This is a genomic window from Zunongwangia sp., assembly GCF_048269745.1.
GTDB lineage: Bacteria > Bacteroidota > Bacteroidia > Flavobacteriales > Flavobacteriaceae > Zunongwangia.
On the sequence record NZ_JBLXIB010000004.1, the window covers coordinates 1 to 57,671 of the forward strand.

Sequence of the window (57,671 nt, forward strand, 5' to 3'; positions counted from 1 at the left end):
ACTTTAGTTGGATCTTCCCACTCGTTTTGCTGTGCATACGTTGCGGTAAAGAACAACAATCCAAGTAGGCTTAAAAAAGTCTTTTTCATGGTTTGTTATAATTTGATTTACGGTTTTTTAAATTTCTTTATATCGTTTTAGAGCTTCAACAAAATAATAGTCTCCATAAGTTAATGGAACATCTACTTCGGTTTTATTTGGCATATTACCTACGCCATGCTTCAATAAAAACCCACCTATTTCATCCTGATTTGCTAAATATTGATTGCTAGACAAGGTTTCCAACATGTTTTCAGCAGCAGTAAAATATTCAGTTTGATCTGTAAATTCATATAATTCTAATAAAGCCGAAGCCATAACTGCAGCAGCTGAACTATCTTTTAAATCATTAGGAATCTTATCGGTATCAAAATCCCAAAAAGGTACTTTATCTTCTGGAAGATTAGGATGATTCAGTATAAAATTAGCGATATTTTCTGCCATTTCTAAATACTTTTCGTCTTTGGTTTTCTGGTACATTACGACATATCCATATAATCCCCAGGCCTGTCCTCTTGCCCAAGAAGACTCATCTGCAAATCCCTGATTTGTAATTTGCTTTTTTGCAGCTCCTGTATTTTCATCATAGATCACTTCGTGATACGAACTGTAATCTTCTCTAAAATGATGTTTCATAGTAGTATTAGCATGATTTACCGCAATATCATAATAAGTACTGTCGCCACTATGTTCTGTAGCCCAAAACAAAAGTTCCAAATTCATCATATTATCGATAATTACGACCAAATCATCATCACCTGCTTTGTTCCAAGAAGCGCTATCCCAGGATCTAATGGCTTTTACCGTATCGTTATAACGTTTTGATAACGATTTAGCACTATTCATTAAAATCTCCTGATATTCTGGTTTTGGATCAATACGGTTGGCATTACCGAAACTGCAAAACATCATAAATCCAAGATCGTGTGTAGAAGTATTTGATTCTTCTCGCTTAAGATCTTCTAATATTCTTTCAGCTTCAATTTTTAAACTATCCTCACCGGTTTCTTCATAAAGATACAAGAGTGTTCCCGGATAAAATCCGCTTGTCCACCAACCAGAATTACTAGTTTCAAATTTGTTATTTTCAGGATAAAATGTTTTTGGGTATCTGCTATCCTTAAAGTTTTTGGCCATCGATAAATATTGATTCGCCGCCAACTGGTTTACCGAATCTATTTTTTCTTCGGAAATGGTTTTGGTAATTTCTTTTACTGAAGTTTGATTCGTTTTATTTTCTTCGGCCTCTTTGTTTTGTTTACATGAAAGAATGCTAAGAAAAATAACAAAGCTGAATATTTTAAGTGTATTAAATTTCATTAGGATTTCGAACTATAAGATTATTTAATTTTTCGGCAAATTTGAAACTTCTAATATCCTCACCATCGTCGGTTCGGCTTTTGCAAGACCTTCGCCATCAACCTGAGTTACTTTTTGAACAAAAACATGTAATTTTTCTTTTTGCTCCCAAAGTTGCAAATCATAATTTGGCTCCCATTCACCAACAGATTCTTTTGTAAGATCAATCACTTTCCAAGGTTTGTCGCTATGCAATTTGTGGTAAGCTAAAGAAACTTTATTTTCTCTTTCTTGATCTCTAAACAAAAGATAAATGATAGGATCGGTTTTAGTTTCTTTAATTAAAATATCTGGTCTGGAAATTGGTATTTTCTTGGTTCCACCACCGCCTAATTGAAATGATGAATCTCTAAAATTAGTGTTTTCGTGTTTCCATTTTCCATCTTCCAAATAGATAATCTGATAATCTGTTTTATTATTTTCTGTCCAATAGGTAACAATAAAAGGATTTCCATCTTTATCTGCCGTCATGGAAGTTTGATTAATTAATCCACTGTTCTGCGGAATCCTCCAAGCATATTCAGCTGTTTCTGCCGTTATAGGCAGGGAGTATTTTTCACCAGTCGATTTCTCCCAAGTTTTTCCACCATCTTTAGATCTGGCGTAAGCCATATCGTGATTGGTAGAAACATCCCAGGTTTCACGCCAAACCCATGATAAATGAATCGTTCCCTCTTTATCTACACTAGCTTGCCAGTATGCGTTTCGCTCTCCTTCACCATCTATAAGATTCTCATACAAATCTGTCCAATTTTGGGTTTCAATATTATAAAGTTTTGAAACCAGTTTTCCTTCTCCTGATTGTCCAGATCGAAATAGAAAGAGAAGATCCCCATTTTTAAGATTATAAAATTGTGGATAAGAAACTTTATTTTCATACTTACCTGTCATCCTTGTTTTATCACCAAGTTGTGGACTTAAAATCGAGTCGTCAACTGCATAATTTAGAGGGTTATCATGATGATCCCAGCTTACATGTAACTTTTTATTGCCGTCTACCACAAGGCTTATCGAATTGTGAGCGTCTTTTGCATTGCCGGTAAAACCACTATTGCTTAAATCGAAATTTGATGAATTGATCTTTCTTTTCGCAATAATCATTTTCTCATTATTATCGTAATATCCCAAAAACTGATAATCGCCGATTGATGTTATCGCGTTTTTTCTAAAAATTGTAGTATTAACCGAATTATTTGCCCAAGCTTCTCCTACTTCTATATTATTTATCTGAACTGCGGAACAAGAAATAAGCGAAAGAAAAATGATCGCAAGAAATAGAATATGAAATTTATTAAGCATTTAATTATTTAACTAATATGGATATTGACAATGATAACTATTTTCTAAATTAAAAAAGAGCTAAGAAACGTCTAGAAATAGGGTACAAATTGTTCAATTTTATTTAAAAACTGAATATAATCAATTAATTTGAAGGTAATCCATCAAGTTTGAATCCTTGCATTATCATGGCGTGAGTAATATAAAGCATTTCATCACCGCTATCTTCATGTGCTCCATTAATACCGAATGGCCAAAAATGAGTTCCATCCCCTCTTACATTTTCTTCATTTCCTGCCGTCATTACTTTTAAAATTCTATTAGCATTAGCACCACCCCAAGATCCGTCCATTAAATCCCAATAAACAGAATGTGTACCAATGCCTACGGTATGAGCCATTTCATGTAATGCTGTACCGGTTTTTTGATAACCTTGATTAGAACCTACTCTTATATTACCCGAAAAACTACCATCTGCTGTCGGTGTTCCAGGGGAATAGTTAACTGTTACGTGTTTTTCGATTGATGTAAAATTATTGTAGTAATAAGTTGCACTTTCAAATGCAGCTTTTATGCGATTATAAGCATCTATAGTTTCTTGATCTGCATTAGTGGGAGTATCCTGCATCCAAAAAGTAAAATTACCAGGTTTGATAGTCCTGATTTGTTCTTGATCTCCGTACAAAATCTTACCCCTCGATTTTACATAAGGTTTAATATAATAGGTAGTTTCACTTTTTAGTTCAGAAATTCTTTGAATATATGTGTGATTCAAATTTTCATTAATTTCCACATTATCATTTAAAGTAGGATTTTCATTTTCATCCCATACCAAACCTATTTCATCGATGCCACCTTCTCCCGTTTCTAATAAATTAACATAGAAAAATACATCATAAGCCCCGGCTACTGCTTGGCGATTATTTTCAAAAATAGGTGGGTTTGCTATAGGAGTGCTTACCATGATCTCTTCGCTATAACCAACTCCTTTTTCATTTATCGCATATGCTTTGAGATAATAATCTTCACCATCCTCCAAATTCTGAATTTCAGTTTCAAACTCTCCAGATCCTCTTACTACAGAAGCTGACTTATTACCTGATTCAATTGTTGGCCCCACATTTAAGGAAAAACAAACACCTCTTTCTGAAATAGTACCATTCCCATCGTTAAGCACTTTTCCTTCTAATAAAATATTGTGAGAATTTACACTTAAAGGATAATTAACACTAACTGTTGCAAGTACTAAATCAATGTTTTTATCATCTTCTTGAACAATTTGCTCTTCAGTTGAATCATTATCACTACACGACTGAAAAAAGACTATTTCAAGAGCTAAAAATATTAGTACCTCAAATTTATGAGTCATCGTAATCAAAATTTAAATTAAATAATATCTATTCATCTATTGCAGCAGGGGTAGCAGCTACATAAATATTCTTAGCCTCGAAAAATAAATCTTGTTCTCTCGCAATATCACCATCAGAAGTTGTTCCACTGGCACCTTCCATCTGCATATTTATGATTAACCAAAATCTGTCATTAGTAAAATCCTTGACTACGCTATGCTTTACCTGATCGTCTATAAACATCGTTACATTTAAGTCGTTATCGTTAATCCTATCCATAACGAGTTTATAATTATGCCATTCAGTATCTGCATTAGCGACCTCTGTCTTTTCTGTTGTCCATACTGTTTGATCCCAAGCTAGTCCAGTCACGGTGTTCTGCCAATTGAAAGTATTACCTTTGAATTCCAGAATATCAATCTCTGGAGGCCACGAATCTACTCCACTAATCCAGAATGCAGGCCAAGAACCATAAGCCACAGGCGCTTTGAAGTCTCCGCTTATTTCCCAATGGGGCAATTCTTTTGTTACCTGAATAATCTTCTTTGCATGTATAGCTCCTGAATGAAATGTAATCCGAAGATAGGGATCAGCTGTACTATAACCTTCCCAATTCCAGTCTATCCATTCGGAATGTATTTTTAGAATTCCATCTTCTTCTATTTCTACATTTTCAGGAAACATTCTGGCAGATCCATTGTGATCTTCTCCCCAGGGATAAAGTAAATTCCACTTTTCGTCAAAATTAGTTTGATTGTAAAAGCTTGAAGAATCTATATAAACTAAGGGCATTGGGCTACCTCCCGTTGTAAAACTTTTAATATTACCGAAGCCGACCCCTGCTTGATTTTCAGCAAATACACGAACAAAATATTCAGTATTCTCGGTTAAATTCCCTAAATCTGTCCTAAACCTACCTGATCCCCAAACAGATGATGAAAAAACTAAAGTATCTTGATCTTCAAAATCCTGATTAGAGGATATAGAAACACCTCTTTTAGTAACAGCGCCTCCGCCATTATTGGTTATCATTCCCTGTATAGAAAAAGAAATATCACTTAATTTATCGATATCTTGTGTTTCAACTTCAGGAATTTTAATATCCTTCGCTTCATTTATATCTTGTTCAGAATCAGAAGAAATTTCTTCTGATTCTGAACAAGAATATAACAATGAGATTACAAATAATAATTTTATTAACTGATTAAATTTATTCATTATAAATCTCAATTTTCATAGAATTCAAAAGATTCTATATTTGCATGTCTTCCTTCTCTACCTTGAGAAACCGTTCCTCCTGGCTGAGTCGTAACAATACCTAAAGCTACTGGAGTTATTTTATCAACTGAAAAAGTTAATACAAAATCATCTGGGCTTTTTCCTGCCAAAATTTTCTCATAAATCAAGGTATTTGAAGAAGTTTCAACATCGGAAACATCAGGTAATGTACTTCCTTTAGAAACTAACAAATAAGCATTATCATCTATCCCTTCAATTTCTTCGTGAGAAGTGTCTATACCACCTTCTACAATTCTAAAATTCGCTTTATAAGTATATGTTCCAGGCTTTAAAATTAAAACTTGATAAATTTTACCATTTTCAATTCCAGGTGTTCCCCAACCTGATTCTATATTGAAGATATTACCGTTCCATTCGTCCCAGCCACCATATCCATCATGGCTTTTCATAGCATCATTGGCGATCCATCCTTCTAGATTACCCCAACGACCATTAGTTTCTGAAGCCTGAAATGGAACCGAAGTATTAACAAGTTCAGGATTTTCACTTAACTCTCCTAAAGCGAACGAGTTAATTTTTAAATATCTACCAACATTTGCATCAGGTAAACTTCCTTGAACACCTACTGAGATTTGGGTTACTTCATCTATAGTGAACATTAAAACTTGATGTAAATCATCTTCCTTATTTACTCTTTTGTATGCTAATACTTTATCTGAAATCTCTACATCATTAACATCAGGTAACATACCACCTTCTGCAACACTAAAATACACTTTATCTTTAGCATCTATAGCTTCATAATTAGTTTCTCTGATATCGATTATGTACGCATATGTACCGGGTCCTAAAACAAATGTTTGATAGACTTTCCCATTGTTAATAGCTGGTTCATCCCAACCACTTTCAAAATCAAATATATCACCATCTAAAACCCCATATCCATTATGACTTAAAGCTGCATCATTATGGATCCAATGTTCAGGAGTACCCCATCTACTATCATCATATGCTGATTTGCTAAAAGGGAAAGTTGCATTTTTAAAATAAGGAGCCTCTGATATTACAAATTCTGGAGTAAAAGATTTATAATCTGTATAAAAAGTATCTATTGCATTTTCTTCAGGAATAAAAAGAGTTCTATAAGAATAAGATGAACCTCCTAAGAAATCGTCAATTGCTATACTCGTACTATCGATAGGAAGAAAAACTTCCTTTTCTACTCCTACCTCATCATTATAGACTACTTCTGTACCAATAACACCAGATAATAAATCCATGGATCCAAAATTTATTGTAAGATTAGACCCCAAAAGTTGATCTGAAATTAAAGGTCTTGTATTTAGTGATTCCTGATATCTACTTCCATAAACATTTGCTGTAATATAAACTGGAATTGACTTATTTCCCTCATTATCGAACGTCCTAACTTCAAAATTGTAAATATTTTCAGCCAATCCATTAATCATGGTTGTTAAAGTATCTACACCTCCTGTTCTCTCTACAGGCACATTTATGGAATCTTGTTTACTACTCCAATATACAGTGAAATTAGTGATTTTTGGATCTGCATTAACTACTCCTTGTATTTTAGCTCTATTTTTTCCGCTAAAAACCTTTAAAGAGTCCATCTTTTCGGTATAAGAGATTTCTCCCCCATCCGTAAATTTTTTATACTCATCCACTTCATCCATATCAGAACAAGCATAAATAAAAAGTGAAAGTATAATGAGAGTAAAATATGATTGCTTTTTCATAATATTAAATTTTCAACTATTAATTAGGATTACCATAAACTTGTATTTCGCCTATAGCTAAAGCTTCTCCGCCTCCCCAGTTTTCTAAACACAAGACTCTTAAATATCTAATTTTAGGCACATCAATAGGAATATCCCAACTAAAACCAGAGTTTGCAGCTTGATAATCTTCATCATTTTGTTCTCCATAAGGTAAGCCTGATGGTTTTGTTTCTTCATATTCACCTAATAAAATCCATTGATCTAAATCTCCGGTAGATTCTAATTCTGTAGATCCATAAATTTGGAATCGCTTCATTGCAGATTTATAATAATAAGTACGTCCGTTATAATATTCAGGGTAATCCCATATTTTCACCCTGCTTAACTGAGCTTCTACACCTAGATCAAAAGTAAAAATATGTGGTCCTTCATTATAAGTTCCTTTAGTTAAATAAACTTTGGCCCAGTTCATTATTTCACCATCCCAAAGCCCTTCTATAGGCGTGCTATCATGTCTAGGTGCATCATTTGGTAAAACTATTCCTCTATAACCTGATTTAGGTATTGCTTGTTCAAAAAGTGGTTTTATCTCTGTAAATAGAGTATCGGTATAATTTAGCCATCTATCTCTCACTACAAATGCAAATTCCTTTTGTACTGTATCCATCCCTCGTATAGACTGTTTGATTTCATCTGTAGACGAGTAAATACTATTATCATCTATTACCCAGTCCCCTTGAGAATCTTTATCCATAACCAATATTGCTATATCTTCTCGATCTGGATTCTCTGCATTTAAATATATACCTCCAAAAGTTGGACCTGTTTCTAATGATTCAAATACATCATAGATAGGTGCTAATTTTGGATTAACTTTAATATTAACAGGTTCTGAAGAAACTTCAGATCGATTAACGGTAGTTATAGCAACGTCAACTTCCTTATTACCAGAAAACCCCTCTAAAAGCATATTACTGTTATAATAAGAAGATTTAACTTCTACTTCTTTTCCATTTTCTAACAAATAATTGGCTTTCACATATAATAAATCCTGATCTTCTGGAAGCGTATATGTAATTTTAGCCTTACCTGGAAAATTCTCAACTTGAACATTAGAAACCTGTTCAGGAGATGTATTATTATGCTCTAATGGTGTTTGCAGATCCTCATCTGAGCAGGAACTCAAGAAAGAAATTATTAAAAAAAATAGTATATAATTTGAAAAATTGAATTTCATAACTTAAAATTTAAATTACCAACCTGGATTTTGTACTAAATTCGAATTTTGCAACAAAGCATTTTCTGCAATAGGCCAGAAATAATCTCTTGGAGCTACAAATCTTTGCTGAAACAATGTTCTTATTTGGTAATAAGAGACTTCATCTTTTCCAAAAACATTCCATCCTCTAATAGGTTCATTAAGCTCTTGTGATGCTGTTTTCCATCTACGAATATCCCAATATCGATTTCCTTCAAAGGCAAGTTCTATTGTTCTTTCTCTATGGATGATTTCTCGTAATCCAGATTGCGTATTGGGTTTGTCTGGATTTACAGAAAAATCTCGCCACGATTCCTGAACACCCTTAAGACCTGCTCTTGTTCTTATTCTATCTAAATATTCGTACACCGCCGTACTTGGACCAGATACTTCATTTAAAGCTTCTGCATACATTAAATATAAATCTGCTAAACGTAATTCAGGCCATGCGTATGATCTATATGTCGCTCCTGAGGAACTAAAACTCTGATTCCAATTCACCAATTTCTTTAAAAAATAACCTGTTACATTAAATAAAAATGCATGGTTACTACCGGCATAATCGGTATACTTTGATTCTATATGAAATTTAGTATCATCTGATCCTGCATCATATTTATACCAAATAGCCCCATCAAAACCTAAATCTGCATAGAATCTAGGCTCTCTATCAAAATTCAATCTTGATGTTTTATAGCCTTCTTTTATATTAAAGCGATCTTCTTCTCCAGCTTCTTGTAATTCTTCAAAATTGGTAAAATCTAATGTTTTGTCTTCATTAATGGGAACTCCGTTTTTTGAATAAAACATTCTAGCCATTTTTAAAGTTGGAGATAATATTTTTCGAGCATCATTATGATTATGTTCTAATGATAAAGGAGCCATACTATATCTCTGCAAATCTGTAGTTGTACTTAAAGTATTATTCCAGATAATCTCACTATTCCACCTTTCCGTAACCGCATTTCTTATCGAAAGTTTTGTTTCAGTTGTATCTGATAAAGTAAAAGCAGAACCTGGAAATTCATAAAGACTACTCCCTGCTCCTTCTGCTGCTTCTATAGCATCTAAAGCTGCATCTGCAGCTAATTTCCATTTATTAGCATCGTAAGCTGTATTAAATAACTGCTCTCCACTTGAATTTATTAGAATAGATAAATCTTCATTTCCATTAAAAAGCGGGCTTGCAGCTGTTAATAAAACCTTAGCTTTTAAACCTTTTGCAATAGGAGCAGTTACCCTTCCTAATTCTGTATTTAAATCTACAATAGAGGTAGGTAAAACTTCCGCAGCTTCATCTAGTAGTTGCACTATATAATTCACACCTTCATCAAATGGTTCTCTAGGAACATTTAACTGTTCAGAAGGGGCGTCTATAGGAATATTTTCTCGCATAATTGGAATAGGGCCGTACATTCTAAGCAAATAGAAATGATAATATGCTTTTAGATATTTCGCCTCTGCAATCCAACGATTTCTTTCGGAAGAAGTAATATCAGGTACCTGATCTGGGTCATTCATATTTTCGATAAAAATATTACAATGCCGAATTCCATCAAATAAAGGATAATCCTCCTTTCCATCATCATTAGGGTCTGGTCCTCCCCCTTGATAATTACCATCCCAGACATTAAAATATGGGTTAGATACTCTTTGAAAGCCCATTGCGATATCTAAACTGTAAATTGTTACAGCCTGTCGTTGATCTGGAATCCATAATTCATCTCCTGCCAACATCGCAGGATTATGATATAAATTTCCATTTCTAGGCATATACGAGTAACAGGTAAATAAATATTTTTCTGCTTCGTTTCTTAAATTGAAAGCCTGATCTATAGTTGCTACATTATCTGGAACAACATCTAAAAATTCATCTTCACAAGACTGTAAAATAACTGTAGAACATACACCGATTATTAGAATATATATTCTAAAAAAAACATTTCTCCTTTTAGTATTATGTAATCTATTTTTCATTTTAAAAACTTAAAAAGTTAATTGCAATCCAACATTATAAACTGATTGAATAGGGTAACCTAGACCATCACCTCCCATTTCCGGATCCCATAAATCAAAATCGCTCCATACGGCTAAATTTAAGCCACTAGCATAAATCCTAAGGCTATTTAAATGTAACTTATCGAGTAACTTGCCCTTAGGACTAAAACCTAGTTCCATGGTTTTAAGCCTTAAAAAATCGCCACTACGCATCCACCAAGTAGAAGTATCCTTTTTACCGTCATCTCTTTTTAATGTGTTATTCTCTACAAATGTTTGACTTAATCTTGGCCAAAATGCATAAGCATCTCTATTATCTTCAGACCAATAATCTTCTGCAATAACATTTAATAATCCATTTTGTGCTCCTCCATTAATAACAAAAGGAGAAATATTTTCTGGATCAATAAAAAATGAAGAACGAGCTGAGCCTTGAAAGAAAGCACTAAAATCCCAGTTTTTATAACCAACTGAACCCCCAAATCCATATATAATTTCAGGTACTGTTGGTAAACCTATGGGTACCATATCACTCTGAGAAATTACTCCATCACCATTAACATCCCTATATTTAATATCACCACCAGTATAATCACCAAATTGAGTTGGTGAATTGTTTACTTCTTCTTGATCTACAAAAAGTCGCTCTGCTATGTATCCATAAACTTGTGAAGCATTGTCTCCTATTCTTGATCTGTAGGCTAGTTCTTCCGGATAATCAACTTCATCATATTCCAATACTTCATTAGTAGCATAGGTAAGGTTAGCTCTCAACTGCGTCCACCAGTCAGAATTTAATTGTTTACTATAATCCATAGAAAAATCTAGCCCTTCACTTTGCATAGCTGCAAAATTTGTTTGAGGAGTAGCTGTTAGACCTATTGCAGAACCTATTTCTGATCTAGTTTGTAAAATATTCGTTCTTTTTTGTCTAAAAACATCTACTACAAAATTTAAAGAATTAAAAAGTTCTAGATCCATCCCTAAATTTATTTGTTCAGATTCTTCCCAGCCTATATTTGCATTAGGATATCTAGAAATATAAACTCCAGGTCTATAATAGCCAAAATCTTGCCCAAAAGTGGCTCCATAATTTCCATCATTTAAATTTACATTAGACAGATAGAAAAAACGCTCATCCGTATTACCTATTTGGTCGTTTCCTACTAATCCATAAGTAACTCTAAACTTTAAATTAGAGATAACGTTCTTTAAAGGCTCAAAAAATTGTTCATTAGAAATTCTATACCCTAATCCTCCAGAGGGGAAGAACCCATATCGATGTCCTTTAGCAAACCGCTCAGATCCATTATAACCAAAATTGAACTCTGCTAAGTAACGATTATCATATCCATAAGTAAACCTTCCTGAAATCCCGTGATTACGATTTGCTAAGCTATTTTGAACACTACCTGCATTACCGGTTTCGTAACTAGAAATAAGATTTAGAAGCATCCCTGAAACTGCATGTTTTTCATTAAAAACACGATCGTAATTAATCGCGGTTTCATTATATATTCTAGAATCTAATTTTTTATCACCTTCAGAATAATTTAAATATTCTGTCCCCACAGTTCCAATCGATGTTTCGGAGCCATCGTTTAAAACACTTAATTGAATACTGCCATCAATTGGATTTATACTAGATTTATAAAAAAATGGATTGTACTGCCTAGAAACATCATAATAAGAATATCTTCTGATATATCCCATAGAACGAATCCTTAATCCTTCAGTAATAAAACTTAAATCTTGTTGCAATTCTACTTGTGCCTGAATTGTAGAACTTTTTTTGGTTTGATATCCTCTAACCATTTCGGCATAAGGATTTGTCAACAATGTTTCACTAGCTAAACCAGTTGGAGCCCCTCCAAAAAGCGGATGTTCTATATAGGGTAAATAATCAGCAGGATAAATTGCGGGAAACGCTACCGGATTAGACCAAACCGCTTTATTAAAAATACCTTTACCACCACCAACAGGACCATTAAAATCGTCAAATTGTCCATAAATATTTACTCTGGCTTTGGTAGTTGGTGTTAACTGCAAATTAACATTACTCCTTAAAGAATAGTTTCTTAGTTTTATATTACTGTTGAAATTATTTATTCCCTCAACATCTAATACTCCATTATCTACAGTATATGTTCCTGATATATAATATCGAGCCTTTTCACTACCTCCACTAGCACTTAAATTCAAGCTCTCATTTATCGTATAATCTTTAATAAGCTGATCTATCCAATTATTACTAGGGTATAATAGCGGATTATCTCCTGCAGCTGTCCTATCAATTTTTGTTTGAGTATACGGTAAAACGGCATTTCTATCCCTAGTTAATGCAGCTTCATTAGCCAAATTCATATAAGTTATATTATCAGCAAAATCGAAATTATCCGTATTAGAAGAAATCCTGGTCTCAGATCTGAAACTGAATTTTGTTTTGCCTGCTTTACCTGTTTTAGTAGTTATCAACACTACTCCATTTGCCCCTCTTGCTCCATAAACAGAGGCTGCCGCAGCATCTTTTAATACTGAAAATGAGGAGATATCATCTGGTTGTAACCGAGCCATATCTGTTGTTGTTGATTCAATTCCGTCAATTAAAATCAAAGGATTTCGCTTACCAGTACCAAAAGTACCTAAGCCCCTTATAAAGAAATCCGAATTATCTGCGCCAGGTTCTCCGGAACGTTGATACGAAATCATACCTGGCACTCTACCGGCCATCATGCTAGTAAGATTATTTGTTGGTCCTTTTATTTCACTAGGAGATACAGATGTAATGGAGCTAACTAAACTAGCTTTTTTCTGCTTCCCTCCAAAACCGATAATAACGGTTTCCTCTAAAGCTCCCACATTCGTTTCTAAGCTAATATCAATATACCGATCTTCTCCAACCTTTATTTCCTTGGTCTTAAAACCGACATATGAGTATGTCAATACTGAGTTATTACCAGAAACAGTTAAAGTATAATTTCCATCAAAATCTGTTGCAGTACCATTATTAGTTCCCTTTTCCATGATAGTAACTCCTGGGAGTGGCATACCATCTTCTGCACCAATAACTTTACCCGTAACTATAATTCCTTGTTCGTTTTTATTCAAAGAAAAGAAATCATTCTCAGCACCGTAAACATTTACTTGAGATAGAAACAGTATAAAAGCAAATGAATAAATTAAAAATATATTATTTTTATACATTTTAATTGATTTTAAATAAATAATTGTAATTTTTTTTCATAGTGTTTGAAAATTTTAAGAATAGTTTTTTTTTCATAAGTTTTGATTTTAATTAGTTTATCCTTTATACTCAAATGCCTTCTTTAAAATTTAAAAGAAATTAAAAAATTATATGTAAATCATACATTTATTACATAAATTTAATAACCTAAAACTCATAAATACTTATGAATTATTTAACCGAAAACGTTTTAGTTTTACTTTTACAATTTTATAAATAATAAAAAAAAATCACAGTATGTAATATGATTAAATTAAGGGGGTAAAATGTTCAATACCTTTAAAATCAGATGATAGAAGAAATTTAAATTTTAAAAAAACTGGTAAAAAGAATAAAATTAAGATGAAATATTTCATTAAAGAAATGTTAAAAATAAAGGCACTTATCCTTATAACAATGTCTATAAATGCTAATGGACAAAAAATAACCAATGAAAATTTATTCAAAAACGATCTTAAATTTTATCATTTTAATACTTCTGATGGTCTTTCCAATAATATGATAAACTCTATAGAACAAGATAGTATGGGGTTTATCTGGATTGCAACTCAAGCCGGACTTAATAGATATGATGGAAGGGAATTCAAAAATTTCACTAAAGAAAATTCATCACTTACCGACAGCTATATTCAACAAGCTTATATATCAGATAGTGGAGAGCTCTATTTAGCAACAAATTCAGGAATTAGTCAATACCAAAAATTTGAACAAAACTTCAACTATATTAGACCTGATAGTTCCACGCTTTCTAACAGTATTACTTCAATAACTAAATTTCAAAACAATAAATTTTTAATTGGTGATTATACGGGCGGACTGCATATATTAGAAAATAATAAAGAAAGGAAAATAATCTATCAGGGAAAAAGGTATAATTCCATATTAAGTGATTATAGAATATCTACTGTAAAAGCAAGTAGCGATACTGTTATCTGGGCAGGAACCTATTCTAATGGTTCATATAAAATAGAACTTGACTCTACTAATTCAGTCAAAAAAATCACTAAAATAACTACAAAGAGGACAAATGCTATTTTTATAGATTCTAAAAGAAACATTTGGATTGGTAGTGAAGATGGGGTACATATAATTCAAAATTCTAAAAATGATACGATACACCTAAAAAAGCAAATCAACCAATTAAACGATGATGTTGTAAAATGTGTTGCTGAAGATAAAAAGGGACATATTTGGATAGGAACTAGAAATGGAGGTATTAATATTATAGATATTAAAACTCTATTTACAAAAAAAACACCATTAACAATAAAATATTTTAATGCTAGAAATGATGGTAGTAGTGTATACCATCGTGATATTACCGCTTTAAAATGTGATGCTGGAGGAAATATGTGGATTGGAACCGGAGCGGGCTTCGATTTTGTTAATCCTTCTGGGGAACAATTTACACTGCTTACCACGAAGCTAAAAAATTCGTCTCATCTTTCTAACGAACGAATTACTGCTTTATCTGAATCTTTTGATAAAAAAATATGGATTGGTACAGATGGTGCAGGTCTCAATCTTTACCATCCCGAAAATGGAAAAATTGACAATCATCCACTACCGCCTGATGCTAAATTGAGCAACAATTTTGTAATCTCGCTATTAGAAGATTCCGATAAAAATCTATGGATCGGGACCTATCGAGGAGGCTTAAATAAATACAATTTTAAAACTAGAGTAATTACACACTACTTACAAGGTGATATTTCTCGAGGAAGCGATGTTAGAACTATATTTCAAGATAAAAACAATACTATTTGGGTAGGTACTAATAGGGGTGGGCTCTATAAATACAATTCAAAAACAGATACATTCCAATATATAAAAGTTCTTGGTAAAATCGATATTCGAGAGATTGAACAACAAAATACTAATGAATTGTGGCTGGCAACTTATGGTAACGGAATTATAAAATATCATATCGATAAAGAAGAATATACAAGCTACAATAATAGCAATACCAACATCCCTACAAATGTTATTTTCAGTTTTGAATTTATAGATGAAAATAACATTCTTGCCGGTACTATGAATGAGGGAATGTTTATTCTCGATATTACAACCAAAACAGCTAAAATATATACTAAAAGTGATGGCTTAAGTAACAATACTATTAGTAGTATTACTAAAGATAGTGAAGACTTATACTGGATAGGCACTTACAAAGGGATTACAATGTTTAACCCCATAAATAAAGAAATTAAAGATTTAAAGAACTTCAACGCTATTCAAAATAGCGAATTCAATATCGGTGCTTCTCTATTTTCTAGTAATGGAGTTATGTATATGGGTGGTAATGAAGGAATAAATATTTTTCGACCTGAAGCACTACAAAATATTCAGCAAAAAACATTTAATACAGTATTTAAAAACCTTGATTTTTACAACAAATCGGTAACTGTTTCCGATAGTACTCAACAAGTACTCGATAAAGCTATTCAATTTAAAGATACCCTAAAAATAGATTATAATCAGGCTCTTTTTTCTTTAGACTTCGCTTCATTACAGTATCCACGATCAGATAATATTGAATATTCTTATTTGTTAGAAGGATATAGCGACCATTGGGTTAATATCAAAAATGCGAACCGAATAAATTTTAGTCATCTTCCACCAGGAAATTACAAACTGATTTTAAAAACCAACCCTAACGATTACGTTACCTCATCAAAAGAATTATATATTTCAATTATGCCTCCCTTCTGGCGGACTATTCCAGCATATATTAGTTATTTCATAATCATAAGTTTACTAATAGTTTTTGGTTTAAAATATTATTCAGATAAAATAAAGCTAAAACAATCTTTAGTATTCGAAAAAAATCAACGGCAATTAGAAAATGAACTTCATGAAGAACGCTTACGGTTTTATAATGGATTTTCACATGAGCTAAAAACACCACTTACTATGATTTTAGCACCTGTAGAAAGTTTATTAACTGAGATTCGAAAAAAAGAACAAATAAACAGCCTTCGGATAATAGAAAAAAATGCTAAAACGTTATTAACTAGAATAAATAAACTGCTAGATTTTAGACAAGTCGAAAAAGGATTAAATGAACTGAAAACTGATAAACATGATCTTAAAGTTTCTATTGAAAAATGGATTACGCAATATAAGCACGTGGCCGATGCTAAAAAAATAAATATACAATCCAAATTTGACTGTAAACAAGCCATCCTCTTTTGTGATATAGAAAAGATTCAGATTATATTCAATAATCTTATTACCAATGCACTTAAATATACAGCTGCTCAAGATACTATCAAAATTATACTCAAAACCGATAAAAACGGCTATCAATTTTCAGTAACCGATACGGGTTCAGGCATACCTGCTCATATTTTACCACATATTTTCGATTGGTATTACCATTCTGATGAAAAACATACTAAAAATGGTAGTGGAATAGGTTTGGCGCTCTCTAAACAGTTTGTAGAACTCCATGGCGGAAAAATTACGGCAGAAAGTATCGAAAATGAACATACAACTTTTACGATTTATCTACCAAAAGGCGAAGAAAAAACATCAGAAAAAAATATTGATTTTAAATATTCCGAATTTGAAGGGTTAACTACTGATTTGTTAAATGAAGAAGCATCACTTGAAAACCGCGCGTTGTTAAATACAAAAGCTGGTCGAAAACTAATTTTATTAATTGATGATAATACCGATATTCATCAGTACTTGGCTTCGATTTTAAAAGAAAAATACGATTTATTACACGCTCTTAATGGGCAAGAAGGTATTAATATGGCTGTAAAACATATACCAGATCTTATTATTTCTGATGTGATGATGCCAGAAAAAAGTGGAATAGACCTTACTTCTGCTCTAAAAAATCAGGAAGAGACTACTCATATTCCTATTATCTTACTTTCAGCTAAAGATACTCAAGAAGCAATAATAGATGGCTATCAAGAAGGAGCTGACGATTATATTACCAAACCCTTTAGCTCTAGCGTTCTTATAGCTCGAATTCAGAATTTATTATACCGGAAATTGGAAGTTCTAGAAAAAGGAATTACAAAAGATACTAATGAAAATCCTAAATGTCAGCAAATATCATTAGAAAAAGAATTTTTACTGAAATTTGAAACTACGGTTTATGAATATATGCAAAGTCAGGGTAAAATTGTAGAATTAATCTCAGAAAAAATGGGGATGAGTCGCGCTACACTATATCGAAAAATAAAAGGAATAACCGGTAAGAATATTACCCAACACATTCGAGATATTCGATTAGAAAAAGCACTTTCACTTATACAGTTTGAAGGCTTAACAATTTCTCAAGCTGCTTTTGAAGTTGGTTTTAACAACCCAAAATATTTCAGAAAAATATTTAAAGAAAAGTATGGCGACCTGCCATCTAACTACACATTGAACAGAGACCTTACTTAAGCGCTAACCTTAACAAAGTTTAAGAGTTATAAGCCACTTTGTATGGTAGAAAATTACTATTTTCCTTAAAAAACATGGAATCCAATAATAATCAGAAAACTTTAGAATTTTCAAATGTAAAACCCGAAATTATTGAATTTCGAGATTTAACGTATTCACAACCTAGTGTACGTTTTTCACAACGCCCTTTAAACTTAAAACTAGATATTTTAAAACCAGTTCAGGATGAAAAATGTCCTATTGTATTGTATATTCCCGGTGGTGGGTTTTTAAGTGTCCATAAAGAACAAGCTTTACAACAGCGTTTAGCTATTGCCGAAGCTGGTTTTGCAGTGGCAAGCTTAGAATACCGTAGCATTCCTAACGGAAAATTTCCCGAACCGCTTATTGACATTAAAACAGCTATTCGATTTTTAAATACCAATAGTGAAAAATTTGGTTTAGAGCGTGAAAACATCGCTGTTATGGGAGTATCTGCTGGTGGTTATTTAGCTGCAATGGTGGGAACAACCAATAATTACAAAGAATTTGAAATGGGTGAATATCTTGATGAATCGAGTATGGTAAAAGCCGTGGTCGATTTATATGGATTATCCGATTTACGCCAAATTGCAAAAGATTTTTCGGAAGAAGTTCAGCACGAACATGAATCGGAAAATTCGGCTGAATATCTATTTTTAAATGGAATCCGTCCATTTGATCGTATTTCTGAAAACGATAAATCCAAAATTTTCAAAAATGCTGATCCATCCATTTATCTTTCAGAACATACGCCACCTTTCTTATTCATGCATGGCGATAAAGATGAATTGGTTTCTCCTAGCCAAACTTCTTATTTATATGAAATTCTGGTTAAAAATGATATTAGTGCTGATCGCTATCTGGTAAAAAATGCAGGGCATGGAGGAAATGCTTGGATGCAACCTGAAATTATTGAAGTAATTATAAATTATTTAAATACTCACTTAAAAGAAAGTTACTAGAATATACTCTTTACTAACAGAGATAAATTAATTACGATAACCTAATTAAAATAAATAAGACCGATATCTATAATTCAGAAATCGGTCTTATCATCAAAACTATTCTTTAAACAGGTATACTCATTACTTCTTTTTTCCTACTCCAATTACGGTTAGTTTGCTATCTCAGCTATAAATTTATCTGGAGACTTATTTAATAATATAGCTTTATCGTCTTTAAACAAATTTGCATAGTTTTTTTCTTCTAAAAATTCTACACCTTCTCCATCAGCTGCTATAGTTTTACAGTTTTTTAAAGCTTCATTAATAAACTTATCTGCTTTTACTATTTTATTGAACTTAAAGTGATTTTTCACCGTTTTTTAACATCTTTAAAAGATTTTTTATAATTTTATTAATATGAATTATACCGGTTTGAAATGAGGCATATTTATTTATCTCTTAAAAAGAATGATTCTTAATTACCTGTAAATGAGCTATAATGATAAAAAATCTACGTAAACCGTTATATTTTTATTCATTTTTTTATTTGTTTTACAGCTTTGTCTTATTTAACTAATAATTATAAGACTTGCCCCTAAGTATTTGTTGTATGAATGAAAATGAAAGACTAAAGGAGTTAAGAAAATTAGAAATTTTAGATACCATTCCTGAAAAAGAGTTTGATGAACTAGCAGAAATTGCTTCTTATATATGTCAAACTCCAATATCTCTTATTTCTTTGGTTGATAAAAACAGACAATGGTTTAAATCTAAAGTTGGGTTAGAAGTAGCACAAACCGATCGAAAAGATTCATTTTGTCAACATTCTTTTCATAATCCAGAAGAAGTCTTGGTTATTAAGGATTCTTTAAAAGACGAGCGTTTTATAAATAATAATTTAGTTACCGGAGATCCGCATATTAGATTTTATGCAGGTGCCCCATTAGAAACTCCATCAGGAAATATTTTAGGGACATTATGTGTTATCGACCGAAAGCCTAGAGAAATTAATGAAGACCAAAAAAAAGCTTTAAAATTATTGGCCAAAAAAGCCATGAATTTAATTTTATCACGACAAAAAATATCAAATCAAGATCTTAAAATAAAGAAAGATGGTATAAAGCTAAAACGGATTATCGATTTAGCTCCAGGTGTTATTTTTAAATATAGACATTCCTACAATAAGGATAGTTATTTTGATATTATGAGCAAAGGAATATCTAAAATGCATCCAGATTTAACTCCTAAAATAGTTAAACAAAACCCGATGACAATTTTAGAATATATCCATCCGGAAGATCGCGAAAAATTTATTTTGAGCATTCAGTATAGCTTACGAAAAATTTCAGAATGGAAATTTCTTTTTAGAATTATTGATGAAAACCAAAAAATTCAGTGGTACAGAGGCGAAGCTCATCCTGAACTTGCCCAAGATAAAACCATTTTATGCTATGGCACTTTTCAAAATGTATCTAGTGAAATTGAATATGAAAGTGTTTTAGAGGAAATTGCTTTTGATATTTCTCATGTACTTAGAAGGCCTGTTACTTCCCTATTGGGCCTTACGTCTTTAATAAATGAAGATACAGAAATTACGACACAAAAGTTGCAGGAATATATAAACCATATTCAAATAGTGTCTGAAGAGTTAGATGTATTTACTCGAAAACTTAATGATACCTATCATTTAAAGAGAAAAAATAATACAAATTTTGATAAAGATTCAATTTAAGTTCTATCCCTTTTCATAATTTTATAATTAGTAATTACTACTGAAGTTAAATTTTTTTAATAAAAGAATGATTTAACACATGGTACTTTTTACCGTATTTTTAAAATTAGATAGAAATTTATTATCGCAAAATCATAGTTATTTAACGGTTTACATGACAATTGTCATTTTAAATTTAATTTCTTTTTTACCGCTAATAATTTAAAATAAGAAAACCTTTTCTTTCCAAAAGAAAGCTTATTTTTATAATAAATTTTTAGGAAAATGGGACGATTTCTTATCATCAACTTACTTATTCTCATAGTTCAATTGAGTGTAGTTAGGGTTGGTTTTAAGTATACGTCTAACTCTAATTTTAATAATGAAGATAGCTCAAGTCAAACTTGTTGCTTAACTCAAAATGAACAAAACAATTGCAATTTTTCAAAAAAAGAAAAATTACATCTATTATATCAAAAACCTGTTTTTAGCGACAAAAATTTCCGATTTCTTTACAGTTTAAAAGCTGAAAAGTTTATTGCCAAACAATCGGGTTTATCTCCTCCAATAACTTATCAAAAAATAGGTTAATCAACAACTAATTTTTAAATACTTTAAATCTTTAAAATATTAAAGACAGGTATTTCTATATTAAAACCTCAACCCTATTCACAAATTAATTAGCTAATAAGTAAAACGTTTATGGAACATAACTTAAATAATGCGTTAGTAATAATGTTAGTCGGTATGGTTACCGTTTTCATTATACTATCGCTGGTAGTGGTTATTGGTAATCTCATCATTAAAATTACTAATAAATACCCTGCTGAAACCAAAAAAATTTTAGATAACAAAACTTCAACACCTTCCAGTTTAGCGAGTAGCCAAACCATTGCAGCACTAGTAGCAGCAGTAGATATAACTACTCACGGAAAAGGTAAAATTACAAACATAACAAAAGTAACATCATGGCAAGAGAAATAAAATTTAGTTTAGTTTATAGAGATATGTGGCAATCTTCGGGAAAATACGTTCCTACCGTAGATCAGTTATTAAAAGTAGCTCCAGCAATTATCGATATGGGCTGTTTTTCTCGAGTTGAAACAAATGGTGGTGGTTTTGAACAAATTAATTTATTGTTTGGTGAAAACCCTAATGTAGCCAATAGAAAATGGACACAACCTTTTAACGATGCCGGAATTCAAACCCATATGCTAGAGCGTGCTTTAAATGGAATTAGAATGAGTCCTGTTCCTGCCGATATTCGTAAACTAATGTTTAAAGTAAAAAAGAAACAAGGAACCGATATCGCTCGTTCATTTTGCGGATTAAACGATCCTCGTAACTTAGAAGGTTCTATTAAATACGCTAAAGAAGGCGGAATGATTGCTCAGGCTGCTTTAAGCTTAACGTATTCTGAAGTTCATACTGTTGAATATTATACCAATTTAGCCAATACTTTAATCGAGTTAGGAGCAGATGAAATTTGTGTTAAAGATATGGCCGGAATTGGCCGCCCTGTTTATCTAGGAAAATTAGTAGCAAACATAAAAACACAACATCCTAATATTTTAGTTACCTACCATTCACATTCCGGTCCTGGCTTATCTATGGCTTCTATTTTAGAGGTAGCAAGAGCTGGTGCAGATTATATTGATGTGGCTATGGAACCTTTATCTTGGGGTACAGGGCATGCCGATTTATTAGCGGTGCATGCAATGCTTAAAGATGCAGGTTTTAAAGTTCCTGATATTAATATGAAAGCTTATATGAAGGTTAGAGAACTAACCCAAAGCTTTATAGACGATTTTCTAGGCTACTACATTAATCCTAGAAATAGAATGATGAATTCATTACTTATAGGTCCTGGTTTACCTGGAGGAATGATGGGAAGCTTAATGGCAGATTTAGAAAATAACTTAGCTAGTTTAAATAAATGGCTAACTAAAAGAAATAAACCAACATTAACTCAAGATGATCTTTTAATTAAGTTATTTGATGAAGTAAAATATATCTGGCCAAAATTAGGATATCCACCATTAGTAACACCATTTAGCCAATATGTAAAAAACTTGGCTTTAATGAATGTATTACAAATTGAAAAAGGTCGAGAAAGATGGTCTATGATTGCAGATAATATTTGGGATATGATTTTAGGAAAGTCCGGAAAATTACCTGGCGAATTAGCTCCTGAAATTATAAAATTAGCGGAAGAACAAGGTCGGGAATTTTACACAGGAAACCCTCAAGATCTATATCCTAACAATTTAGATACTTTCAAACAAGAGATGAAAGATAACAATTGGGATTTTGGTGAAGACGATGAGGAACTGCTTGAACTTGCCATGCATCCGGAACAATATAGAGCTTATAAATCCGGCAAAGCTAAAGCCGATTTTGAAGCAGATTTAGCTAAACGAAAAGCTGAAGTTGAAGCAACAGAAAACCCAGCACCAATAAAAACAGAAATTACTCAAAGTTTTGAACCTAAAAACTTGAATATCGAAGTTAATGGAGAAAAATTTGTAGTAAATGTATCGTATGGTGAGCAATCGGGAGAACCAACAACAGGTGTTACAGAAGAAAAAACAGTACCTCAAGCTACCAATACTTCAACACCCGCAAATGTAGAAGAAATTTTAGCACCCCTTGAAGGTAATTTTTATTTGACATTAAATGCTTCGGATGTTGCCGTAAAAGTTGGAGACGTTATTAAAGAAGGCGATGTTATTGGCTATATAGAGTCTATGAAAACTTACAATGCCATTTCTGCAGATAAATCCGGTAAAATTTTAGAAATCTGTCCAACTAATGGTGATGCTATAGAAGAAGATGACGTATTAATTAAAGTAGGCTAATATGCATGATATATTTTCTAGGCTGTTTGAAATGACAGCGTTAAGCGCTATAACTTACAAAACAATAATCATGTGGATTATTGCTTGTGTTCTACTTTATTTAGGTATAAAAAAGAAATTTGAACCGCTACTATTAGTCCCAATAGGTTTTGGTGTGCTATTGGCTAACTTCCCTGGATCTACAATGGGTATTGTAGATGCCAGTGAAGTAGCTTTAGATGGACACCGCTATAAAAACCTTTTTGAAATTGCTAGTGAATATGGCATCATGAATTTCCTATATTATTCACTAATCAAAACTGGTTTTTTACCTCCTATTATATTTATGGGAGTAGGTGCATTAACCGATTTTGGGCCAATGTTACGTAATTTACGTCTTGCCTTTTTTGGAGCAGCTGCCCAAATTGGAATATTTAGTGTACTTATTATTTCTGTACTATTAGGGTTCGATTTAAATGAAGCTGCTTCTTTAGGTATTATTGGAGGTGCTGATGGTCCAACGGCTATTTACACCACCATTAAATTAGCTCCTCATTTATTAGGTCCCATAGCTATTGCAGCTTATTCTTATATGGCACTGGTTCCCGTTATTGTACCAGCTGTGGCCAAATTATTTATGAAAGAAAAAGAATTCAAGATTAACATGAAAGAAATGGATAAAAAATATCCTTCCAAAAATGTTATTAAGAATCTTAAAACAGCTAAAATAATTTTCCCTATTGCTTTAGGAACTGTAATAGCTATTCTTGTACCCTCTTCTGTTCCACTTTTAGGAATGTTATTATTTGGTAATTTGGTTAAAGAAATTGGTACTAGCACCAAACGTTTAGCAGAAGCAGCTCAAGGCACTATCTTAAATACAGCAACTATATTTCTTGGCCTAGCCGTTGGAGCTACTATGACAGAGAATGTGTTTTTAACACCAAAAACTTTGGGTATTGTAGTAGGTGGTTTTATTGCTTTTGCAATATCTATTGCCGGAGGAATTTTAGCTGTAAAAGTTTACAATATGTTTTCTAAAAAGAAAATTAATCCACTAGTTGGTGCAACAGGATTAAGCGCTGTCCCTATGGCTTCTAGAGTAGCAAATGAGCTAGCTTTAAAATATGATCCAAAAAACCATATTTTACAATATTGTATGGCCAGTAACATATCAGGAGTTATAGGATCTGCTGTAGCGGCTGGTATATTAATATCCTTAGTTTAAAATTTTACGTATGAGTGATTTTTAGTGATAATAGTGTTTTTAATGTTGAAACCTCGGTTAGTAATACTAAACCGAGGTTTTTCTTTTATAACCGTAATGCTATCAATACTGAGCAATTAAAATTAATATAATACTATAGTCAGTTTACCTAATAAATACAAAAAAGCCTTTTAATCAAAATTAAAAGGCTTTTTTTGCTTGTAATAAAATAAGTTCGGTAAACTGTAATATAAATGATCATTTTAATTAAGAGTAATCATTAAAACCTTTACCTAAAATACTAAGTATTATTTTAAAGTAACTTCTCTAGTTACATCATTGTAAGGTCCTTCAATTAGGTTTCCTTCACTATCAACTAATTGTAAGTGTACAGTAACTTTTCCTTTTGGAAGTCCTTTTACAATATAAGGTTGCCAATCTGTAATTTCAAATTCTTCACCATTAATTGTTGCTTTAACTTTGTTTCCGTTTTCTGAAAGATCTGTATTTAATAAAAAGAAATCTAATAATAAATTCTTAGTATCGTCTCCAGAATACTCTCCTTTCGGACGGCTATAAATTAAAGTTGGTTTTGTTAAATCTACTTTATCGTCTGATTTCACATCACCTACTTGGAAATTTTTAGCTACAAAAGAGTTTTCATTTTTAACTGCTTCATGGTAAGATCTACTTAAAAATGCTACCACAGTATGATTCCCTTCTGAAAAATCTTTTTCAAAATCAGGAGTATAATGTGCTGAATATGGATTATCATCTACAATAAAGTGAATATGTTGCCCTTTCCCAGAACTTGCTAATTTATCGTTTATAGGACTATCCGTCTGTTGTCCTAATTCATAATTTTCAACATCAAACTTAAAGTTTACTTTCTCACCTACTTTTTCTGTTTTAGGCTCAACCAATTTAAGTGAAGCATCCGCATAAGCAGGAGAGTTTTCTAGCTTCTCTAATGTAATTTTTGAAGCTGTTGCTGTTGAATCTTGAGTTTCTGTCGCTGTTTCATTCTTCTCATCACTTTTCCCGTTTTTACAAGAAGTAAAAGCAACTAAAGAACAAGCTATTATTGTCGATTTTAAAACTATTCCTTTCATATTCATAATTATTTAGTATTCTATTTTTTGATTAATTATTGAGTCTATTTCAAAATTAAAAATCGATAAATCTATATTACTATTTTTAATAAGATAATTTTTAGATCTATTAATTATTATACCCCCAAAGGTATTTAAAATAAGACGCTCCAAAAAACTGGTTTTGTGAAATAAGTGTTATTTTTTGTTGAAAATTTGTAGCTAATTTATGATTTGCATTCTTAAAACACTCTAACTAAAAGCCGTTAAGCTTCTTTAATTGAATATATTACCACCTTTATTGAAAACTATTCGTGTTTTCCAGTATTGAACTTTGGTAATAATGGAATTCATACTTATTTATAATATTCGATTTCAAAAAATCGAATTCAATTGCAGCATCACTAATAAGCATATATGAAATTGGCGCAAGAGTAGTATTGAAATTCTGATTTTCAGTACAAATACAATGAGTTAGATATAAAAGTATTGATTGTAGCTAAAGAAAGTCCTCTATATTGAATCCACAATTCGTTTTTATATTGAAACAATCGAAAATGATTATTTTTTAATAAGTTTTTTGATTGCATTTATAATGAATAACACTACAGCGCCAACTACTATGCCCACTACAAATTCTACCAGCATAGGTGGTAAGTTTTCAAATAATTCGTGTAAATAATGAATATTATGGACAAAAATACCTCCTGAAACCAAAAATAAAGCAATAGTTCCTATCACTGAAAGTGCTTTTATTACCTTAGGTAAAGCTCTTACTAATAACTTACCTACTTTATCTGAAAAACTATCTTCTTCTTCATTTAAATTGATAAGTTTAGCTCCAAAATCGTCCATTCTTACTATAAGAGCCACTATACCGTACACACCTATTGTAGCTAATACTGCAATTATAGTAACGATAATTATTTTTGTTAAAAGCTCTATATCTCCTACACTACTTAAGGCTACAATAACAATCTCTACAGAAAGTATAAAATCGGTTAAAATTGCTGATTTTATTTTTGATTTTTCTCTTTCTTTTACTTCTTCTTCAGATAATCCTTTAAGATTTATCTTTTCTTTATGATGGGCATGGGGTAATATAAATTCATATACTTTTTCTGCTCCTTCGTAAGCTAAATAAAGTCCTCCACATAATAGTATTATAATTATTGCCTTAGGAAGAAATGCACTTAATAAAAATGCAATAGGTAATATAATTAACTTGTTTAACAAAGATCCTTTGGTAATAGCCCAAAGTACTGGCAATTCTCTAGAAGACATAAAACCAGATGCTTTTTCTGCATTTACGGCAAGATCGTCTCCTAACAATCCTGCTGTTTTTTTTCCAGCTACTTTTCCCATTACAGCAACATCGTCCATCAACGCTGCAATATCATCTAATAAGGCAAAAAATCCAGAGGCCATTTAAGTAAAATCAAAAATTTCAACCAATATAAGTTGAAAATGCTAAACAAGTGAAGTTTTTAATTTAGTATTAAGATTTAAACTTCTAAGCTAATATTTTTATAAATAAAAAATCACATATTTATAAATGATTAAAAATTTACTTTCTAATAAATTACATCTTTATTGCACCTTTACTTTAAATAATATAATAAATTCCCTTTCCCATGAAACCTCTTTTTGTTATAAGATAGTATTCTCCTAGAAATTCCAAAAAGTTATCGGTATTGTTAATTCCTATCATTTCCTTTTATGAACAACAAAGCTCTTATTACAGAAAAATTGATTTGGTATATACATAACATATTGAAATTTAGAATTTCGGATTAAAGATAAGGCCTAATTATTGAGTTGAAAAACAAAGTACAACTTTCACTCATAGAAATATCCTTATGTTTAATAAAAACAATTGGAATTTCTGAAAATCTTTTAAAAAGGCTCTGGATACTTAAATTGTGGTAAACATAATTTATCAAAACTGAAGTGATTCCTGCTTTCAATTTAAAGTCCACCACATTATATTTCTCAGAAAAATAATCCAGAATTTAGGAACCCCTAATGCTATTAGCTTCACATTTCAAAGCAGTCTAAAAAATTTGAAAGTGAAGTGGTTATATTTTTAGCTATTTTCAAAAATTCATTCCGAAGTAGATATTCCTATTATATATGCTGGAGGACTAAATAAGACCGAACACATTTTGAAAGCTTATAAGATGGAGCTCAAGGCTTTCAAGTTGAGAGTATTTTGAAAGTAAACTTTCTAAAAAACACATTCAAATCAACAAAAGAAGAAACTTACGAAGGAACTTTCTTTAACTCGACTCAACATGAAATAAAAAAACTACTTTTCGGAATTGGAAAATCAATAATTACTGAAAATGAAATAGAGATTTCTGATTATCATTTCGAACCTTCAATTGTTTATTCTAATAAGATTATCAAAGCAAACGAAATTGATTTTGTGAATATGTGATTTGTAAACTACATATTACTAACGATATAATTTTTGTATCAACATAAAATTGATCAAATATAGCTGGAATTTGGATTGGATTTTGAAAACTTTTAGATACCGAATTCACTCAAAAAAATGAGCAACGAGTTTTAGAAAAACTTATAGAAAACAGTATTGAAAAAACAAGAAGTTGACCAAATAAGAAATGAAGTTGGAAAACAGATGTATAAATATAATTTTGACACAATGTTATGAGATTGTTGCAATTTGGGATTGATAGATGTTCTTTCAGCAATGAGAGAAGAATACGACAAAAATGAATTTGGAAACTTTTATAAAAGAGTAATATAAATTCACAAACGAGATAAAAATGCTTTGCACAACAATTTATAACCGCAAATACGTCGGGTTCTACTACACCCGAATCCACGCGGAATTGCTGACACTCGTGTCAAACCGAAAATAAACGCTAACTTTATCCTTAACTAACGGTTATAAAAAACGTTAGGCACATTAAAATATATATTGATGAATAAAAAAATTGGATTAAAAGATGCTATCTCTATTGGGATTGGAGGAATGGTTGGAGGCGGAATATTTGCCGTGCTTGGACTTGCGGTTTCATTGGCAAAAGGTGGAACCCCAGTTGCATTTTGCTTTGCAGGTTTAATTGCTCTACTAACTGCATATTCTTACGCAAAACTTTCAAAAAAATATCCAAAGGATGGTGGCACCGTAGAATTTGTAAATAGCCAATTTGGAAACAGTATATTTTCAGGCGGCGTCAACAACCTTCTTTGGGTAAGCTATATTGTAATGCTTGCTCTTTACGCCTCTGCTTTTGGTTCTTATGGTTCTGAATTATTTTCACTCACGGAGTCTAAAAATCTGGATATCCATATTTATCAGTCAAGTATTCTCATTTTTGCCTTACTTATAAATTATCTAAGTGTAAAGCTCGTCAGTGAAATAGAATCTGTTGCAGTGATTGTCAAACTAATGATTTTAATTGCATTTATAGGCGTGGGATTTTATGGCCTTTCAACCAACCCTGAAAACTTAAGCCAACTATATCCCGAAAATTGGGAAAACCCTTTGAATTTGCTTTCTGGAGGAATGGTGATTTTTGTGGCATATGAGGGATTTGAGTTAATTGCAAATTCAATTTCAGACCTGAAAGACAGAGAAAAAAATACAGAAAAGGCATATTTCGGTGCTGTTGGTTTTGTTATCGTTCTCTATATTTTAATTGCCATCGTCACTGTGGGAGCTTTACCTTTTAAACAAATTGCAAATGCGCAGGATTATGTTTTGGCCAAGGCTGCAGAACCTACTTTAGGACAAATCGGCTTTACAGTTATTACCATTACAGCCTTGATATCTACATTCTCTGCAATAAATGCCACTGTACTGGGAAGTGGTCGTGTGAATTATGATATTGCCGAGGACAACGAATTGCCAAAATACTTTACCCATAAATTTTGGGGTAAGCCAATTGGTTTTCTTATAACAGCAATATTGTCTGTAGCATTAGTAAACATCTTTAATTTACAGAGTATATCAACGGCAGGGAGTGCTGGATTTTTACTAATTTTTGCAATAGTTAATTACATCGGCTATAAGAAACACAAAAAATTAAACTCAAAAAAATGGATACACTTTCTAGCAGGTATTCTATGTTTGTTAGCATTTTTCACACTACTTATTCAACAATTTAGCAGCAATAGGGTGGGTGTGTTGGTTTCTGTTGGAATAATTCTTTCCTGTTTTATAATTGAATTTATCTACAAAAAAACTGTGCCCATCAATAACGATGCGTAATGTATTAAAATGAAAGTTTTACGAAAAATAAACTTATGGATAAACTGAAAGTGAAGAGCCTTAAAACTCTGACCTACACATTGCCGAAACCATTACTTATACTTGCTTCAAAACTCACTAGAACCGTTGATAATGAGAAGACTTAACAAATGATAAAACTCAAAATTGATAAAAAAGAAGAAAAAATAAAGAAAACTCAGAATCTTAAAAATGGACTTCTACTCTATCTCAATAATTAAAAGTTCTGAAACAAAAAATAATCAAAAACAGATTAATTGCATCAAAATTTATAATTGTTAAGAAAAGTAAAACTTGTCGCCAAATTAGCTAATAATGGTTATATAATTAATTACTATGAAATTTTCTAAAGAAAATTTCAGCTTTTTTGCTAAATTTAGTCTAACAACTGAAAATCCTAGCGGATTTTAAACGCAACATAATAATAATCGAAATAATTGCCTTCAATTGCTCCTGATAAAAATTACGCGAATATTAATTGGTAAAATATCGGCTAGAAACAATTCAAAATCGAAAAATTTCAATCACTTTTTTTAAATCAAAACTATAGAAAATCAGACAGTTCTAATTAGAGAAAGCTTATTCTACAATTCTCCTATTAAATAGATCTATGATTACCGTTAGGTAACTCTAACCTTGCTTGGTCTGAATATAATTAATATCACTTATCCTAACTTGATTAGCACTCGCTATGTTAAAATATTGGTTCCACAAGTTTGCTTCTTTGGAGTATTTGTGGTTACTATCAGTGGTCGCTTTATACTTTTTCTTTCTTTTGAAATATAAATAATTTGCCTTCATTATACGGTCTACTCTTGGTTTTAAGACCTTCAACCTATAACTTTCAATTCAGCTTTATTCTTGAGGATTTATAACTCTATTAACCATCTTTAAATATATTAAAGAGAATTGAAACCAGATTTCAAAGTGATAATAACCGCTCATACTTACGGCTAACATAGTGCAAATCTTGTGAAAAAGATAAAAAATTGCTTTTTAAATATGTTACGTTAGACTCTTCAATTTGGGCACCCTTTAGTTCTTTTTTCAAACGGCCGATCTGTTTTTGTTAATCGATCATCTTGGATTACCGTAACCCGCCATAATCTTTTTATTCTTTGCGTCAGCTGTAATACACAGCAGGTAGAATATCAAGCCACCCATATAGTTTAGAAACACTACTTTTTATTTCGACGTTAATGTTTCGATTTGCTTCTAATAATTGCTAAATTAATAGCTTACAATAAGATTCCATCAATTTGTTATCCAAACTCATGTAGTTTTACTTACAGAACTATATGAAAGGAAATCAAAAAATTTCAGTAATCCGCTTAAAATTATATACCAGGTTAAATATCTAAATTTTGATGATTTTATTTCCTTCTCATATTTACTAAATCGATTGCTTTTTAAAAACTACATCAAATTTATATAAAATCAAATTAAATCATTTAAATGATTTAATTTGATTTTTAATTAACATAAATAAATATATTAAACAACATTATTAACATTTTTTTTGAAAAAACAAAAATTATAACTAACATTGTTATGTAGTACATAAATACATATTTAATATTTTATAATCAAAACACCATTTATGAGAAAACTTTTACAACTCAGAATGCTAAAACCAATATTGTTTGCAATACTGGTATTTTTAGGTACGGAGGTAAGTTGGGCCACTATCAACCTGAAGCTTTCTTCGAATTATGACCAGAAAACGATTTCGGGAGTGGTCTACGATGACAACTCTGGTGAAACTTTGCCGGGTGTGACCGTAAATATTAAAGGATCTAACACAGGAACTATCACTGATTTGGATGGATCTTTTCAAATTAAGTCTGAAACCGGATCTACATTGGTATTTAGCTTTGTTGGGTATATTAGTCAGGAAATTGTTATTCAAGACCAAACTTCCCTGTCCATTACTATGGAAACAGACATAGCATCTCTAGAGGAGGTGGCTATTATCGGTTATGGGAAGGTTAAACGTTCTAATCTTACTGGATCTGTATCTACCATAAGTAGTGAAACGTTAGAGCAAACCAATAAAATAGATGCTGCTTCCTCAATTCAGGGGCAAATTGCAGGAGTAACAGTGCAACGTACAGATAATAAGCCTGGTTCTGGTGGATTTAATATTCGAGTTAGAGGTTCTAACACCATTAATTCAGAAGCAGGTAATGGAGGCTACAGCCCGGGACAAAATCCGCTATTTGTAGTTGATGGAATATTTGTAGATGATATATCATTCCTAAACCCTGCAGATATTGAGCGTATGGATGTACTTAAAGATGCTGCATCTGCTGCTATCTACGGTTCAAGAGGAACAAATGGGGTTGTTATAATTCAAACCAAAAAAGGAAAGGAAGGCAAACTAAGCATTCGTTACAACAACTACGTTGGTTTTAAAGATATATATAATCTTCCTCCTGTTTTTAATGGTAAGAGCTATATCCCATTCCTAAGAGATGTCGTAGTTGGTAACCAATTTTCTTCAAATACTGATGGAAATTTTAACCAGTATTCCGCAGCAGCTGTTAATATTGAAGATTACTTGAGTGAAGAAGAACTTCAGAATATTGCGAACGGAGTAAGTACAGACTGGGTTGATTTAATTACACGAAAAGGTTTTCAACAAAACCACACAATTGATCTTAGTGGAGGTAACGAAAATACAGTTTACGCAGTTGGCCTAGGTTATACCGAAGATAATGGAACCACTTATGGTGAAGACTTTAAACGATATACTCTAAAAGGCAATATGCAAAGTGATATTACAGATTGGTTAACTTTTGGTTATGATAATTACATCACTTTAGCGACAACAAACGAAGGTAGCTTAGAAGCTTTTAGAAGTGCATACCGTTTGAAACCTATAGGTAGAGCATACGACGACAATGGGGATTTACTTTTCTTACCAACTCAAAAAGAGACTCAAGTAAGTAATCCTATTTTCGATACAAAAAACTGGACAAAAGAAAATAAATATATCAATTTTATTGGTAACATTTCACTGAGTGTAAAACCTATGGAAGGTCTTAGCTTTACTACAAAATTTGCGCCTAATGTAAAATATACTCGTCTAGGTGAGTACCGCGGCTTATACACCAAAAGTTCAATAGGAAACCAAAGTAGTACTCGTGCACAGGTTGATAACTTCTTAGACTACTCTTATACTTGGGATAATATCATTGACTACAATAAAGAAATCAATAAAGATAATAGCATTGCTGCTACCTTTATATATTCACAGTTCTCACAAGAAAATGAGTCTTATGGAGCTCAAGTTAGAAACTTCCCTACAGACACCTATTTATTCTACAACCTTAGTGGAGGTCTGGATAGAAGAAATATTGAAAGTAATTATACTAAAGAAACACTACAGTCTTATACCGCTCGTGTTAATTACAATTTGATGGATCGCTATATTTTGAACGTTACAGGTAGATATGATGGTGCTTCAATACTAGCAAAAGGAAACAAATGGGCCTTTTTCCCTTCAGCTTCATTAGCTTACCGAGTAATACGTGAAGACTTTATGAGTAAGCAAAATGTATTTTCTGATCTAAAGCTTAGATTAAGCTACGGTCAGACCGGTAACAATGGTGCAGGTGGAGGCCTTACGCCTTTAGGTAGCCTGGCACTATTAAATTCTTACGCTACCAACATTGGTGATGCCAGTGTAGCTACCTTAGCTGTTTCAAACCTTGCAAATAAGGATTTGACCTGGGAACGTACCTCGGAAGTTAACGTGGGTATTGACTTTGGATTCTTAAACAACCGCCTAACCGGTAGTATAGATATATATAATCGTAACATTAGAGATATAATTTTCTTCAAACCAGTACCTACTGTAACCGGTTTCGCTGGTGCATATGATAATGTTGGAGAATCTCAAAACCGCGGTATTGAAATAGGTCTTAATGCAAAAATTATTGACAATGAAGATTTTCAATGGAACACCAATATAAACTTCGCTAGAAACCGCAACGAAATTACCAACTTATATGGTAATAGTGAAGAAATGATTTTCGGTGCGCAGGGAGGTACTTTTATCCACCGTGTGGGAGAACCAATAGGATCTCTTTATGGATATAAGGCTGATGGAGTTTGGCAATTAGATGAAGCTGCCGAAGCAGCTGAGTTTGGTCAAAAACCAGGACAAGTTCGTGTTGTGGACATAAATGGTGACGGACAAATTACCGAACAGGGAGATCGTACAGTACTTGGTAATCCATTACCAAAATGGACTGGTGGTTTTACCAGTACTATGAATTACAAAAATTTTGATTTCTCATTCTTTGTTTATACCAACCAGGGAATGACCATCTTAAGTAACTTCCACCAAGCACGAGCTTTCTCTTATGATGGTGACCCTGCTCGTTTATGGAATGGTTATGACACCAACTACTGGACTCCTGAAAATCCTACAAATAATTGGTTTCAGCCTGGTAATGGCGGTCCTTATCAACAAGCCATGAAATTTATGGATGTATCATTCGTAAAAGTTGGTTTTATGACTTTAGGATATTCTTTACCAACTACAACAACAGAAAATTTAGGTATTAAAAAGCTTCGTCTTTACACTACAGTTCAAAATCCATTCACTTTTTCAGATTATGATGGATGGGATCCAGAGAACGCTGGCAGAAACACCTATGGTGCAGCGTTTATGTCTCGTACGTTTATGGCAGGTTTAAACTTTAGTTTCTAAAAAAAATAAATAGCATTATGAAAAAATCAATTTATACCTCATCTCTCGCTCTATTGCTTATCGGTACGCTAGTAACCGGATGCGAAGATCTTCTAGAGGAAACAAACAGAACAAAAATCACTATCCCAAATTCACGTGAAAACCCTGAAACTTTCGACCGACTTCTAAATTATACCTATGAAATATCGCGTAACAATACTACTCGCTACGCACCAGATATGCTTTATGTACTAGAGGATCTAGGTACAGATATCGTAACACGTTCCTCACCGCTTAACGGTACAGATGCGATTAACGACTATGTAGATATGAATGCATCAAACTACGTGATGTGGAAATACTGGGAAAACCAATATAAAATCATTTCAGCAGCAAATAACCTAATTTATAACGCTGATTTAATTGAAGGTGTTGAAGAAAATGTAAGAACCAAAGGAGTTGGAGAGGCGAAATTTTTCAGAGCTTGGTCGTATTTTAAACTGGTTGAAAATTATGGAGGTGTACCCATTGTTACAGAACCAATAACCACTGCCCAATCTGATTTTACCCGTGTTGAGGAGCAGGAAGTTTATGCACTTATAGTAAACGACCTTAACGATGCAATTAATGCCGTAGATGAAAACCCGGCTGACTATGGTCGTGTATCTAAAGATGCTGCTCGTCATTTATTATCGAAAGTGTTATTAACCCGAGGATATAAATCATTTGCTGCGGCAGATGATTATGATAGTGCAATTTCTTTGGCAGAAACCGTAATCGCAAATCATCCGCTAGAGCCAACTTTTGCTGATGTTATAGATATTGAAAATCAACGAAATGATGAAGTAATATTTTCTTATCTTTTTGGTAGTGACCCTTTAACTGCTGGCTGGGGTAACACCAAACATTTACTTTATAAATTTGAGTATTTCAATTATTCAGGTCTAGAACGTGGTACTTTGTATCAAAATGGTATAGGTAGAATGCCTACCCCGTATTTCTTTAATATGTTTGATGAGGAAGATACTCGTAATGAAGAAACTTTGAGATATGTGCTATATGCCGATGTAGCTGAAGACGGACTTGAAGTGGGAGATACTGCAATTTACTTTCCTAAAACCGCTTGGAGCCAAGAACGTATTGACAGTAAACCTTATACCGTAATAAACCCAGATGAATATCTTGTAAACGATGGTGTAACTAACATTCATTTCCCAATGTTCAAGAAATTTGATGATCCAGGAGCGCCATTTGTTTATGCTAACGAGAAAGCTTTAGGAGATCGTGATATGGTCATGATGCGAGGTGCTGAAGCATATCTTATTGCAGCTGAAGCAGCTTTCCAAAAAAATGATTTGGCTGCAGCAGCTAATTATCTTAATACTGTTCGTTCACGTGCGGGTATAACCACACCGCTTACGGCTGCAGATATAGATATCGCAATAATTTTAGAAGAACGTGCTCGCGAACTTATAGGAGAGGTAAATCGCTGGATGGATTTAAAACGTACAGGAACTTTAATATCACGAGTTTTAGAATACAATCCTCACGCAGCGCTTAACAATGCAATTAGTGAGAAAAATCTACTAAGACCTATACCACAGCCTGAGATTGATGCTTCAGGTAACTCGATAAGTCAAAATCCGGGTTACTAAAAATAGAAAAACCGTCAATCCAGGATTAGTCTTAAGGATTGACGGTTTTTTATAAACTATAATTTTATTAACTCAGTTTGCTAAAATGTGGAGTAAGGTGATTGCGCATGTTTTCTCTAAATTCGTAAGCGGTTCCATTCCGTAAAGTTTCTACCAAATCTTTATGTGAAATCGTCCCCCTTACAGGTCTAGCAGAAGATCTAGATTCCTGCTGCATCATATAATGAAAAACAGGCAAAAGCATAGATTGAAAACGATTCAATGTACCATTACCAGACATTTTATAAAGATATGAATGAAACTCAATTTCGTAAGCAAGACGAGTTTTAATATCAGTTTTGCAAAGGGGATCATTTGCCTCACGATCCACGATTTCATTCAAATTATCAATATCTGAATTATTTTTTCTAATGAACAGCAATTCACTCATACCTACTTCTAGAACCAGGCGCAACTCAAAAATGTGCTGCATGGCTTCCTCTCCTAAAAGCTCAGGATCCATAATGCGCTCAATTCCGCTTAATATATCGGGTTCTGCGATAAACATTCCCTTGCGTTTTTTAGACTCAACAACACCAAACATACGTAGACGGCTAAGTGACTCACGCACAATGTTACGGCTTACACCCAAATTTTCAGCTAATTCAATCTCTCCGGGCAAAGAGTCTCCGGATTTAAAGCGATTTTCCTTTAAAAATTCAAGAATACGCTGCTCGACCTGCTCAACCAGCGAAACTGATTTAATGGGCTTGATTTTAGAAGACATAGTGATATGACGATTAATTTAAAATTTCTGGTAAAACAATTAAAACTTAAGACATTTAAAAAAGTATTTTAAATATATTTTAAATATATTGCTTTTTACAATATGTCCTACATATAAAATTAATGAATATAGCGAATATAAAGGATTTTGGAGCACAAAACGATGATGCTACAAATAATGCGATTTTAATTCAAAAAGCAATAGATCATTGCGCAAATCTTGGTGGGGGCAAGGTAGTGATTCCCGCAGGTAAACCATATTTATCAGGCCCCTTTTCCCTGAAATCAAATATAGAATTACACTTAGAGCAAGGTGCTGTACTTAAAGCATTTCCTGATGAAAGTATTTATACCAAAAGTGCTTTTAGACAAAACCCAGGAGAAGGCACTGTTTGGATTGAAGGTGAAAATTTGAATCAAATTTCAATTACAGGTGGCGGTACGTTAGACGGTAATGGTATTTTTTTCATGGGGGAGGAACTGCATGACTCTTATGAACTTAAACCTTTTGATGTTATAGATCCAAGGCCTCACATGCTTACATTGGTATCATGTAAGAATATAAAAATTTATGGTGTAACTGTAAGCAATGCTGCTTATTGGGCTCTTCATTTTATAGGTTGTTACGACGTTTCGATCGAGAACATATCACTTTATAATAACCTTAAAATACGTAATAGTGATGGTATTGATCTTGATCATTGCCAAAATGTACGCATCAGCAATTGTCATATCGAATCTGGCGATGATTGTATCTGTCTAAAAAACAGAAGAGAATATGAAGAATTAGGACCTTGCCGAAATATTGTCATTTCCAACTGTACGCTAATCAGTACTTCTTGTGCAATTAAAATAGGCTCAGAAAACATGGATTCTATTAACCAAGTAACTTTCAATAATTGTATGATAACAGGGAGTTGCCGTGGGATAGGTATACAAAACCGTGATGAAGGAACGGTTTCAGATATTATATTTTCAAATATTATGGTTGAATGTAAACAATTTTCTGAGGTCTGGTGGGGAATGGCAGAACCTATCTACATTACAGCTTATCCTCGTGCTTCCCATGATCATAAAGATGCGGGATGGAGGCTAAAACCAGGAGTTTCAGAAGCGAGTATAGGAAAGGTTTCTAATATCACTTTTGCTAATATTCACTGCAAAAGTGAAAACGGAATTTTTCTTGGAGCTGCATCACCAGATTTATTGGATAACATTAAGTTTAATGATATTGATATTGAAATCTCTAAAACTACAGAATATGTGGGTGGTTATTATGATTGCAGGCCATGCAAAGATGACGATTTTATAGGCCAACAAACTGCAGGGTTTTATATGGTTAACGCTAGTAATGTAAATATTACAAACGCTACTGTAAACTGGGGCGACCAGAAACCTGAATACTACGGCAACGCACTTTATGCAGAAAATATTTCTCCGCTGGTCCTAAATAATTTCAAAGGTGATCCCGCATTTGAACATTTAGAAAGCATAGTTGAAAAAGGAATAACACAACTCGAAAAAATTACGAACTAATTATGATTTTTGGCTTGTCATATCTGGATATATTGGTATTGGTGCTGTATTTTGGCGGAATTATCTATATCGGTGTACGGTCTAGCCTCAAGATCAAAAAAGAGGAAGATTATTTTCTGGGAGGAAGAAAGTTTGGAAAATTATTTTCAACTTTTGCTAGTTTTGGACAAGCAACCTCTGCAGATGGTCCAGCCGGTGTAGCCACTACAACATTTAAAAATGGAGCTAGTGGCATCTGGAGTTCACTTTTGATGCTTTTTGCTACTCCCCTATTCTGGATTACGGCACCTTGGTTAAGACGACTACGTATTACCACCATGGGCGATTTTTATGAGCAACGTTACGCTTCTCGAAAAATGGCCGCTACCTACGCCTTAGTAGGAACCATTGGTATGATGGGGCTGCTTTCTGTCGGTTACAAAGCTGTAACAACAACCGCACTGGCAATGACGGGGAAGCCCGATAGCGAACTAACTAAAACTGAAAAAATTGAAAAAGAAAAGGCAGATCGTCTTTTCGAATTGTCTAACGAAAACTTCACCTACCTTTCTCAAGCGGAGAAAGCAGAATTAACAGAATTAAGACAGGAGAACCCTAGAGCATTGTTCAGTTATTTTTCTGAAGATGCACTTATATGGACGATCTGTTTTATCGTTATGTTTTATACGGCTTTAGGTGGTCTTGAAGCTGCCTTTTATACTGATTTACTGCAGGGAATTTTTATCATTTTACTCTCTATAATTCTTATACCGTATGCATGGTCAGCAATAAATGCTCAATTTGGCGGTAGTGGAATGATGCAGGCACTTTCAAACCTTCACGAGCAGCTTCCCGAGAGCACTTTTGAAATTTTTGGGTCGCCTGCAACTTTAGATTTCACCTGGTATTTTATAATAATGGCAGCGTTAGTCTCTGGAATGACGGTAGTCGCACAGCCTAATCAACTGGTTACCGCAGGTGCCGCAAAAAGTGAAGATGCAGCACGTACCGGATTTGTAACCGGTACTTTTATGAAACGTATTGTGACTATTTTATGGGGAATGGTTGGGCTTTGCGCAATTTTACTTTATGGTGGTAAAATCATGAATTCCGATTTTGTATGGGGTCATGCTACCACCCAGCTACTCGCTCCCCTAGGAATCGGCCTAGTGGGTCTTATGCTAGCAAGTTTAATGGCTGCTCTCATGTCTACCGCAGATTGTCTAATGATTACGGTTTCGGGTCTTATCGTAAATAACTTTTATAAATATTTTTTTCCAAATCATTCTGCTAGGCATTACATCTGGGCCGGTCGTATTTCAGGAGCTATATTTTTAATTGGCGCTGCAATAATTACTACCCAGTTCGATACTATTTTACAAATATTAAAGTTCATATGGGAATTTTTTGTAGTATTCGTAGCTGCTTTTTGGTTAGGTTTAAAATGGCGACGATCCAACCAAATTTCAGCTTGGTGTTCTATCTTATTCACCTTTACGTTATTCTATTTAATCCCTACGATATTACCTATTATTTTCCCGGCATTACGTACCGATCCAAATCTTACTAAACAAACAGAGTCACGTATAGTAACCCGCACCTACGAAGTAAAAGAAGTCGATCTCGAAAATCGCAAAAATGATATAGCGCAATGGGAAAAACTTCCGATAAGGGAAAAAGAAAACATAAATAAACCAGAAGAGCTTAAAGTCGGAGGTCTTAATGATGTTAGTTACGCGATGCCGCGTCAGGCTATCTTTTGGTCAAAAGGTGTAACAGTTACAGATGAAAATAAAAAATATGGCCGTGGTTATATTTATCTAGAATTATACCTACTAGATCGTTTGGGTTGGGATTTATCAAAAAACCCATATGCATTGAACGAAACCATAAGACTAGGTATACGCCTGTTGTTTCCGTTTTTGTTGCTGATAATTATTGCTTTAATCACAAAACCCGATCAACAGGACCATTTAACCAAGTTCTATCGCAAAATGCGAACGCGTGCAATAGATAATAGTTTGCTTAAAAATCAACCTGTTACTGAGACATTATTGTTTCCAAACAGCAATTGGGAAATATATACCTGGAATAAAAAAGATCGTACAGGCTTTCTTCTCGCATGTTTTATTGTTTTACTCATTATTGGATTACTATACCTGATGGTTTCCCTAGGGTCTTAAAATTTTAAATCTATGAAAAATATCAAATCAAAATCACAACCTTTAGACAGTCTTGATGAATGGGAAGATGATGTGGTACGTCGCTATCCTGAAGAAGCTCATAAAGCTAAAGAAGAATTTCGTAATTACGAAGCACCAGCACGCGATACAGTAAAAGAATTTTATCGTATTAATCATATCAACCAGACCTATGACTTTGTTCTCGAAAAGAAGAATGATTTCCTTAAGTTTAATCGTCGTGAAATGTCGCTTTGGGATGCTGTAGATTTTCTAAATACACTTGTTGATGATTCTGATCCGGATATCGATTTAGATCAAACTCAACATTTATTGCAAACTTCAGAAGCTATTCGTGCAGATGGACATCCAGATTGGTTTGTACTCACAGGTTTCCTACATGATTTAGGTAAAGTGCTATGTCTTTTTGGTGAACCGCAATGGGCTGTTGTGGGTGACACTTTTCCAGTAGGTTGTGCTTATTCCGACAAGATTGTATATTCAGAGTTTTTTAAACTAAACCCTGATTATAATGATGAAAGTTTTAATTCCAAATATGGTGTTTATAGTCCAAATTGTGGATTGGACAACGTACATATGTCTTGGGGTCACGACGAGTATCTATATCATATTATGAAGGACTATCTTCCTGAAGAAGCTTTATATATGATTCGTTATCATTCTTTTTATTCTCAACATCGCGAAGGTGCCTACGATCATCTAATGACCACTCATGATCATAAATTGTTCAAATGGGTAGAGAAGTTTAACCCTTATGATCTTTATTCTAAAGCTCCTACGCCACCAAACGTTAAAGAACTTAGACCATATTATGAGGATTTGGCTGCTAAATTTTTACCGGACACCCTTAAATTTTAAAATACATTGATAAGAACTATTATGACTCCCAAACCTAAACTCTCATCACCATTAAAGATTGCTTTGTGTGTGCTAATCATTTCGGGACTTTTATCCTGTAAAAAAGATGTAGAGAAAGAACCTGTGGTAAATAAACCTTACCAAAGTCTTTTAAATAGGATTGTACCTGAATATTCGGAGGACTTTATTATTGACTCTTTACCAGGAGAAGGCGATCAAGCTTTTGAAATTGCAACTCAAGATGGCAAAATAAGTTTAAGAGGGAATAATGGAGTGGCAATAGCCTCAGCATTGTACTATTACATAAAAGAATTTGCGCATGGTCAGATTACATGGAATGGGAATAACCTTAACTTTCCAGAATCGTTGCCCTTGCCAGAAAAAACTATACGTAAAGAATCACCTTACGAATACCGCTATTACCTTAATTATTGCACTTTCAACTATTCAATGAGCTGGTGGGATTGGGAACGCTGGGAAAAAGAAATTGACTGGATGGCGCTTCATGGTATTAATATGCCTCTAGCCATTACTGGAGAAGAATACATTTGGGATGAGGTATATAAATCTTACGGATTCACCGATGAAGATCTCGAAGACTTTTTCAGCGGTCCTTCATATTTCTCTTGGTTTTGGATGGGAAATCTGGATGGTTGGGGTGGCCCACTTCCACAAAGTTGGAAGGAAAGCCATCGCGATCTGCAAAAGAAAATTTTAAAGCGTTCTCGTGAATTGGGTATGAAACCGGTGCTTCCCGCTTTTACAGGACATGTGCCTGCTTCCTTTAAAAAGTTCTTCCCCGATGCTAATCTCAAAAAAACTAATTGGGGTAACGATTTTGGAGATACGTACATTCTTGATGCAGAAGACCCGCTTTTTGCTGAAATAGGAAAACGCTTTTTGGAAAAACAGGAGGAAATTTTTGGCACAGATCATTTCTATACAGCAGATACCTTTAATGAGAATGAGCCACCTTCAGACGATCCTAAATATTTGGGAGAGTTAAGTAAAAAGATTTTTGAAGGAATGAAATCTGCAGATCCCGATGCAACATGGGTAATGCAAGGTTGGTTATTTTACAGTCATAAAGATTTTTGGAAGACACCGCAAATTAAAGGTTTGCTAAGTACAGTTCCTGATGATCGCATGATCATTTTAGACCTAGCTACCGAAATCGAGCCCGTTTGGAAGCAAACCGAAGCTTTCTACGGCAAACAATGGATCTGGAATATGCTGCACAATTTTGGTGGAAACATCAGTATGTTTGGCCGTATCGAGACCGTTGCCGAACAACCGGCACTGGCATTAAATGACAGTACTTCGGGGAATTTGAAAGGTATTGGCCTTACGATGGAAGCCATAGAACAAAACCCGGTGCTTTACGAGTTAATGACCGACAATACATGGCGAGACACTCCTATAAAACTTAAGCCTTGGTTAAAAAAATACACTAGAAACCGTTATGGAACTGTAAATGACAGCTTATTAAAAGCCTGGGATATTTTAGTTGAAACGGCTTACAATGGTACAACTATACGTGATGGTGCCGAGTCAATTATCGCTGCACGTCCAACTTTTGAGGGTTATCGTCGGTGGGCACGTACCAAAATGAATTACGATCCACTTGACCTGTTGCCTGCTTGGGATTTGTTTATTGACGCAAGTGATGACTTTAAAGATTCCGACGGTTTTGAATACGATTTGGTGGACCTTACTCGCCAAGTGCTTGCTAACTATGCGCTACCCGTACAACAGCAAATGGCCATTGCTTATCGTAACAACGATAAGAAAGCCTTTAAGAAACACAGCGAAGATTTGCTAACGCTTATCAGTGATATGGATAGATTACTTGCAACACGAAAAGACTTCCTACTAGGTCCGTGGATAGCCGATGCACGAAGCTGGGGTACCACGCCTGAAGAAAAAGCACTTTACGAACAGAATGCTAGAGATCTTATTACTCTTTGGGGGGGACCAGATAATCCGCTGCACGAATATTCTTGTCGCCAATGGAGCGGTGTATTTAATGACTTTTACAAACCACGCTGGCAACAGTTTATTACCGCTATTGAAGCAAGCTGGGGTGATTTTGATCAGGAAGCTTTTGATGAAAAAATAAAACAGTGGGAATGGAAATGGGTTAACAAAGAGGAATCATATTCCATTAAACCTAGTGGCGATGCATATAAAATTGCAAAAGAACTTCACACAAAATACAGAAGCAAAATTGCACCAATTACTAAGATCATGCCGCCTATTGATTATAATTATTAATCCAAACTTATGACTGTAAAAACATCAGAACGCTTTTTATCACTCGACATATTCAGAGGGCTTACCATAGCGCTAATGATTCTAGTAAATACCCCTGGAACAGGCGCGGAAATGTATCCCTATTTAGTTCATGCGCAATGGTTCGGGTTTACCCTTGCAGATTTGGTTTTCCCATCATTTCTGTTTGCGACGGGTAATGCGATGAGTTTTTCAATGCGTAAATTTCAGGAGTCTTCAGGGGCAGATTTTTGGAAAAAAGTTTTAAAACGTACAGTCATTATTTTCCTTTTAGGGTTTTTGATGTATTGGTTTCCTTTTTTCAGAATAAATGATGGTCATTTAGAACTTTCTCCTTTTTCTGAAACCCGGGTTATGGGGGTTTTACAGCGTATCGCTTTGTGCTACTTTTTTGGTGCAGTCATCGTTCGGTATTTTTCAGTTAAAACCATTGTATTCATTTGTGCAGCAATTTTACTTGTCTATTGGGGAATTCTGTATGGTTTTGGAGAGCCAGGCCATGAACTTGAAATGGCTACCAATGCCGCGGCAAAATTTGACTTTGCCATTTTAGGTGAAGGTCACATCTATAAAAAAGATGCTATCCCATTTGATCCTGAAGGCATATTAAGTACGCTGCCAAGTATAGTCAATGTACTCGCTGGTTTTCTTGCTGGAGTATTTATTAGAAAAAAGGGAAAATCTTTTGAAACCATTGCTAAACTAATGATAGCAGGATTTCTACTCTTTGCATTGGCAGAGTGGTGGGCACTTATCTTTCCACTTTCCAAAAAATTATGGACAAGTCCATTTGCGCTTTTAACCATCGCCTTAAACCTTTCTATGCTTGCGATTTTAATCTTCGCAGTAGAATTAAAGAAATTAAAGTTTGGTAGTGAATTTTTCAACACATTTGGTAAAAATCCGTTGGTGATTTATCTATTTTCCGAATTGTTTTACATCAGTCTTCGATTAATTCCTGTGAATGACAACCAAGATGCTTTTGAATGGGTAAGTGAAGAAATATTTCAACGCATATTTCCAGGTTCGTTCGGTGCTCTAATCACTGCCATTGTTTTTATGCTATTATGCTGGGCATTGGGATATTGGATGGATAAGAAGAAAATCTATGTCAAAATATAACTATTGAAAAATAAATTAATGAAAATCTTTGCTCCTCTATACTTAATATTGTTTACCTTTTTTGCAAGCCAGGCGCAAGAAGCAAATGAATGGGAAAACCCACTGGTGTACGAACGTAATAAACTGGCGCCTCATACCGATTTTATTGCCTACGAGACCGAAACGAATGCTCGTGCCGATACATTTTCGGAGTCTCCTTATTATCAATCTTTAAATGGAACTTGGAAGTTTAATTTTGTTAAAAAACCTGAAGAACGACCTACGGATTTTTATCAATCGAGTTTTGATGATTCTAATTGGGATACTATTACAGTACCTTCTAATTGGGAACTCGAAGGTTTCGGCACGCCTATTTATACAAATATTGATTATCCTTTTCCTAAGAATCCACCTTTCGTGGACAACAGCTATAATCCTATAGGCACCTATCGCAGAACTTTCAAAATCCCGAAAAACTGGAATGATAAAGAAGTAATTCTAAACCTTTCATCTGTATCGGGATATGCAAGAGTTTTCGTAAATGGAAAGGAAGCTGGAATGACCAAAGTCGCTAAGTCCCCTTCTGAATTTGATATAACCCCTTTGCTCACCAAAGGAAACAATCAACTGGCTATTCAGGTATTTAGGTGGCACGATGGAAGTTATCTCGAAGATCAGGACTTTTGGAGGTTAAGCGGTCTGGAGCAGGACGTATTTCTATATGCGCTTCCGAAAACAAGTATATGGGATTTCTTTTTGAAGGCAGACCTTAAAAACAACTATAAAGACGGAGTATTTGATGCTTCAGTGGCATTAAAAAGTTTTGATAGCGAAACTCAATCAGGCTCTTTAAAACTTGAAATTATTCCTTTAAACGCATCTAAACCGGTTTATTCTGCAACCAAAAACTTTGAAAATACAGATTCTCCTCTAAACTTTCAGACCATAATTAAAAACGTAAATACCTGGAGCGCAGAAACGCCTAATTTGTATGATGTAGTTTTAACCTTAAAAAACAATAACGGTAAAACGTTAATGGTTACATCAGAACAGGTGGGCTTTAGATCTATTGAACTTAAAAACGCACAGTTACTTGTAAACGGTATGCCAGTTTTAATTAAAGGTGTAAATCTTCATATTCACGACGATGTTAAAGGTCACGTACCTTCTCGCGAGGTAATGATCAAAGATCTGAAGCTTATGAAACAAAACAACATCAATGCCGTGCGTACAAGCCATTATCCACAAAATCCTCTATGGTATAAACTCTGTGATCAATACGGTATGTATCTGGTAGATGAAGCCAATATAGAATCTCATGGTATGGGAGCTAATGTGCATGCAGTAAAAAACAAAGACCGTCATCCGGCTTATCAACCAGAATGGTTTCCTGCACAAATGGATCGAGTTCAGCGATTAGTGGAGCGCGATAAAAATCATCCTTCAGTGATTATCTGGTCTCTAGGTAATGAATGTGGTAATGGAATTTTCTTTCCGAAAGCATACGACTGGGTAAAAGAGCGCGATACCACAAGACTGGTTCAATTTGAACAGGCCAACGAAGAACGTAATACCGATATAGTTTGCCCAATGTATCCAACTATGGAGAATATACGGGAATATGCCACGGCTACCGATAAATATCGTCCCTATATTATGTGTGAATATGCGCATGCGATGGGTAACAGCACAGGTAATTTCAATGAATATTGGGACATTATAAGAAGCAGTGACCAGATGCAAGGTGGCTTTATTTGGGACTGGGTGGATCAAGGAATAAAAACACAGGACGATATGGGAACATATTGGGCATATGGTGGCGATTTGGGAGGACTTAATTTTCAAAATGATGAGAATTTTTGTGCTAATGGTCTTGTTTCTGCAAACCGAACTCCACATCCAGCTTTAGAAGAGGTTAAAAGGGTGTATCAAAACGTGCAGTTTGACTTTGATAAAGAAAGCAGAAAGCTCTCTGTATATAATGAATTTGATTTCACCAATCTTAAAGATTATCAATTTAAATGGCAGTTGCTACAGGATGGCGAAGTGATTAAAACCGAAAACTTTTCGCTATCTGTGACTCCGCACACTTCGGAAACTAAAAAACTTAAACTTCCTAAACTTGATTCTGATGCTGAGTACCTTTTAAATATTTACACAGTTACCAAAACAGCTACAGATCTTATTCCTGCGGATCACAAGATCGCAAAAGCCCAGTTTTCAATTACAGAGCCTATTTTTGCCAATACAAAAAACGATCAAAAATTAGATGTCAAAACCGAAGAAGATCAGCTTATTTTTAATTCAGGTTCTATAAAAGGAACTTTTGATCTGAAATCCGGCAAATTCACTTCGTATAGTAATGATTTAACTATGCTTGAAGAACTTCCTCAACCTTATTTTTGGCGTGCACCTACCGATAATGATTTTGGAAACAAAATGCCCGAAGAACTGAATATTTGGCGAAGTGCGCACAGTAATGTGACACTAGAAGATGTAAAAGTTGAAAAACAGACCGAAGCAGGTTTACCCATTCAGGTCACCTATCACCTAAATGATATTAACCTTCCTTATACACTTATATATTTGATACAAAATGATGGCAGCATTCGTGTTACTGCTAAGCTGGACACCAATGGTAAAGATGTGCCTGAACTTCCCCGCTTTGGGATGCGTATGCAGCTTCCTGCCGGTTTTGATAATTTAGAATATTACGGGCGCGGTCCCGAAGAAAATTACATGGACCGTAATTCCGCTGCTTTTATTGGAATATACAAAGCACAAGTAGACAATTTGAAAATGCCTTATATCCGCCCACAGGAATATGGTTACCATACGGATACACGCTGGTTAAAACTGACTGATACAAATGGAAACATTCTTTCTGTTAAGGGACTTCAACCGCTATCCTTCAGTGCCCTTCCAATCAAAACCGAAGCCCTGGATCCCGGTGAAACAAAAAAGAACCAGCATCCTACAAACCTGCGTTACCGAGATGAAACAACTTTACATATAGATTTGGCACAACGTGGTCTTGGCGGAGATACTAGTTGGAGCGCTTACCCACATTCTGAATATCGATTAACAGGAGATAGTTATTCCTATAGTTATATCCTTAAACTTATAGAACTTTAATCTGAAAAAGATAGTATCTAAATTAAAAAATCAATTAATGAAAAAAATGTTCTTCCGAATTTCTTCGTTATTACTTTTGATACTTGGGCTGATTTCCTGCAAAAGTGAAGAAAGCCTAAATGCTGAAATTATACAAACTGATTTGCCTACACTTTGGTACAATGCGCCAGCACGCGAATGGGTGGAAGCCTTACCATTAGGTAATGGTAAAATAGGCGCAATGGTATTTGGTCGTGTAAGTGACGAATTGATTCAGTTAAATGAAAGTTCCTTATACAGTGGTGGGCCTGTTCCAGAAAGCATAAATTCCGATGCAGCCACTTACTTAAAACCATTGCGCGAAGCAATTTTTGAAAAAGATTACGAACAAGCGACACTTTTAGCCAAAAAAATGCAAGGTTATTATACGCAGTCTTATATGCCTATGGGTGATCTACTGTTGCATCAAGAGCTTGAAAATGATTCTGTACAAGGCTACAAACGTGAATTAAATATAGAAAATGCTATTACTACCACTAATTTTGAAGCCAATGGTGTTAAATATAGTAGAGAATTTTTTACTTCTGCTCCCGATAATGTATTGGTAATGAAACTAACTGCTGAAGGAGCTAAAGAACTAAACCTAAATCTTTCTGCAGAAAGTCAGCTCCGTTCTGAAGTTTCGCTAACTGAAAATAAGGAATTGGTGGTAAGCGGTAAGGCCCCTGCAAATGTAAATCCGAATTACTACAATCCCGAAGGTGAAGCGCCTATAACTTATGATGATCCAGAAAAATGCGATGGAATGCGTTTTCAATATCGTATTAAAATACTTAAAAACAATGGAAATCTAACAACAGACAGCAAAAGCCTTATAATCTCTGAAGCATCAGAAGTAGTAATTTTACTCACAGCCGCAACTAGTTTTAACGGTTTTGATACATGCCCAGATAAAGATGGTTTAGATGAAGAGAAAATAGCAAGTGAGTATATGAAAACAGCTTCAAAAAAGACTTATGAGCAACTGAAATCAGATCACATTGCAGATTTTTCTCAATTTATGGAACGAGTTGCTCTCGATTTAGGGGAAACTTCAAAAGATAAAATAAACCAGCCTGTCGACAGTCGTTTAAAAGCTTATTCAGAAGGAGCTAAAGATCCCGAGTTGGAAGCATTATATTTTCAATACGGCAGATATTTACTTGTGTCCTCTTCTCGTCCAGATGGAATTGCGGCTAATTTACAAGGAATATGGAATAAAGAAATGCGTCCATCATGGAGTTCTAATTATACTACAAACATCAACGCTGAAATGAATTACTGGCCTGCAGAAACTACAAATCTTAGTGAAATGCACAAGCCATTTTTAGATTATATTCAAAATGCATCAATTACAGGAAGCCGCATAGCTAAAGAATTTTACGACGCAGACGGGTGGGTATTACATCATAATTCAGACATTTGGGCAACCGCAAACCCTGTAGGAAATCGCGGTGACGGTGATCCACTTTGGGCAAATTGGTATATGGGCGGTAACTGGCTAACCCTTCACCTTTGGGAGCATTATGCTTTTACAAAAGATACAGACTTTCTGGAGCAAGTCTATCCAGTAATGAAAGAAGCAGCTATATTTACACTTGACTGGTTAGTAGAACATAATGGGAAATTGACTACTGCTCCTTCCACTTCTCCTGAAAATCTATTTTTAGTAGATGGTAAAGGATATGCGGTTACTGAGGGATCTACAATGGATATGGCCATTATCCGTGAACTATTCAGCAATACAATAAAAGCTTCAGAAGTTCTTAATATCGATACCGAACTGAGACAGAAAATTAAGGATGCTCAAAAACGCTTAGTACCCTATCAAATAGGGGCAAAAGGGCAGTTGCAAGAATGGAACCTCGATTTTGAAGAGGAAGATCCGCACCATCGCCATGTCTCACATTTGTTTGGACTGCATCCAGGTACCTCAATCTCGCCGCTTAAAACTCCCGAGCTAGCCGAAGCCACAGAAAAGACTTTTGAACTGCGGGGTGATGAAAGTACCGGCTGGAGTAAAGCCTGGAAGATCAATTTTGCAGCCCGTTTGCTTGACGGCGATCACGCCTATAAAATGATTCGCGAATTGATGCATTATGTAGATCCGTATTCTAAAGAGCATAAGGGCGGTACCTACCCCAATTTGTTTGACGCGCATCCTCCATTTCAGATCGATGGAAATTTTGGTGCCACTGCAGGCATAGCCGAAATGCTTTTGCAAAGCCATTTGGGAGAATTACATTTGCTTCCTGCCTTGCCTCAAGCTTGGGATACTGGCTCGGTAACAGGTTTAAAAGCCAGGGACAACTTTGAGGTAGATCTGGTTTGGAACGATCAAAAACTGCAAACTGCAAACATACGTTCTCAGTCTGGTGAAATGCTGGTATTGCGTACCGCCCAGCCTGTCGAGGTGGAAGGACTTTCGGTTGAAAGTAAGAAAGAAGGAGCTTATTACCTTACCAAGTTTAAAACAAAAGCCGGAGAAACTTACAATATTTTAGCTCTAAATAATTAATCAAAAAAGAAAACTATCTTAAGTATTCCTTACACAAATCGAGATAGCCTTTATTTTTAGGCTAAAGTTCTATTGGTAGAATAGGAACATCTTCAATATATCTTTACCCCATCTCAATTATAATTCATTGTAGCATTAAGTTTCGATTAAAATAAAAATGAACTATAGAATGATATTCAAAACTTTCTATTTATAAAGACTAGCAGCCGACTCTAACTTTTTCTTGATATTTCTTCTAAGAATTCGAGGCGCCAAAACTTCTAAACTATTACCAAAGCCCAATAGTAATCGCTCCAGCTCAAAATTATGATGTACTATGATCATAAATGTAACACTGCCATTATTATGCTCTTCCAATATTTTTTGAGACTGGTGGAATGGTTTAGTTAGTACATAGGGCGCATTCAGCCTATCCACCTTAAAAATTACTTTTTGTGGTTTTGTGCGCTCTAAAACTGTAACACCAATTGTATTTTTATAATACTCATCAGCATCATAATGAATTGGAATATATTCAGTACTAAAATCATAGTCTATACCCAAAATACGATCTAGAGCAAAAGTAATCACCTTAGTAGTCTCTGTTTTTCTACCTATTAAAAACCAACGATTATTAAATTCTTTCAATAAGTGTGGATGAAATTCGATCTCTGCAGGATAATCTGCTCTAAACGACTGATACATCACTTTTAATACTACCTGCTTTAGAATCGCCTGATATAATTCGTCCAGCCATTGCAGTCCTTTTAAATCTGTATTTTTATCTAAGTGGATAATGGATGATTTATGATTTTTTGCAGTATAAATTTTATCTTCCAGTTTATTTAAAATCCCTTTAAATTCTGAAAACAATGAAAAATCCTGAAATTGCTTTAGCATGTTCATTGTTTCCAAAAGCACATTCATATCATTTTCAGTCAAAGGGATATCTGTAATTGTATAATTAGGGTCGCTATAGCAGTAATATTTTCTATCATAAACTTCAATAGGTGCATTATAGCCTAATTTATCACTACGCAGCATTTGGATATCCAGTTGCACCGTACGTTTACTAACATTAATATTTCTACCTTCAAATTCAAATAATGAATCACTACAGGCTTCCATAAGATCATCAAGCGTCCATTTTCGGTAATGATTTTGCAAACACCTATCGATAGTTTTATAGCGGATCAAAGCATTTTTGGTAACAGCCATTTTAGAAATTTTAATGAAAATTAATTCTTTTTCACAACTACGCAAAAAGATTGCGTAGTTGTACTAGCATATTTGTATTAAAGAAAAAGAAATACCTATAAAATGTATTTCTGCTGTAGTACTCCGTCACACGCTTGGAGGTGACGGAGCTTTAAAAATTAAATTATCATGGAAAAATCACAAAGAATTATTACAGGTCATGATCTAAAAGCCATGGGATATCCACCTGCAAAGTGGTACCGAAAAGCTTTAGAACATATCAATGATAACATACTTACAGAAGAAGAAATGAAAAATTACCTGGAACAATATAAACTTCCAGAGCAAAAATTTTTATTCGATCATCCTGTTTCATATAGTTTAAATATCTCAGCGGATAATGAACTTGAAGAAGATAATGTCAAAAAAGTAAAGGAAACTATGGATCAGGTAATGCGAACTCCTACAGTGATTGGAGGGGCTATTATGCCTGATGCCTGCCCTGCCGGACCTATTGGCACTATACCTGTTGGCGGTGTTGTAGCTACTAAAAATGCCATTCACCCCGGTATGCATAGCGCAGATATCTGTTGTTCTGTAATGCTAACAGATTTTGGTGCAATAGAGCCTAAGAAAGTAATGGATGCGGCCCATGAGTCCACACATTTTGGTCCCGGTGGAAGGCCTCGAGGTCAACAATTTCAACTACCTGATGATCTACTAGAAGCATTTAAAACTAATGAATTTCTATGGGATGATAAAAGCATTTCTATTGCAAGAGAACATCTGGGAACTCAGGGAGATGGTAACCACTTTTTATTTGTTGGTCAATCTGCTAAAACAGGGAATACCATGATGATTACTCATCATGGATCCAGAGGACCGGGAGCACGATTATATGCTAAAGGAATGACCACTGCAGAACGCTTTAGAAAGTTACTTTCACCTCAAACTCTAAAACAAAATGCCTGGATTCCTTATAACAGTGAAGAAGGTAGTGATTATTGGGAAGCGCTGCAGGTAATAAGAAAATGGACAAAATTAAATCATAAAATTATTCACGAAACTGTATCGGAAAAGATTGGAAAGAAAGTTCAAGATCGTTATTGGAATGAGCATAATTTTGTATTTAAGAACGGGGATACCTTTTATCATGCAAAAGGCGCTACACCATTAGATAAAAGCTTTATGCCTGATATTACAGGTCCAAGATTAATACCTTTGAATATGGCAGAGCCAGTTTTAATTGTTGAAGGCCCAACCACTGAAAATAATTTAGGCTTTGCTCCTCATGGTGCCGGTCGAAATATGAGTAGAACCCAACACAAAAGAAATCTTGAAGGCCTGAGTGCAGAAGAGATCTTTAAAAATGAAACTCAAGATCTCGATATTCGCTTTTATTCGAATGAGATTGATATTTCTGAATTGCCAAGTGCTTATAAACCAGCATCGGTTGTCAGAAATCAAATGACAGATTTTAATCTTGGGAATGTTTTGGATGAGGTGATTCCCTATGGCAGTATCATGGCAGGTGACTGGCAAAAGAACGCACCATGGCGAAAAAGGAAGAGAAGGTAAATAATTTTTAAATAACCAGTCTAAATAATATAGACTATTACTATTTATTGCTTTTCGCTACTAAATACTGATCTGCTCCTGTAGACCATAAAGTGCCATAAATTAGTAATGGTTGAAATAACAAACGAATAAAAGGTTTGGTATCTGTATCCAATCCAAATGCATCGATCCTATTCGTATACTGAGATATATTGCCAGGAAAAATAAGGCTAACATCAGTCCTGTACTTATTCTTTTTTCTTTCCATAAGATCATTAACATGCCCAAAGTGATCTCAACAATTCCTGAAGTAATCACGGTTATATCCATTAATGGTTGATTTGTTGGTAACCAACGCGGCACTTGTGCCTGAAATTCTTTTCTTTTAAAAGTAAGATGTGCTACTCCTGCAAATATCATAGCCGATCCCATCAATAACCTAACAACACTTCTTGTTCCGATCCTTATCATTTCTTTTTATATAAAAGATACTATAGAAAAAGAATAAGAGCAATTATTGAATAGACTTTATAAAATATTTGACATTATTATTTGTATAACTGAAATAAATTAAAGGCATCAAACTTGGGGCGTTGCCTTGCTTCTTTATTGTTCCAGAAATATTGAGATGCTCATAACGATTATCTGAGATTCCATTAAAAATCTAATAACCTGAATTATGTATTTCTATAAACACAAAATTCTATATCACAAACATTAAAAATAATATATTTAAAATAAAAAAGTCTAGCAAAATATGCTAGACCTTTATTTAAAAGTGACCCCGGCAGGATTCAAACCTGCAACCCTCAGAGCCGAAATCTGATGCGCTATTCAGTTGCGCCACGGGGCCATTTATTTTTTATTGTTAGCTTAAACGTTGTTTTACAATGGTTGAAATAGTTTTACCATCAGCTTTTCCGTTTAACTCTTTACTCGCCATTCCCATTACTTTACCCATATCTTTCATACTGCTCGCTCCGGTTTCTGCTATAATTGCATCTACCTTTGCCGCAACCTCTTCTTCACTTAATTGCTCAGGCAAAAAAGCTTCAATAATTTCAGCTTGCTTAATTTCAGGTTCAGCTAGGTCTTCTCTACCCTGCTCCTTATAAATTGCAGCACTATCTTTACGTTGCTTTACCAGTTTCTGTAGAATGTTTAACTCTTCTTCCTCCGATAAACCCTCTTTTGAATAACTTTCAGTATTTGCCAATAAAATGGCTCCTTTAACTGCTCGTAATGCTTCTAACTTTGCACTATCTTTTGCTTTCATGGCAGCTTTCATTTCTACCATCACTTTATCTTGCAAACTCATTTTTACAAATTTGAATGCGAATATAAAATAATATAACCAAAAAAACCACAAGAAAACGATCTAAAATTCTTTAAATTCAATTTTTACTAAACTCATTTATTTATGCTTAAAAAATGTTTATTATTCCTATTTCTATCAGCCTTTTTTCAACTAACTGCACAAGAATATTTTACAAAAAAAGATGTTAGATAGAACCTGTTCAAACATTAGTCTGTAATAAAAAAATATTCTAAAGATCTTTTTATACGTATTTATAATACCTCAAAATAATTTTAAAAATAGACTTATATTTATATTTATGCATGGGGGTGGTTTTGGATATTGTTATCCTATAAATAAAGACGAAGTTAAGCTAGCCAAAACTGCTGCGGAATATGGCTATGTCACTATACAAATTTCATTTAGTCTTACTCGTAAAGATAAATCATTTGGATATGATTATTCTGCAGAAGGAAAAATAGAAACTTTTAAAAAATCTGCTTAAGACTTTTTAGATGCTGTACAGTTTATAATCACTAAAAAAGAAGCACAAAATATAGATCCAAATAAAATAAATTGTTAGAGGTAGTAGTGCAGGAGCTGAAGCAGTTTTAAGTACTGCCTTTAATAAAAAGCTACTGTTTAAAAATACGAATAAGTATACTTCAATAAAACTTAAAGGAATATCATCTTTAGCAAGTGCTATTATTGATGCCCGTTATATAACATAAGAAAATGCTATCCCCACTATTTTCTTTCATGTTATGGTAGATGATATTGTTCCATACAATAGAGCTCCCTATCATCTTTGTAAAAACTACTACCCTAGATATATTATTTTGGATGATTAAAAGACTATTGCAGAACGATTAAAAAAATTAGAAATACCATATGTACTAAATAGCTTCAGAGGAAATAAACATGAAATTTCAAGAATTCCTTTTAAATATTTAGACCAAGTCTTTCAGTATTTTGATGCTGTTTTTTTTAATCAAGAATTTCAGCAAACTGAGAATATTTATTAACATCTAGAAATATAAAATCATTGATTTTGAATCGTTTTTTTATTTAATATATTTCAATAAAAAAGCCTGATGAAAATTCATCAGGCTTTTTAAAATTTTAAACAAACTAGTTATATTATTTCACTAATTCAAAAGAATTTTTGAATTCTTTATCTGAACTTCCTGCGATAACATATTCAAATTCACCAGGTTCAGTTACAAAATCTAAGTTACTGTTATAAAATTTCAAATCTTCTGCTGAAATTTCAAAACTTACTGTTTTAGATTCACCTTTTTTAAGCATTATTTTTTTAAAACCTTTTAACTCTTTTAAAGGTGGAGTAATACTTCTCACTTTATCGTGAATGTATAATTGCACCACTTCTTCTCCATCAAAATCTCCGGTATTAGTAACTGTTGCACTCAGCGTAATAGTGCCATCCATTGGCAGTTTATCAGCACTAGCAGTTATGTTTTTATACTCAAAATCTGTATAACTTAATCCGAAACCAAATGGATATAATGGAGAGTTTGAAACATCTAAATATTGAGATTTAAATTTCGTAAAATCATCACTAGGCTGTGGGCGACCTGTATTTTTCATACGGTAGTACACTGGAACTTGTCCAACATTTCTTGGCCAAGAAGCTGTGATCTTTCCTGAAGGATTATAATCTCCAAAAATTACATCGGCAATAGCATTTCCTGCTTCTACTCCAGGATGCCAAACTTGTAAAATATCTACCGGTAATGCAGCTTCTTCCGAAATATTTAATGGGCGTCCACTCATTAAAACAATAGCCATTGGTTTATCGGTTTTAGCTAATTCTCGAATTAATTTTTTCTGACTTTCAGGAATTAACAAATTAGTTCTACTAGCCGATTCTCCGCTCATTTCTGAAGCTTCTCCAACCACAGCTATAATTACATCCGATTTTTTTGCTGCTTTTAATGCTTTTTCCAACATTTTTTCAGGGGAAACATTACTGATTTCTGCACGAGGACCAAAAACGTTTATCTTTTCAGCAAACTCTTCATCATTGGTAATATTAGCTCCTTGTGCATAGTTGATTTTAGCTTTTGGCGCAACATTTTTAATTCCTTCTAAAACCGGAATAGAAAGTTGTGGATCTCCGGTAGGAGCCCATGTCCCTAACATATTATTCTTGTTATTTGCCAGTGGCCCTATTAATGCAATTTTAGCATCTTTTTTTAGTGGTAATACGCCTGCATCTTTTTTTAATAATACAAAAGAATGTGCTGCTACTTCTCTAGCAAATTCTCGACTTGATTTTTTAAGAATATCTTTTTTAGTTCTGTTTTCATCTAAATATTTATACGGATCTTCGAAAAGGCCTAATTTATATTTAGCTTCTAAAATTCGTCGAGCGGCAGTTGTAATTTCTTGTTCGGTTACTTTACCTTCTTCTAAAGATTTTTTCAATGTAGTTAAAAACCCTTCTCCAACCATATCCATATCTAAACCAGCTTTTAAAGCTAAGGCAGAAACAGCTTGAAGATCTCCTAATCCATGAGCAATCATCTCATTTACTGAGGTATAATCTGACGTTACAAAACCATCAAAACCCCATTTATCACGAAGCAACGTAGTTAACAACCATTTATTTCCTGTTGCTGGAACACCGTCCACATCGTTAAATGAACTCATTACACTACCCACACCAGCATCGATTGCAGCTTTATATGGTGGCAAATATTCATTAAACATTTTAATTCTACTCATATCGGTAGTATTATAATCTCTTCCCGATTCTGATGCTCCATACAAGGCAAAGTGCTTTACGGTAGCAATCATAGTATTCTCTTTAGTAAGATCGTCACCTTGGTAACCTTCTACCATTGCTTTGGCTATTTGAGACCCTAAGTATGGATCTTCC

35 protein-coding genes, 1 tRNA gene and 1 pseudogene (1 of these 37 running past the window's edge) are annotated in these 57,671 nt (G+C 33.9%); 19 read left to right on the forward strand and 18 right to left on the reverse strand.

The window, feature by feature from the left end:
- Window positions 1-117: 117 nt before the first annotated feature.
- The 8 genes from ACN0WI_RS06220 to ACN0WI_RS06255 form a co-directional block, all read right to left on the reverse strand.
- The gene (locus ACN0WI_RS06220; protein WP_417885788.1) at window positions 118-1,359 is read right to left on the reverse strand and encodes a glycoside hydrolase family 88 protein; all 1,242 of its coding nucleotides are present in this window, start codon (window positions 1,357-1,359) and stop codon (window positions 118-120) included.
- Window positions 1,360-1,383: 24 nt separating this feature from the next.
- Window positions 1,384-2,697: a BNR repeat-containing protein gene (locus tag ACN0WI_RS06225; protein WP_417885789.1), complete on the reverse strand. Its 1,314-nt coding sequence runs from the start codon at window positions 2,695-2,697 to the stop codon at window positions 1,384-1,386.
- 124 nt (window positions 2,698-2,821) lie between these two features.
- Entirely contained in the window at window positions 2,822-4,045 is a 1,224-nt protein-coding gene (locus ACN0WI_RS06230; protein ID WP_417885790.1) for a hypothetical protein, read from the reverse strand.
- Window positions 4,046-4,073: 28 nt separating this feature from the next.
- Window positions 4,074-5,243, reverse strand: a complete 1,170-nt coding sequence (locus tag ACN0WI_RS06235; protein ID WP_417885791.1) for a hypothetical protein — start codon at window positions 5,241-5,243, stop codon at window positions 4,074-4,076.
- Window positions 5,244-5,251: 8 nt separating this feature from the next.
- Window positions 5,252-7,021, reverse strand: a complete 1,770-nt coding sequence (locus ACN0WI_RS06240; protein WP_417885792.1) for a DUF4998 domain-containing protein — start codon at window positions 7,019-7,021, stop codon at window positions 5,252-5,254.
- 19 nt (window positions 7,022-7,040) lie between these two features.
- A complete protein-coding gene (locus tag ACN0WI_RS06245) occupies window positions 7,041-8,189 on the reverse strand; it encodes a DUF4959 domain-containing protein (RefSeq protein WP_417885793.1) in 1,149 nt (382 codons plus the stop codon).
- Window positions 8,190-8,255: 66 nt separating this feature from the next.
- Complete coding sequence (locus tag ACN0WI_RS06250; RefSeq protein ID WP_417885794.1) at window positions 8,256-10,238, reverse strand: RagB/SusD family nutrient uptake outer membrane protein; 1,983 nt, start codon at window positions 10,236-10,238, stop codon at window positions 8,256-8,258.
- 9 nt (window positions 10,239-10,247) lie between these two features.
- Window positions 10,248-13,463 (reverse strand): SusC/RagA family TonB-linked outer membrane protein, encoded by a 3,216-nt coding sequence (locus ACN0WI_RS06255; RefSeq protein WP_417885795.1) that lies wholly within the window; start codon window positions 13,461-13,463, stop codon window positions 10,248-10,250.
- 382 nt (window positions 13,464-13,845) lie between these two features.
- Here ACN0WI_RS06255 and ACN0WI_RS06260 point away from each other — a divergent pair, with 382 nt between their 5' ends.
- Window positions 13,846-17,910, forward strand: coding sequence for a hybrid sensor histidine kinase/response regulator transcription factor (locus ACN0WI_RS06260; RefSeq protein WP_417885796.1), 4,065 nt, complete (start codon window positions 13,846-13,848; stop codon window positions 17,908-17,910).
- 74 nt (window positions 17,911-17,984) lie between these two features.
- Entirely contained in the window at window positions 17,985-18,893 is a 909-nt protein-coding gene (locus tag ACN0WI_RS06265; RefSeq protein ID WP_417885797.1) for an alpha/beta hydrolase fold domain-containing protein, read from the forward strand.
- A 152-nt stretch (window positions 18,894-19,045) separates the two neighbouring features.
- Here ACN0WI_RS06265 and ACN0WI_RS06270 read toward each other — a convergent pair whose 3' ends face one another.
- Window positions 19,046-19,249 carry a hypothetical protein gene (locus tag ACN0WI_RS06270; RefSeq protein WP_417885798.1) on the reverse strand — a complete coding sequence of 68 codons (204 nt, stop codon included), beginning with the start codon at window positions 19,247-19,249 and terminating at the stop codon, window positions 19,046-19,048.
- 236 nt (window positions 19,250-19,485) lie between these two features.
- On the opposite strand from ACN0WI_RS06270, the gene ACN0WI_RS06275 reads away from it, so the two are divergent.
- The 4 genes from ACN0WI_RS06275 to ACN0WI_RS06290 all read left to right on the forward strand — a co-directional run bounded on the left by ACN0WI_RS06275 (window position 19,486) and on the right by ACN0WI_RS06290 (window position 24,651).
- Window positions 19,486-20,607, forward strand: a complete 1,122-nt coding sequence (locus tag ACN0WI_RS06275) for a GAF domain-containing protein (protein ID WP_417885799.1) — start codon at window positions 19,486-19,488, stop codon at window positions 20,605-20,607.
- A gap of 681 nt (window positions 20,608-21,288) precedes the next feature.
- Complete coding sequence (locus ACN0WI_RS06280; protein ID WP_417885800.1) at window positions 21,289-21,570, forward strand: OadG family protein; 282 nt, start codon at window positions 21,289-21,291, stop codon at window positions 21,568-21,570.
- Entirely contained in the window at window positions 21,555-23,444 is a 1,890-nt protein-coding gene (locus ACN0WI_RS06285; RefSeq protein WP_417885801.1) for a biotin/lipoyl-containing protein, read from the forward strand. Before ACN0WI_RS06280 ends, ACN0WI_RS06285 begins: the two co-directional genes overlap by 16 nt.
- 1 nt (window position 23,445) lies before the next feature.
- Complete coding sequence (locus tag ACN0WI_RS06290; protein WP_417885802.1) at window positions 23,446-24,651, forward strand: sodium ion-translocating decarboxylase subunit beta; 1,206 nt, start codon at window positions 23,446-23,448, stop codon at window positions 24,649-24,651.
- Between the two features lie 287 nt (window positions 24,652-24,938).
- On the opposite strand, the gene ACN0WI_RS06295 is transcribed toward ACN0WI_RS06290, so the two are convergent.
- The gene (locus tag ACN0WI_RS06295; RefSeq protein WP_417885803.1) at window positions 24,939-25,742 is read right to left on the reverse strand and encodes a hypothetical protein; all 804 of its coding nucleotides are present in this window, start codon (window positions 25,740-25,742) and stop codon (window positions 24,939-24,941) included.
- Window positions 25,743-26,282: 540 nt separating this feature from the next.
- Window positions 26,283-27,149, reverse strand: coding sequence for a DUF808 domain-containing protein (locus tag ACN0WI_RS06300; protein ID WP_417885804.1), 867 nt, complete (start codon window positions 27,147-27,149; stop codon window positions 26,283-26,285).
- A 784-nt stretch (window positions 27,150-27,933) separates the two neighbouring features.
- Between ACN0WI_RS06300 and ACN0WI_RS06305 the strand changes: the two genes are divergently transcribed.
- Both ACN0WI_RS06305 and ACN0WI_RS06310 read left to right on the forward strand, forming a co-directional pair.
- The gene (locus ACN0WI_RS06305) at window positions 27,934-28,161 is read left to right on the forward strand and encodes a hypothetical protein (protein WP_417885805.1); all 228 of its coding nucleotides are present in this window, start codon (window positions 27,934-27,936) and stop codon (window positions 28,159-28,161) included.
- Between the two features lie 510 nt (window positions 28,162-28,671).
- Entirely contained in the window at window positions 28,672-29,964 is a 1,293-nt protein-coding gene (locus ACN0WI_RS06310) for an APC family permease (protein ID WP_417885806.1), read from the forward strand.
- 651 nt (window positions 29,965-30,615) lie between these two features.
- On the opposite strand, the pseudogene ACN0WI_RS06315 reads toward ACN0WI_RS06310, so the two are convergent.
- Window positions 30,616-30,845: pseudogene (locus ACN0WI_RS06315) on the reverse strand (IS3 family transposase); the annotation flags it as partial.
- 737 nt (window positions 30,846-31,582) lie between these two features.
- Here ACN0WI_RS06315 and ACN0WI_RS06320 point away from each other — a divergent pair.
- Both ACN0WI_RS06320 and ACN0WI_RS06325 read left to right on the forward strand, forming a co-directional pair.
- A complete protein-coding gene (locus ACN0WI_RS06320) occupies window positions 31,583-34,702 on the forward strand; it encodes a SusC/RagA family TonB-linked outer membrane protein (RefSeq protein WP_417885807.1) in 3,120 nt (1,039 codons plus the stop codon).
- Between the two features lie 17 nt (window positions 34,703-34,719).
- The gene (locus tag ACN0WI_RS06325; protein ID WP_417885808.1) at window positions 34,720-36,336 is read left to right on the forward strand and encodes a RagB/SusD family nutrient uptake outer membrane protein; all 1,617 of its coding nucleotides are present in this window, start codon (window positions 34,720-34,722) and stop codon (window positions 36,334-36,336) included.
- Between the two features lie 67 nt (window positions 36,337-36,403).
- Here the strand turns inward: ACN0WI_RS06325 and ACN0WI_RS06330 are convergent, their stop codons facing one another.
- Window positions 36,404-37,102, reverse strand: a complete 699-nt coding sequence (locus ACN0WI_RS06330) for a FadR/GntR family transcriptional regulator (protein WP_417885809.1) — start codon at window positions 37,100-37,102, stop codon at window positions 36,404-36,406.
- 122 nt (window positions 37,103-37,224) lie between these two features.
- Here ACN0WI_RS06330 and ACN0WI_RS06335 point away from each other — a divergent pair, with 122 nt between their 5' ends.
- The 7 genes from ACN0WI_RS06335 to ACN0WI_RS06365 are packed head-to-tail and all read left to right on the forward strand — an operon-like array spanning window position 37,225 to window position 50,739.
- Window positions 37,225-38,637 (forward strand): glycoside hydrolase family 28 protein, encoded by a 1,413-nt coding sequence (locus ACN0WI_RS06335; RefSeq protein WP_417885810.1) that lies wholly within the window; start codon window positions 37,225-37,227, stop codon window positions 38,635-38,637.
- 2 nt (window positions 38,638-38,639) lie between these two features.
- Window positions 38,640-40,799, forward strand: a complete 2,160-nt coding sequence (locus ACN0WI_RS06340) for a sodium:solute symporter family protein (RefSeq protein ID WP_417885811.1) — start codon at window positions 38,640-38,642, stop codon at window positions 40,797-40,799.
- Window positions 40,800-40,811: 12 nt separating this feature from the next.
- Window positions 40,812-41,675 (forward strand): inositol oxygenase family protein, encoded by an 864-nt coding sequence (locus ACN0WI_RS06345; RefSeq protein ID WP_417885812.1) that lies wholly within the window; start codon window positions 40,812-40,814, stop codon window positions 41,673-41,675.
- A 6-nt stretch (window positions 41,676-41,681) separates the two neighbouring features.
- A complete protein-coding gene (locus ACN0WI_RS06350) occupies window positions 41,682-43,949 on the forward strand; it encodes an alpha-N-acetylglucosaminidase (protein WP_417885813.1) in 2,268 nt (755 codons plus the stop codon).
- A 9-nt stretch (window positions 43,950-43,958) separates the two neighbouring features.
- On the forward strand, window positions 43,959-45,089 hold the full coding sequence (locus ACN0WI_RS06355; protein ID WP_417885814.1) for an acyltransferase family protein: 1,131 nt from the start codon (window positions 43,959-43,961) through the stop codon (window positions 45,087-45,089).
- Between the two features lie 18 nt (window positions 45,090-45,107).
- Window positions 45,108-48,203, forward strand: coding sequence for a glycoside hydrolase family 2 TIM barrel-domain containing protein (locus tag ACN0WI_RS06360; RefSeq protein ID WP_417885815.1), 3,096 nt, complete (start codon window positions 45,108-45,110; stop codon window positions 48,201-48,203).
- A gap of 37 nt (window positions 48,204-48,240) precedes the next feature.
- Window positions 48,241-50,739, forward strand: a complete 2,499-nt coding sequence (locus ACN0WI_RS06365; protein ID WP_417885816.1) for a glycosyl hydrolase family 95 catalytic domain-containing protein — start codon at window positions 48,241-48,243, stop codon at window positions 50,737-50,739.
- A gap of 186 nt (window positions 50,740-50,925) precedes the next feature.
- Here ACN0WI_RS06365 and ACN0WI_RS06370 read toward each other — a convergent pair whose 3' ends face one another.
- A complete protein-coding gene (locus tag ACN0WI_RS06370) occupies window positions 50,926-51,936 on the reverse strand; it encodes a helix-turn-helix transcriptional regulator (protein ID WP_417885817.1) in 1,011 nt (336 codons plus the stop codon).
- A gap of 168 nt (window positions 51,937-52,104) precedes the next feature.
- Between ACN0WI_RS06370 and ACN0WI_RS06375 the strand changes: the two genes are divergently transcribed.
- Window positions 52,105-53,493: an RtcB family protein gene (locus ACN0WI_RS06375; RefSeq protein ID WP_417885818.1), complete on the forward strand. Its 1,389-nt coding sequence runs from the start codon at window positions 52,105-52,107 to the stop codon at window positions 53,491-53,493.
- Window positions 53,494-53,595: 102 nt separating this feature from the next.
- On the opposite strand, the gene ACN0WI_RS06380 is transcribed toward ACN0WI_RS06375, so the two are convergent.
- From ACN0WI_RS06380 to ACN0WI_RS06390, 3 genes are all read right to left on the reverse strand, one after another.
- A complete protein-coding gene (locus ACN0WI_RS06380) occupies window positions 53,596-53,943 on the reverse strand; it encodes a MauE/DoxX family redox-associated membrane protein (RefSeq protein ID WP_417885819.1) in 348 nt (115 codons plus the stop codon).
- A 308-nt stretch (window positions 53,944-54,251) separates the two neighbouring features.
- Window positions 54,252-54,325, reverse strand: a tRNA-Arg gene (locus tag ACN0WI_RS06385).
- A 15-nt stretch (window positions 54,326-54,340) separates the two neighbouring features.
- Entirely contained in the window at window positions 54,341-54,790 is a 450-nt protein-coding gene (locus tag ACN0WI_RS06390) for a GatB/YqeY domain-containing protein (RefSeq protein ID WP_417885820.1), read from the reverse strand.
- A 298-nt stretch (window positions 54,791-55,088) separates the two neighbouring features.
- Between ACN0WI_RS06390 and ACN0WI_RS06395 the strand changes: the two genes are divergently transcribed.
- Window positions 55,089-55,274 (forward strand): hypothetical protein, encoded by a 186-nt coding sequence (locus ACN0WI_RS06395; RefSeq protein ID WP_417885821.1) that lies wholly within the window; start codon window positions 55,089-55,091, stop codon window positions 55,272-55,274.
- Between the two features lie 635 nt (window positions 55,275-55,909).
- On the opposite strand, the gene bglX is transcribed toward ACN0WI_RS06395, so the two are convergent.
- Window positions 55,910-57,671, reverse strand: partial view of a beta-glucosidase BglX gene (gene bglX / locus ACN0WI_RS06400; protein ID WP_417885822.1) — the 3' portion only. Its footprint extends 542 nt past the window's final position; the window shows 1,762 of its 2,304 coding nt (coding positions 543-2,304); its start codon lies beyond the right edge, outside the window — the gene reads right to left on this strand; the stop codon is at window positions 55,910-55,912.

What these genes read in the sequence shown, in the direction of transcription:
- ACN0WI_RS06220 (WP_417885788.1), bottom strand. Translation starts at nt 1,359, where the DNA reads ATGAAATTTAATACACTTAAAATATTCAGCTTTGTTATTTTTCTTAGC.
- ACN0WI_RS06225 (WP_417885789.1), bottom strand. Translation starts at nt 2,697, where the DNA reads ATGCTTAATAAATTTCATATTCTATTTCTTGCGATCATTTTTCTTTCG.
- ACN0WI_RS06230 (WP_417885790.1), bottom strand. Translation starts at nt 4,045, where the DNA reads ATGACTCATAAATTTGAGGTACTAATATTTTTAGCTCTTGAAATAGTC.
- ACN0WI_RS06235 (WP_417885791.1), bottom strand. Translation starts at nt 5,243, where the DNA reads ATGAATAAATTTAATCAGTTAATAAAATTATTATTTGTAATCTCATTG.
- ACN0WI_RS06240 (WP_417885792.1), bottom strand. Translation starts at nt 7,021, where the DNA reads ATGAAAAAGCAATCATATTTTACTCTCATTATACTTTCACTTTTTATT.
- ACN0WI_RS06250 (WP_417885794.1), bottom strand. Translation starts at nt 10,238, where the DNA reads ATGAAAAATAGATTACATAATACTAAAAGGAGAAATGTTTTTTTTAGA.
- ACN0WI_RS06255 (WP_417885795.1), bottom strand. Translation starts at nt 13,463, where the DNA reads ATGTATAAAAATAATATATTTTTAATTTATTCATTTGCTTTTATACTG.
- ACN0WI_RS06260 (WP_417885796.1), top strand. Translation starts at nt 13,846, where the DNA reads ATGAAATATTTCATTAAAGAAATGTTAAAAATAAAGGCACTTATCCTT.
- ACN0WI_RS06265 (WP_417885797.1), top strand. Translation starts at nt 17,985, where the DNA reads ATGGAATCCAATAATAATCAGAAAACTTTAGAATTTTCAAATGTAAAA.
- ACN0WI_RS06275 (WP_417885799.1), top strand. Translation starts at nt 19,486, where the DNA reads ATGAATGAAAATGAAAGACTAAAGGAGTTAAGAAAATTAGAAATTTTA.
- ACN0WI_RS06280 (WP_417885800.1), top strand. Translation starts at nt 21,289, where the DNA reads ATGGAACATAACTTAAATAATGCGTTAGTAATAATGTTAGTCGGTATG.
- ACN0WI_RS06285 (WP_417885801.1), top strand. Translation starts at nt 21,555, where the DNA reads ATGGCAAGAGAAATAAAATTTAGTTTAGTTTATAGAGATATGTGGCAA.
- ACN0WI_RS06290 (WP_417885802.1), top strand. Translation starts at nt 23,446, where the DNA reads ATGCATGATATATTTTCTAGGCTGTTTGAAATGACAGCGTTAAGCGCT.
- ACN0WI_RS06295 (WP_417885803.1), bottom strand. Translation starts at nt 25,742, where the DNA reads ATGAAAGGAATAGTTTTAAAATCGACAATAATAGCTTGTTCTTTAGTT.
- ACN0WI_RS06300 (WP_417885804.1), bottom strand. Translation starts at nt 27,149, where the DNA reads ATGGCCTCTGGATTTTTTGCCTTATTAGATGATATTGCAGCGTTGATG.
- ACN0WI_RS06310 (WP_417885806.1), top strand. Translation starts at nt 28,672, where the DNA reads ATGAATAAAAAAATTGGATTAAAAGATGCTATCTCTATTGGGATTGGA.
- ACN0WI_RS06320 (WP_417885807.1), top strand. Translation starts at nt 31,583, where the DNA reads ATGAGAAAACTTTTACAACTCAGAATGCTAAAACCAATATTGTTTGCA.
- ACN0WI_RS06325 (WP_417885808.1), top strand. Translation starts at nt 34,720, where the DNA reads ATGAAAAAATCAATTTATACCTCATCTCTCGCTCTATTGCTTATCGGT.
- ACN0WI_RS06330 (WP_417885809.1), bottom strand. Translation starts at nt 37,102, where the DNA reads ATGTCTTCTAAAATCAAGCCCATTAAATCAGTTTCGCTGGTTGAGCAG.
- ACN0WI_RS06335 (WP_417885810.1), top strand. Translation starts at nt 37,225, where the DNA reads ATGAATATAGCGAATATAAAGGATTTTGGAGCACAAAACGATGATGCT.
- ACN0WI_RS06340 (WP_417885811.1), top strand. Translation starts at nt 38,640, where the DNA reads ATGATTTTTGGCTTGTCATATCTGGATATATTGGTATTGGTGCTGTAT.
- ACN0WI_RS06345 (WP_417885812.1), top strand. Translation starts at nt 40,812, where the DNA reads ATGAAAAATATCAAATCAAAATCACAACCTTTAGACAGTCTTGATGAA.
- ACN0WI_RS06355 (WP_417885814.1), top strand. Translation starts at nt 43,959, where the DNA reads ATGACTGTAAAAACATCAGAACGCTTTTTATCACTCGACATATTCAGA.
- ACN0WI_RS06360 (WP_417885815.1), top strand. Translation starts at nt 45,108, where the DNA reads ATGAAAATCTTTGCTCCTCTATACTTAATATTGTTTACCTTTTTTGCA.
- ACN0WI_RS06365 (WP_417885816.1), top strand. Translation starts at nt 48,241, where the DNA reads ATGAAAAAAATGTTCTTCCGAATTTCTTCGTTATTACTTTTGATACTT.
- ACN0WI_RS06370 (WP_417885817.1), bottom strand. Translation starts at nt 51,936, where the DNA reads ATGGCTGTTACCAAAAATGCTTTGATCCGCTATAAAACTATCGATAGG.
- ACN0WI_RS06375 (WP_417885818.1), top strand. Translation starts at nt 52,105, where the DNA reads ATGGAAAAATCACAAAGAATTATTACAGGTCATGATCTAAAAGCCATG.
- ACN0WI_RS06380 (WP_417885819.1), bottom strand. Translation starts at nt 53,943, where the DNA reads ATGATAAGGATCGGAACAAGAAGTGTTGTTAGGTTATTGATGGGATCG.
- ACN0WI_RS06390 (WP_417885820.1), bottom strand. Translation starts at nt 54,790, where the DNA reads ATGAGTTTGCAAGATAAAGTGATGGTAGAAATGAAAGCTGCCATGAAA.
- ACN0WI_RS06395 (WP_417885821.1), top strand. Translation starts at nt 55,089, where the DNA reads ATGCATGGGGGTGGTTTTGGATATTGTTATCCTATAAATAAAGACGAA.